This is a genomic window from Pseudomonas sp. MWU12-2037 (genome assembly GCF_023242345.1).
In the GTDB taxonomy this organism is placed as follows: Bacteria; Pseudomonadota; Gammaproteobacteria; order Pseudomonadales; family Pseudomonadaceae; genus Aquipseudomonas; species Aquipseudomonas gingeri_D.
This window is the reverse complement of record NZ_JALLIZ010000007.1, coordinates 283,068-339,937: the sequence shown is the minus strand read 5'-3', so window position 1 is coordinate 339,937 and position 56,870 is coordinate 283,068. Positions and strand designations below refer to the sequence as shown.

The 56,870-nt window shown below is 62.4% G+C and carries 52 protein-coding genes and 1 other RNA gene (2 of these 53 cut by a window edge); 35 read left to right on the top strand and 18 right to left on the bottom strand.

Annotation, left to right across the window (positions count from 1 at the left end):
* From M5B42_RS15955 to M5B42_RS15945, 3 genes are all read right to left on the bottom strand, one after another.
* Window positions 1-505: the 5' portion of a nitrilase family protein gene (locus tag M5B42_RS15955; protein WP_103494510.1), read on the bottom strand. The gene continues 392 nt to the left of window position 1, outside the view; 505 of the gene's 897 nt are visible here — the first part of the coding sequence; it begins with the start codon at window positions 503-505; its stop codon lies off the left edge, out of view.
* 112 nt (window positions 506-617) lie between these two features.
* Complete coding sequence (locus tag M5B42_RS15950; protein WP_248746374.1) at window positions 618-2,597, bottom strand: NAD(P)/FAD-dependent oxidoreductase; 1,980 nt, start codon at window positions 2,595-2,597, stop codon at window positions 618-620.
* A 137-nt stretch (window positions 2,598-2,734) separates the two neighbouring features.
* The gene (locus M5B42_RS15945) at window positions 2,735-3,631 is read right to left on the bottom strand and encodes a GlxA family transcriptional regulator (RefSeq protein ID WP_177099618.1); all 897 of its coding nucleotides are present in this window, start codon (window positions 3,629-3,631) and stop codon (window positions 2,735-2,737) included.
* Between the two features lie 253 nt (window positions 3,632-3,884).
* Between M5B42_RS15945 and M5B42_RS15940 the strand changes: the two genes are divergently transcribed.
* Window positions 3,885-5,030: an acyl-CoA dehydrogenase family protein gene (locus tag M5B42_RS15940; RefSeq protein WP_177099620.1), complete on the top strand. Its 1,146-nt coding sequence runs from the start codon at window positions 3,885-3,887 to the stop codon at window positions 5,028-5,030.
* Window positions 5,031-5,159: 129 nt separating this feature from the next.
* Here the strand turns inward: M5B42_RS15940 and M5B42_RS15935 are convergent, their stop codons facing one another.
* Window positions 5,160-6,200, bottom strand: a complete 1,041-nt coding sequence (locus M5B42_RS15935) for an NADP(H)-dependent aldo-keto reductase (RefSeq protein WP_103494514.1) — start codon at window positions 6,198-6,200, stop codon at window positions 5,160-5,162.
* Window positions 6,201-6,445: 245 nt separating this feature from the next.
* On the opposite strand from M5B42_RS15935, the gene rplM reads away from it, so the two are divergent.
* From rplM to M5B42_RS15900, 7 genes are all read left to right on the top strand, one after another.
* Window positions 6,446-6,874, top strand: a complete 429-nt coding sequence (gene rplM / locus M5B42_RS15930) for a 50S ribosomal protein L13 (protein ID WP_060783310.1) — start codon at window positions 6,446-6,448, stop codon at window positions 6,872-6,874.
* 14 nt (window positions 6,875-6,888) lie between these two features.
* On the top strand, window positions 6,889-7,281 hold the full coding sequence (gene rpsI, locus M5B42_RS15925) for a 30S ribosomal protein S9 (RefSeq protein WP_103494515.1): 393 nt from the start codon (window positions 6,889-6,891) through the stop codon (window positions 7,279-7,281).
* A gap of 275 nt (window positions 7,282-7,556) precedes the next feature.
* Window positions 7,557-8,153 (top strand): ubiquinol-cytochrome c reductase iron-sulfur subunit, encoded by a 597-nt coding sequence (gene petA / locus M5B42_RS15920; protein WP_248746373.1) that lies wholly within the window; start codon window positions 7,557-7,559, stop codon window positions 8,151-8,153.
* Entirely contained in the window at window positions 8,153-9,364 is a 1,212-nt protein-coding gene (locus M5B42_RS15915) for a cytochrome bc complex cytochrome b subunit (protein ID WP_248746372.1), read from the top strand. Before petA ends, M5B42_RS15915 begins: the two co-directional genes overlap by 1 nt.
* Complete coding sequence (locus M5B42_RS15910) at window positions 9,364-10,143, top strand: cytochrome c1 (protein ID WP_103494517.1); 780 nt, start codon at window positions 9,364-9,366, stop codon at window positions 10,141-10,143. The genes M5B42_RS15915 and M5B42_RS15910 overlap by 1 nt, the downstream gene beginning before the upstream one ends.
* A gap of 185 nt (window positions 10,144-10,328) precedes the next feature.
* Window positions 10,329-10,946, top strand: coding sequence for a glutathione S-transferase N-terminal domain-containing protein (locus tag M5B42_RS15905; protein ID WP_103494518.1), 618 nt, complete (start codon window positions 10,329-10,331; stop codon window positions 10,944-10,946).
* A gap of 11 nt (window positions 10,947-10,957) precedes the next feature.
* A complete protein-coding gene (locus M5B42_RS15900; protein ID WP_103494519.1) occupies window positions 10,958-11,371 on the top strand; it encodes a ClpXP protease specificity-enhancing factor in 414 nt (137 codons plus the stop codon).
* Window positions 11,372-11,426: 55 nt separating this feature from the next.
* Here the strand turns inward: M5B42_RS15900 and M5B42_RS15895 are convergent, their stop codons facing one another.
* The 4 genes from M5B42_RS15895 to M5B42_RS15880 form a co-directional block, all read right to left on the bottom strand.
* Window positions 11,427-12,005, bottom strand: coding sequence for a BON domain-containing protein (locus tag M5B42_RS15895; RefSeq protein ID WP_152741179.1), 579 nt, complete (start codon window positions 12,003-12,005; stop codon window positions 11,427-11,429).
* Entirely contained in the window at window positions 12,002-12,595 is a 594-nt protein-coding gene (locus M5B42_RS15890) for a phosphoheptose isomerase (RefSeq protein ID WP_103494521.1), read from the bottom strand. Before M5B42_RS15890 ends, M5B42_RS15895 begins: the two co-directional genes overlap by 4 nt.
* 137 nt (window positions 12,596-12,732) lie before the next feature.
* The gene (locus M5B42_RS15885) at window positions 12,733-13,104 is read right to left on the bottom strand and encodes a YraN family protein (RefSeq protein ID WP_177099468.1); all 372 of its coding nucleotides are present in this window, start codon (window positions 13,102-13,104) and stop codon (window positions 12,733-12,735) included.
* Window positions 13,104-14,915, bottom strand: coding sequence for a penicillin-binding protein activator (locus M5B42_RS15880; protein WP_103494523.1), 1,812 nt, complete (start codon window positions 14,913-14,915; stop codon window positions 13,104-13,106). The genes M5B42_RS15885 and M5B42_RS15880 overlap by 1 nt, the downstream gene beginning before the upstream one ends.
* 236 nt (window positions 14,916-15,151) lie before the next feature.
* On the opposite strand from M5B42_RS15880, the gene rsmI reads away from it, so the two are divergent.
* From rsmI to lpxC, 18 genes are all read left to right on the top strand, one after another.
* A complete protein-coding gene (rsmI, locus tag M5B42_RS15875) occupies window positions 15,152-16,006 on the top strand; it encodes a 16S rRNA (cytidine(1402)-2'-O)-methyltransferase (protein WP_247263178.1) in 855 nt (284 codons plus the stop codon).
* Between the two features lie 132 nt (window positions 16,007-16,138).
* Window positions 16,139-16,492, top strand: an RNA gene (gene rnpB, locus M5B42_RS15870) — RNase P RNA component class A.
* A gap of 310 nt (window positions 16,493-16,802) precedes the next feature.
* A complete protein-coding gene (mraZ, locus tag M5B42_RS15865) occupies window positions 16,803-17,258 on the top strand; it encodes a division/cell wall cluster transcriptional repressor MraZ (protein ID WP_100941295.1) in 456 nt (151 codons plus the stop codon).
* Window positions 17,259-17,260: 2 nt separating this feature from the next.
* Window positions 17,261-18,202, top strand: coding sequence for a 16S rRNA (cytosine(1402)-N(4))-methyltransferase RsmH (rsmH, locus tag M5B42_RS15860; protein ID WP_103494606.1), 942 nt, complete (start codon window positions 17,261-17,263; stop codon window positions 18,200-18,202).
* Window positions 18,199-18,492: a cell division protein FtsL gene (gene ftsL / locus M5B42_RS15855; protein WP_100941296.1), complete on the top strand. Its 294-nt coding sequence runs from the start codon at window positions 18,199-18,201 to the stop codon at window positions 18,490-18,492. The genes rsmH and ftsL overlap by 4 nt, the downstream gene beginning before the upstream one ends.
* The gene (locus M5B42_RS15850) at window positions 18,492-20,228 is read left to right on the top strand and encodes a penicillin-binding protein 2 (protein ID WP_177099622.1); all 1,737 of its coding nucleotides are present in this window, start codon (window positions 18,492-18,494) and stop codon (window positions 20,226-20,228) included. The genes ftsL and M5B42_RS15850 overlap by 1 nt, the downstream gene beginning before the upstream one ends.
* Entirely contained in the window at window positions 20,228-21,691 is a 1,464-nt protein-coding gene (locus M5B42_RS15845; RefSeq protein ID WP_248746371.1) for a UDP-N-acetylmuramoyl-L-alanyl-D-glutamate--2,6-diaminopimelate ligase, read from the top strand. Before M5B42_RS15850 ends, M5B42_RS15845 begins: the two co-directional genes overlap by 1 nt.
* Entirely contained in the window at window positions 21,684-23,066 is a 1,383-nt protein-coding gene (gene murF / locus M5B42_RS15840; protein ID WP_248746370.1) for a UDP-N-acetylmuramoyl-tripeptide--D-alanyl-D-alanine ligase, read from the top strand. The genes M5B42_RS15845 and murF overlap by 8 nt, the downstream gene beginning before the upstream one ends.
* Window positions 23,066-24,148, top strand: a complete 1,083-nt coding sequence (mraY, locus tag M5B42_RS15835) for a phospho-N-acetylmuramoyl-pentapeptide-transferase (RefSeq protein ID WP_103494527.1) — start codon at window positions 23,066-23,068, stop codon at window positions 24,146-24,148. The genes murF and mraY overlap by 1 nt, the downstream gene beginning before the upstream one ends.
* 5 nt (window positions 24,149-24,153) lie before the next feature.
* Window positions 24,154-25,500: a UDP-N-acetylmuramoyl-L-alanine--D-glutamate ligase gene (gene murD, locus M5B42_RS15830; protein ID WP_177099476.1), complete on the top strand. Its 1,347-nt coding sequence runs from the start codon at window positions 24,154-24,156 to the stop codon at window positions 25,498-25,500.
* Window positions 25,497-26,711 carry a putative lipid II flippase FtsW gene (gene ftsW, locus M5B42_RS15825; RefSeq protein WP_177099478.1) on the top strand — a complete coding sequence of 405 codons (1,215 nt, stop codon included), beginning with the start codon at window positions 25,497-25,499 and terminating at the stop codon, window positions 26,709-26,711. Before murD ends, ftsW begins: the two co-directional genes overlap by 4 nt.
* On the top strand, window positions 26,701-27,771 hold the full coding sequence (gene murG / locus M5B42_RS15820; RefSeq protein WP_103494530.1) for an undecaprenyldiphospho-muramoylpentapeptide beta-N-acetylglucosaminyltransferase: 1,071 nt from the start codon (window positions 26,701-26,703) through the stop codon (window positions 27,769-27,771). The genes ftsW and murG overlap by 11 nt, the downstream gene beginning before the upstream one ends.
* A complete protein-coding gene (gene murC / locus M5B42_RS15815) occupies window positions 27,764-29,218 on the top strand; it encodes a UDP-N-acetylmuramate--L-alanine ligase (protein WP_248746369.1) in 1,455 nt (484 codons plus the stop codon). The genes murG and murC overlap by 8 nt, the downstream gene beginning before the upstream one ends.
* Window positions 29,215-30,171: a D-alanine--D-alanine ligase gene (locus M5B42_RS15810; protein ID WP_103494532.1), complete on the top strand. Its 957-nt coding sequence runs from the start codon at window positions 29,215-29,217 to the stop codon at window positions 30,169-30,171. Before murC ends, M5B42_RS15810 begins: the two co-directional genes overlap by 4 nt.
* Window positions 30,172-30,175: 4 nt before the next feature.
* Window positions 30,176-31,045, top strand: coding sequence for a cell division protein FtsQ/DivIB (locus tag M5B42_RS15805; protein WP_152741171.1), 870 nt, complete (start codon window positions 30,176-30,178; stop codon window positions 31,043-31,045).
* Between the two features lie 14 nt (window positions 31,046-31,059).
* Window positions 31,060-32,325, top strand: a complete 1,266-nt coding sequence (gene ftsA, locus M5B42_RS15800; protein ID WP_100941307.1) for a cell division protein FtsA — start codon at window positions 31,060-31,062, stop codon at window positions 32,323-32,325.
* A 55-nt stretch (window positions 32,326-32,380) separates the two neighbouring features.
* Window positions 32,381-33,574 carry a cell division protein FtsZ gene (ftsZ, locus tag M5B42_RS15795; RefSeq protein ID WP_103494534.1) on the top strand — a complete coding sequence of 398 codons (1,194 nt, stop codon included), beginning with the start codon at window positions 32,381-32,383 and terminating at the stop codon, window positions 33,572-33,574.
* 112 nt (window positions 33,575-33,686) lie between these two features.
* The gene (gene lpxC, locus M5B42_RS15790) at window positions 33,687-34,598 is read left to right on the top strand and encodes a UDP-3-O-acyl-N-acetylglucosamine deacetylase (RefSeq protein WP_100941309.1); all 912 of its coding nucleotides are present in this window, start codon (window positions 33,687-33,689) and stop codon (window positions 34,596-34,598) included.
* A gap of 186 nt (window positions 34,599-34,784) precedes the next feature.
* Here lpxC and M5B42_RS15785 read toward each other — a convergent pair whose 3' ends face one another.
* From M5B42_RS15785 to M5B42_RS15765, 5 genes are all read right to left on the bottom strand, one after another.
* Entirely contained in the window at window positions 34,785-36,230 is a 1,446-nt protein-coding gene (locus M5B42_RS15785; protein WP_248746368.1) for a sensor domain-containing diguanylate cyclase, read from the bottom strand.
* A gap of 151 nt (window positions 36,231-36,381) precedes the next feature.
* Window positions 36,382-37,746 (bottom strand): heavy metal sensor histidine kinase, encoded by a 1,365-nt coding sequence (locus M5B42_RS15780; protein ID WP_103494537.1) that lies wholly within the window; start codon window positions 37,744-37,746, stop codon window positions 36,382-36,384.
* Window positions 37,736-38,416, bottom strand: a complete 681-nt coding sequence (locus M5B42_RS15775; RefSeq protein WP_248746367.1) for a heavy metal response regulator transcription factor — start codon at window positions 38,414-38,416, stop codon at window positions 37,736-37,738. Before M5B42_RS15775 ends, M5B42_RS15780 begins: the two co-directional genes overlap by 11 nt.
* Before the next feature lie 9 nt (window positions 38,417-38,425).
* The gene (locus M5B42_RS15770) at window positions 38,426-41,521 is read right to left on the bottom strand and encodes a multidrug efflux RND transporter permease subunit (protein ID WP_248746366.1); all 3,096 of its coding nucleotides are present in this window, start codon (window positions 41,519-41,521) and stop codon (window positions 38,426-38,428) included.
* Window positions 41,518-42,681 (bottom strand): efflux RND transporter periplasmic adaptor subunit, encoded by a 1,164-nt coding sequence (locus tag M5B42_RS15765; RefSeq protein ID WP_103494607.1) that lies wholly within the window; start codon window positions 42,679-42,681, stop codon window positions 41,518-41,520. Before M5B42_RS15765 ends, M5B42_RS15770 begins: the two co-directional genes overlap by 4 nt.
* Before the next feature lie 267 nt (window positions 42,682-42,948).
* Here M5B42_RS15765 and M5B42_RS15760 point away from each other — a divergent pair, with 267 nt between their 5' ends.
* The 8 genes from M5B42_RS15760 (at window position 42,949) to M5B42_RS15725 (ending at window position 51,635) form a co-directional block, all read left to right on the top strand.
* Complete coding sequence (locus M5B42_RS15760; protein ID WP_248746365.1) at window positions 42,949-43,308, top strand: hypothetical protein; 360 nt, start codon at window positions 42,949-42,951, stop codon at window positions 43,306-43,308.
* 415 nt (window positions 43,309-43,723) lie between these two features.
* Window positions 43,724-44,281: a fimbrial protein gene (locus tag M5B42_RS15755; RefSeq protein WP_103494541.1), complete on the top strand. Its 558-nt coding sequence runs from the start codon at window positions 43,724-43,726 to the stop codon at window positions 44,279-44,281.
* Between the two features lie 64 nt (window positions 44,282-44,345).
* Window positions 44,346-45,080, top strand: coding sequence for a molecular chaperone (locus M5B42_RS15750; RefSeq protein ID WP_248746364.1), 735 nt, complete (start codon window positions 44,346-44,348; stop codon window positions 45,078-45,080).
* A 254-nt stretch (window positions 45,081-45,334) separates the two neighbouring features.
* The gene (locus M5B42_RS15745) at window positions 45,335-47,782 is read left to right on the top strand and encodes a fimbria/pilus outer membrane usher protein (protein ID WP_248746410.1); all 2,448 of its coding nucleotides are present in this window, start codon (window positions 45,335-45,337) and stop codon (window positions 47,780-47,782) included.
* Window positions 47,773-48,561, top strand: a complete 789-nt coding sequence (locus tag M5B42_RS15740; protein WP_248746363.1) for a molecular chaperone — start codon at window positions 47,773-47,775, stop codon at window positions 48,559-48,561. Before M5B42_RS15745 ends, M5B42_RS15740 begins: the two co-directional genes overlap by 10 nt.
* The gene (locus tag M5B42_RS15735; protein WP_248746362.1) at window positions 48,554-49,534 is read left to right on the top strand and encodes a fimbrial protein; all 981 of its coding nucleotides are present in this window, start codon (window positions 48,554-48,556) and stop codon (window positions 49,532-49,534) included. The genes M5B42_RS15740 and M5B42_RS15735 overlap by 8 nt, the downstream gene beginning before the upstream one ends.
* A gap of 87 nt (window positions 49,535-49,621) precedes the next feature.
* The gene (locus M5B42_RS15730) at window positions 49,622-49,864 is read left to right on the top strand and encodes a hypothetical protein (protein ID WP_152741162.1); all 243 of its coding nucleotides are present in this window, start codon (window positions 49,622-49,624) and stop codon (window positions 49,862-49,864) included.
* A 187-nt stretch (window positions 49,865-50,051) separates the two neighbouring features.
* Entirely contained in the window at window positions 50,052-51,635 is a 1,584-nt protein-coding gene (locus M5B42_RS15725; protein ID WP_152741161.1) for a PAS domain-containing methyl-accepting chemotaxis protein, read from the top strand.
* A gap of 155 nt (window positions 51,636-51,790) precedes the next feature.
* Here the strand turns inward: M5B42_RS15725 and M5B42_RS15720 are convergent, their stop codons facing one another.
* From M5B42_RS15720 to norR, 5 genes are all read right to left on the bottom strand, one after another.
* Complete coding sequence (locus M5B42_RS15720; protein WP_248746361.1) at window positions 51,791-52,543, bottom strand: YkgJ family cysteine cluster protein; 753 nt, start codon at window positions 52,541-52,543, stop codon at window positions 51,791-51,793.
* Window positions 52,544-52,640: 97 nt separating this feature from the next.
* Entirely contained in the window at window positions 52,641-52,964 is a 324-nt protein-coding gene (locus tag M5B42_RS15715) for a hypothetical protein (protein ID WP_248746360.1), read from the bottom strand.
* Between the two features lie 37 nt (window positions 52,965-53,001).
* On the bottom strand, window positions 53,002-53,493 hold the full coding sequence (locus tag M5B42_RS15710) for a GNAT family N-acetyltransferase (RefSeq protein ID WP_248746359.1): 492 nt from the start codon (window positions 53,491-53,493) through the stop codon (window positions 53,002-53,004).
* Window position 53,494: 1 nt separating this feature from the next.
* On the bottom strand, window positions 53,495-54,397 hold the full coding sequence (locus M5B42_RS15705; protein WP_103494552.1) for a chemotaxis protein: 903 nt from the start codon (window positions 54,395-54,397) through the stop codon (window positions 53,495-53,497).
* 120 nt (window positions 54,398-54,517) lie between these two features.
* Window positions 54,518-56,068: a nitric oxide reductase transcriptional regulator NorR gene (norR, locus tag M5B42_RS15700; RefSeq protein WP_152741156.1), complete on the bottom strand. Its 1,551-nt coding sequence runs from the start codon at window positions 56,066-56,068 to the stop codon at window positions 54,518-54,520.
* 155 nt (window positions 56,069-56,223) lie between these two features.
* Here norR and hmpA point away from each other — a divergent pair, with 155 nt between their 5' ends.
* Window positions 56,224-56,870: the 5' portion of an NO-inducible flavohemoprotein gene (gene hmpA, locus M5B42_RS15695; protein ID WP_248746358.1), read on the top strand. The gene runs 535 nt beyond the window's last position; only the first 647 of its 1,182 coding nucleotides appear in the window; it begins with the start codon at window positions 56,224-56,226; its stop codon lies beyond the right edge, outside the window.

The window sequence follows — 56,870 nt, the reverse complement described above, 5'->3', positions numbered from 1 at the left end:
ACAGGCGTGGTACTTCGGGAAACCAGATATCCCAGCAGATCAGCAGGCCGATCCGCCCGATGGGTGTGTCGAAAACCGGAAAGCCCAGGTCCCCCGGGGTGAACCAGAGCTTCTCCTCGTTCCATAAATGCGCCTTGCGGTACTTGCCGATAAACCCGTCCGGGCCCACCAGCACCGCGGTGTCGAACAACTGCACCCCGTCACATTCGGCGACGCCGGCCGCCAGGTAAATCCGATGCTCTTGTGCGAAATTTACCCAGGCCTGCACGCTGGGACCTTGCGGTACAGCTTCGGCGTGGAGGAAGGCTTCCTGGCGGTTCTGGAAGCTGTAGCCAGTGTTGGCCAGTTCCGGCAGCACGATCAGGTTGGCGCCGCCGCGCACCGCCTGGCCCGCCAGCGCAAGGCTGCGGTCCAGGTTATACGGGGTGTGGGCAACACCAGCCTGGGGATCGAACTGCACGACGGCAACGCGTACGGGACTGACAGCGGGGCGAGATTCATTCATTTGAGGTGCTCTCATTCTTGTTATTCAACCCGAATGGGTTGATGAGCCTATGAGAAGCTATTCAATGAGTGGTGTATGTCGGTGGCCCTCCGGTAAGTCAGTCGGGTATTTCCTAGACCGCCCTGGGAATACTGAACGCCGTTGGTGGGTTGTTGGCGGGTGGTCGCCCGCTGTATTCGGGGTAGTGCTTCAAGCTGAAACCTCCATTGAATATTGCACCGGTGCGTTGGCACAGATGGATCGTGGCATCGAGGGCGCCCCGCAGGCAGGGCTCGGTCCAGCCGGCGTCGACCGAAAAGGATTCGCCGCACAGGTAGAGCCCGGAGCGGGCGGAGTAGTGGCGGTTGTAGTTCATCAGGTCGATGGCTTCGTAATAGGTGCCGGGGCGATAGAGCTTGGCGGCTCCCAGGGCATTACGATCACTCATCCAGCGATGCACCGCGGCCTTTTGCGTATCGATATAGGGCGAGATCCGCTGATTGATATTGCTCGCGTGCAGCAGGATCCGATCCAGTTCGCCGACGCATTTTTCCACCAGCTCCTGGTCCGAAAACAGCGCAAGTTTGGTTGCATCGTCCTCCCAGGTGTAACTCAGCAGGATGCAGTCATACGGATAGGTGTCGTTGTAGCTATAGGTGTACATGTCGTGGATCAGGCTGTCGGTGACCAGCGCCTGGGGGATGCCGTGGGGCTCGGTGAAAAAGCTTTTTTTCAGCGGCGCAAACACCTTGCAGCTGGTTTCCCAGTGGGCGGTCTTGTAGGCGCTGCGGATGTGGAACGGCAGCATCCGCTCGTCGAAACCCTTGAGCTCGACGGTGGTTTCGATCAGCCAGGACGGCAGGGTGAGAATCACCGAGTCGAAGACCTCGCTGCGCAGCTCGCGGCGTTGCGGATCGTCCCATTGCCAGGCGTAGTCGACGCGAATCTGCTGGTTGGGCAGTTTGCTCAGGCCGTTGACCTGGGCCTGGGTGGCGAACCCGGCACCGCGCTGTCGGCAATGTTCGTAGAAGGACAGGCCACGCCCTTCGACCGGCATGAACAACAGGCATTCGTCCAGGGCGGCGACACCCAGGTAGCGCGGGGCATCGAAGGCCAGGCCGTTGCAGTCGAGCAGCGTGCCGGCCTGCAGATGCGGCGACGGCAGCGGATTGCCGTGCTCATCGACGCGGCCGTGCATCAATTGCAGGCGATGGCTGAAACCAAAGATCGCGGTGCGGATCGGGTACAGGCTGCAGGCGTCATAGAACGCGCCCCAACTGCCGTCGCCGATGCCGATGGCATAGAAGATCGCCGACTCTTCGGCGCTCATGCCGACGCCGCCGAAATTGCCCGGGTCGTCCGCATGCCAGTGGCTGATGGCCGGCAGCGTGACGAGGTTGCGAAACGACAGGCTCTCATAACGCTGGACAATCGCCGCCCAGAGGTCTTCCCAGCCGTCGCTGGCGTAGTGGGCCTCGACCTGGCGGGTCATGCGCTCGGCGAACAGGCGCCATTTTTCGTGGACCTGTTTCAGCAGTTTTCCCGGTGGCGGGGTCTGCCCGTCGCGGTTGTCCCAGATCAGCATCCGCGGGGTTTCCTGCCCCTCCAGTAGGCCCTCGCGGAGGAAAATCCCGGTGCTCCTGACCTGGGCGCTGCCGGGGTTGGCGAAATCCGAAAGGCGCAGGTTGAACTGCTCGGTGTAGTGCGCGAGCACGGAGCGCCCTTGCAGCGGTGCCTCGCCCTCGCGGTTGAAGTACGGCAGGCGCATCGCGCCCATTTCGAAGGGGGTGGAACCGGTGGTGGCGGGCTGGCTTTTGTCGATCACGGTCAGGTGCCGGCCGCCGATGCGCCGGGACTGTTCGAGCAGGGTGATGTCCGTGAAGCCGCAGCGCAGCAGCTCGTGAGCCGCGCTGAGGCCGGTGACGCCGGCGCCGATGATGCAGATCCGGTGGGCGCGGTCCGTGGCGCGGGCGACGCCGCCGGGTTGCTCGACCAACCGGCGGTAGTCGAAGCACAGGTCCGGCGGGTTGGGGAAACGGGCGCGCCAGGCGCGCTGGGGTTCCACCGTCGGTGTAGGGAATGAGGGCTGCTGTTGAGCCAATCCAATAGGCATGTACGACGCTCCTTGTCAGTGGCAATCGGTAGTGATTGCCGGAGCGAGTCTACGAAGGCGAGGGCAGGGCGCTGTGGTAATTAATTATGCAAGGTCGCGCGCCGCTTTCGTTTAGTGTCGAAAACGGCGCACGGGCTTCACGCCGCTTGCTGGAACTGCTGGCGATACTGGTTGGGCGACAGTTCGGTGTGCTGGCGGAACAGTCGGGCAAAGAAGCTGGCATCGTCATAGCCGACTTCATAACTGATGGTCTTGATGCTTTTACGGGTGCCCGAGAGCAGGCCCTTGGCGGTCTCGATGCGCAAGCGTTGCAGGTAGTGCAACGGCTTGTCGCCGGTGGCGGTCTGGAAGCGGCGCATGAAGTTGCGAATGCTCATGCCGTGTTCCCGGGCGACATCCTCGAAGCGGAACTTGTCGGCGAAATGCTCTTCGAGCCATTGCTGGATCTGCAGGATGATCACGTCCTGGTGCAGCTTCTGGCCGCCGAAGCCGATACGCCCCGGGGCGTAGCTGCGCTGGACTTCATAGAGGATATCGCGGGCCACGGCCTGGGCGACGTTGGCCCCGCAGAAGCGTTCGATCAGGTAGATATAGAGGTCGCAGGCCGAGGTGGTGCCGCCGGCGCAGTAGAGGTTGTCGGCGTCGGTCAGGTGCTTGTCCTGGTTCAGCTGGACATTGGGGTAGCGTTCGCTGAAGGCGTTGAAGAAGCGCCAGTAGGTGGTCGCTTCCTTGCCATCGAGCAGGCCGGCTTCGGCCAGCCAGAACACCCCGGTGGCCTCGCCGCAGAGCACGGCGCCGCGGGCATGCTGCTCGCGCAGCCAGGGCATGACCTGGGGGTAGCGCCGGCAGAGGGTTTCGAAGTCGTCCCAGAACGCCGGCAGGATGATCACATCGGCATTTTCCAGGCCGCCGTCCACCGGCAGGATCACATCGCTGAAGCTGCACACCGGCTTGCCGTCGGGGCTGACCAGGCGGGTCTCGAAGGCCTTGGTGAGTCCATGGCCGAGCTGTTTGCCGTAGCGCAGGCTGGCCAGGTGGAAGAAATCCTTGGCTTGCATAAGGGTGGAAGCGAATACCCGGTCGATAGCCAGGATGCTGACGCGCCGCAAGGGCGTGGAGAGTGGATTAGCCATAATTCCATTGTTCTTATTAGCGGAAAGTTCTTATAGGGGAAAGTGGTCAACAGACGGCTGGATCGTCTTATTTTTTGTCGCATGTGTCCAGTGTTACCCGGCAAAACACTGGCATAGGCTCTATCGGCCAATCCTGGCCTCAGTGTCCTTGCAGGTGCCCCCGATGATTCCCAGAACCCTGTTCAGTTCCGAGCACGAGCTATTTCGCAGCAGTGTGCGCAAGTTTCTCGAGCAGGAGGCGGCGCCCTTCCATGGGCAGTGGGAGAAACGCGGCTATATCGACCGCGAGTTGTGGAACAAGGCGGGGGCGCAGGGGATGCTCTGTTCCCATCTGCCGGAGGCCTACGGCGGCATGGCGGCGGATTTTCTCTACAGCGCGGTGGTGATCGAGGAAATCAGCCGGCAGGGCCTGAGCGGCATCGGTTTCTCATTGCATTCGGATATTGTCGCGCCTTATATCCTGCATTACGGCAGCGAGGCGCTGAAGCTCAAGTACCTGCCCAAGCTGGTGTCCGGCGAAATGGTCACGGCCATTGCGATGACCGAGCCGGGGGCCGGCTCCGACCTGCAAGGGGTGAAGACCACGGCAGTGCTGGACGGTGACGAGTATGTGCTCAATGGCTCGAAGACCTTTATTACCAACGGCTTTCTCGCCGACCTGGTGATTGTCGTCGCCAAGACCGATCCCCAGGCCGGGGCCAAGGGGATCAGCCTGTTCCTGGTCGAGGCCGATACGCCGGGGTTCGCCAAGGGCAAGCGCCTGGAAAAGGTCGGCATGAAGGCCCAGGACACTTCCGAGCTGTTTTTCCAGGATGTGCGGGTGCCCCGGGAAAATCTGTTGGGGCAGGCCGGAGCGGGTTTTGCCTATTTGATGCAGGAGCTGCCTCAGGAGCGCCTGACGGTGGCGATCGGCGGTTTGGCCTCGGCCGAGGCGGCGTTGCAGTGGACGCTGGAGTACACCCGCGAGCGCAAGGCCTTCGGCAAATCCATTGCCGACTTCCAGAACACGCGCTTCAAGCTGGCGGAAATGGCCACCGAGATCCAGATCGGCCGGGTGTTTGTCGACCGCTGCCTGGAGTTGCATCTGCAAGGCCAGCTCGATGTGCCGACGGCGGCGATGGCCAAGTACTGGGGCACCGACCTGCAATGCAAGGTGCTCGACGAGTGCGTGCAGTTGCATGGCGGCTACGGGTTCATGTGGGAATACCCGGTGGCCCGGGCCTGGGCGGATGCGCGGGTGCAGCGCATCTATGCCGGGACCAACGAGATCATGAAGGAGATCATTGCCCGGTCGCTTTGACAGGCACGCCTCAATCTCACTGTAGGAGCGAGCTTGCTCGCGATGGCCGTCAACGATGACGCGGGAAACCTGATACCCCGCGGTGTTCCGACTACCATCGCGAGCAAGCTCGCTCCTACACCGGTAGGCTTACGGCGCCGGGTTCGGATGATCCTTGTGGATCGCCTCGATCCCCGCCAGCACTTCCTCCGACAGCTTCAGGTCGGCGCTGGCAATGTTGCTGTCCAACTGCTCCAGCGTCGTCGCGCCAATGATGTTGCTGGTGACGAACGGTTGCTGGGTGACAAATGCCAGGGCCATCTGCGCCGGGTCCAGGCCGTGCTCACGGGCCAGGGCGACATAACGGCTGCACGCCGCTTCCGATTGTGGGTTGAAATAACGGCTGAAGCGGCTGTACAGGCTCAGGCGTGCCTTGTCCGGCCGGGCACCGCCTTCATACTTGCCCGAGAGGAAACCGAAGGCCATCGGCGAGTACGCCAGCAGGCCGCACTGTTCGCGCAGGGCGACTTCCGCCAGGCCTACTTCGAAGCTGCGGTTGAGCAGGTTGTAGGGGTTCTGGATCGACACCGCCCGCGGCCAGCCGCGGCGCTCGGCCTCGAGGAGGAATTTCATGGTGCCCCACGGGGTTTCGTTGGACAGGCCGATATGGCGGATCTTGCCGGCCTTGACCTGTTCGTCCAGCGCTTCGAGGATCTCCTCGATCGGCGTGAAGTCTTCGTCGGCCTTGTGCTTGTAGCCCAGTTGGCCGAAGAAGTTGGTGCTGCGTTCCGGCCAGTGCAACTGGTAGAGGTCGATCCAGTCGGTCTGCAGGCGCTTGAGGCTGGCGTCCAGGGCTTCGACGATATGCTGGCGGTTGTGCTTGAGCTGGCCGTCGCGGATATAGCCGATGCCATTGCCGGGTCCGGCGATCTTGCTCGCCAGGATCCAGTCGGCACGGTCGCCGCGCTGCTTGAACCAGTTGCCGATCATGCGCTCGGTGCTGGCGTAGGTTTCGGCCTTGGGCGGCACCGGGTACATCTCGGCGGTGTCGATGAAATTGATCCCGGCACCTTTCGCCCGTTCGATCTGGGCAAAGGCTTGATCCTGGGTGTTCTGCTCGCCCCAGGTCATGGTCCCCAGGCAAATTGCGCTCACGTTCAGATCGGTCCGGCCTAGCTGACGGTATTCCATTGGCTGCTCCTGTGGGGAAACGATCATAAAAGCAGGTTGAAATTTTTTTCGCAATCTGCATAATTACGCACCTCTTTATGCAGTGGAAGTGATGCGCCGCCGCCAAAGAATCTTGCCGTTGAACGGACGCGCCGACCCGAGCCCCCGAAAGCGTCTGTATCCGGCTGCCTTTGACCTTGTCAAAGTACGCACTATTCAGTAAGATCCGCCGTCTTATTTACAGGCGGCCCCTGAGGCTATAAAGAATGAAAACTTTTACTGCTAAACCGGAAACAGTTAAGCGCGACTGGTTTATCGTCGACGCTGCTGGTCAGACCCTGGGTCGTCTGGCCACCGAAATCGCGAGCCGCCTGCGTGGCAAGCACAAAGCCGAATACACTCCGCACGTCGACACCGGTGACTACATCGTTGTGATCAATGCCGAGCAGATTCGTGTAACCGGTGCTAAAACCACCGACAAAATGTACTACTCCCACTCCGGTTTCCCGGGCGGCATCAAGTCGATCAACTTCGAAAAGCTGATCGCTAAAGCCCCTGAGCGCGTGATCGAGACCGCGGTCAAAGGCATGCTGCCTAAGAACCCGCTGGGTCGCGACATGTACCGTAAGCTGAAAGTCTATGCGGGCGCTGTTCACCCTCATACTGCTCAGCAGCCCCAAGAACTGAAGATTTAACGGAATAGTTCATTATGTCGGCGACTCAAAATTACGGCACTGGCCGTCGCAAGACCGCAACCGCACGCGTTTTCCTGCGTCCGGGTACTGGTAACATCTCCATCAACAACCGCACCCTGGACACGTTCTTCGGTCGCGAAACTGCCCGCATGGTAGTTCGCCAGCCGTTGGAACTGACTGAGACTACCGAGAAATTCGATATCTACGTCACTGTCATCGGTGGTGGTGTAAGTGGTCAAGCTGGCGCAATCCGCCACGGTATCACTCGCGCTCTGATGGATTACGACGAGACTCTGCGCGGTGCTCTGCGCAAAGCCGGCTTCGTAACCCGCGATGCTCGTGAAGTTGAACGTAAGAAAGTCGGTCTGCGTAAAGCGCGTAAGCGTCCGCAGTACTCGAAGCGTTAATTCGGTCCCGTACCGGCTCTACGTTTCAGCATACGTTCTACAAAAAGCCCGGTTTCCTCGCGAAACCGGGTTTTTTTATGGGCGAAATATTTTCCTGTGACAACTTGCCACATCCGTAGAGCCCCTATACTACAAGGCTTGGGGCAGGGTGGGGCTGGTAATTACCTTGTCATACGTGTGGCTTTTCATTACCATTCGGCAAAATTTATAAGTACAAAAATTCACTTAGTAGACGCCTGATTTAACAGGCCACAAAGCTGATGGGAGAGGACTGAATGAGTAGCAATGACGGCGTGAATGCAGGCCGGCGTCGCTTCCTCGTAGCAGCCACATCCGTGGTAGGAGCTGCAGGAGCGGTGGGGGCTGCGGTCCCGTTCGTGGGGTCATGGTTTCCCAGTGCCAAGGCGAAAGCCGCGGGGGCACCCGTGAAGGTGAATATCAGCAAGATTGAACCCGGACAGCAGATGATTGCCGAGTGGCGAGGTCAACCGGTCTTTATCGTCCATCGTACCCCCGAGATTCTGGGTAATCTGGCCAAGATCGAGGATCGCTTGTCCGACCCCGAGTCCAAGGCTTCTGTACAACCCGCCTATGTCGACCCCAAGAACCGCGCGATCAAGCCAGAGCTGCTGCTGTTGATCGGTATCTGCACGCATCTGGGGTGCTCGCCCACCTTCCGTCCGGAAGTGGCGCCCGCCGATCTGGGCGCCGACTGGGTCGGTGGCTATTTCTGCCCTTGCCACGGTTCTCACTACGATCTTGCTGGCCGCGTCTACAAGTCGCAACCCGCGCCTTTGAACCTGCCGGTTCCGCCGCATTCCTATGAGTCCGACAAGATTGTTGTGATTGGCGTCGATATGGAGAAAGCGTGATGAGCAAGTTCATAGATTGGGTCGATGCGCGCTTTCCCGCCACCAAGATGTGGGAAGACCATCTCAGCAAGTATTACGCTCCGAAGAACTTCAACTTTTTCTACTTTTTTGGCTCCCTGGCCCTGCTGGTGCTGGTCAATCAGATCGTCACCGGTGTCTGGTTGACCATGAGCTACACCCCTTCGGCGGAAGAAGCCTTCGCCTCCGTGGAATACATCATGCGCGACGTCGAGTACGGCTCGATCCTGCGCCTGCTGCACTCCACCGGCGCTTCGGCGTTCTTTATCGTGGTCTACCTGCACATGTTCCGTGGCCTGCTCTACGGTTCGTACCAGAAACCCCGTGAGCTGGTGTGGCTGTTCGGCATGCTGATCTACCTGGCGCTGATGGCCGAGGCGTTCATGGGCTACCTGCTGCCGTGGGGGCAGATGTCCTACTGGGGGGCCCAGGTGATCATCTCGCTGTTTGGTGCGATCCCGGTCATCGGCAACGACCTGACCCAGTGGATTCGTGGTGACTACCTGATTTCCGGGATCACCCTGAACCGCTTCTTCGCCCTGCACGTGGTGGCCCTGCCGATCGTCATCCTCGGCCTGGTGGTGCTGCACGTACTGGCGCTGCACGAGGTCGGTTCGAACAACCCGGATGGCGTCGACATCAAGAAGCACAAGGACGAGAACGGCGTACCGCTGGATGGCATCGCCTTCCACCCGTACTACACCGTGAAGGATATCGTCGGCGTGGTGGTGTTCCTGTTCATCTTCTGCTCCATCGTGTTCTTCTTCCCGGAAATGGGCGGCTATTTCCTCGAAAAACCCAACTTCGAAGTGGCCAACGCCTTCAAGACCCCCGAGCACATTGCCCCGGTCTGGTACTTCACGCCGTTCTACGCGATCCTGCGGGCGGTTCCGGACAAGCTCATGGGCGTCATGGCCATGGGCGCGTCGATCGCCGTGCTGTTCGTCCTGCCGTGGCTGGACCGCAGTCCCGTGAAGTCGATGCGCTACAAGGGTTGGCTGAGCAAGATCTGGTTGTGGGTGTTCTGCATCGCCTTCGTCACCCTCGGCTGGCTGGGTGTGATGCCGCCGACGCCTGAGCGCACGCTGCTGTCGCGGATCTGCACGGTCCTGTACTTCGCCTACTTCATTCTGATGCCGTTCTATACCCGGCTCGAGAAGACCAAACCGGTACCGGAAAGGGTGACTGGCTGATGAAAAAATTATTTGCAGTCTTGATGCTTGTGGCCCTGCCACTCCTGTCTTTCGCTGACGAGCATGGTCCTGATCTTGAAAAAGTCGCCATCGATGTTTCCGACAAGGCGGCCATGCAGGATGGTGCACGGACCTTTGCCAACTATTGCATGGGTTGCCACAGCGCCAAGTTCCAGCGCTATGAACGTGTCGCCGATGACCTGGGGATTCCCCATGACCTGATGCTCAAGAACCTGGTGTTCACTGGTGCCAAGATCGGCGACCACATGACCATCGGCATGCAGCCGGCCGACGCCAAGGCTTGGTTCGGCGCGGCACCGCCCGACCTGACCCTGGTGGCCCGCGTACGCGGCACCGACTGGCTCTATGGCTACCTGCGATCCTTCTACGAAGACCCTGCGCGTCCCTGGGGCGTGAACAACAAGGTCTTCCCGAACGTCGGCATGCCCAACGTGCTGGTGGGCCTGCAGGGGCGTCAGGTCGTCGGTTGCAAGCAGGTTCAAATCGTCGAGGAGGGCAAGAAGCAGTATGATCCGCTGACCGGTACGCCTTTGACCCATGAAGCGTGCGACCAGTTGACCATCGTGCCGAAAACCGGTGCCTTGAACGAAGAGCAATTCGATGAGAAGGTCAAGAATCTGGTGACCTTCCTGGCCTACTCGGCCAACCCGGTGAAGCTGGAGCATCAGCGCATCGGTACCTACGTTTTGCTGTACCTGGCCTTCTTCTTCGTGTTCGCTTATCTGCTCAAGCGCGAATACTGGAAGGATGTGCATTGATAACGTTGTAACATAGCTGTCAATCGTGCGCGCCCAAGGGTGCCTCTGAAGATGTAGCCAGCAAGGACGGGCGGGGTGAGCCGGCAACGGTTTCACCCTCGCTCTGTTTTGGGGCTGCGGGAGGCTTGTCTTGGGCGCGCTCGTTTTTCCGTTTTCAATAATTTCAACAAGCGAGGAGGACCGCCATGGGCGTGACCAACCGGTTGGCCTGTTACTCCGACCCCGCCGACCACTATTCCCACCGGGTGCGCATCGTGCTCGCGGAGAAGGGTGTCAGCGCCGAGATCATTACCGTGGAAGCGGGGCGTCAACCGCCGAAGCTGATCGAGGTGAACCCTTACGGCAGCCTGCCCACCCTGGTCGATCGTGACCTGGCGTTGTGGGAGTCGACCGTGGTGATGGAATACCTGGATGAGCGTTATCCGCATCCACCGCTGCTGCCGGTCTATCCCGTGGCACGGGCCAACAGCCGTTTGCTGATCCATCGCATTCAGCGCGACTGGTGTGCGTTGGTGGATGTGATTCTGGATTCGCGCAGCAAGGAGCCGGCGCGGGTGCAGGCGCGCAAGGAATTGCGCGAGAGCCTGACAGGGGCATCGCCGTTGTTTGCCGACAAGCCATTTTTCCTGAGTAATGAGCAAAGTCTGGTGGACTGCTGTCTATTACCGATACTCTGGCGTCTGCCGATTATGGGTATTGAATTGCCGCGGCCCGCAAAGCCGTTGCTCGATTATATGGAGCGCCAGTTTGCGCGTGAGGCTTTCCAGGCAAGCTTGTCTGGTGTCGAACGCGATATGCGCTAAGGAGCCGTTTTATGAACTCCAGTCGCCCTTATTTGGTTCGTGCTCTGTACGAATGGATAGTGGATAACGATTGTACGCCGCACATACTGGTCAATTCCGAGTATCCCTCGGTCCAGGTGCCGCAAGGTTTTGCCAGCGACGGGCAAATCGTCTTGAACGTTTCACCCAGCGCGGTGCGTCACTTGCACATGGACAACGAGGCGGTCAGCTTCGAGGGGCGTTTCGGTGGTGTACCGCACACGCTTTTCGTGCCGATCAGCGCCATTCTCGGGATCTACGCCCGGGAGAACGGCCAGGGCATGGTGTTCGAGCTGGAAGCGCCCCTGGAGGGCGACGATGGGGTCGAGCCGGATGATGACGGTCCGCCGCCAGGTTCCGAGCCGCCGCGTCCTAGCGGTCGGCCAAGCTTGAAGGTGGTGAAGTAATAAAAAAGGCGCCTCGAATGAGGCGCCTTTTTTACATCTGCATTCTGGCAGCGGATCAGTCGATGTACTCGAACAGCTTGACGATCTTCTGCACGCCGCCGACGCTCTGCACCAGGTTGGTGGCGCGGGCACCTTCGTCCTGGGTCACCAGGCCCAGCAGGTAGACGATGCCGTTCTCGGTGACGACCTTGATGCGCGAACCGGGAATGCTGTTATCGGTCAGCATCTGGGTCTTTATCTTGGTGGTCAGCCAGTTGTCGCTGCTGCGGGCCAGCAGCGAGGACGGTTCGATGACCTGCAGCTCGTTGTTGACCTTCTTCACTCGTTGAACCGCGGCGGCGGCCTGTTCGGCCTTGGCCTTGAGGTCTTCGCGTGGGGTCTGGCCGGCCAGCAGGACAATGCCGTTATAGCTGGTGACGACAATGTGCGAGCCGTTATCCAGGGCGGGATCGGCCTTGGCGACGTTGACCGCGACCTTGGTCTCGATCAGCGAATCATCGATCTTGCTGCCCAGGGTGCGGGTTCCGCGATCGTCGTTGATCGGCTCGTCGCGGGTGGCGGTCAGTACCGAACTGCAGCCGCTGATGCCCAGGCACAGGGTCAAGGCCAGCAGGCTAAGGCGATTGATGGTCATTCTTCACTCCCGAACAATTGGCTGTCGATCAGATCGCAGAGGCAATGGATCGCCAGCAGGTGGACTTCCTGAATACGTGCGGTGACGTTGGCCGGGACGCGAATCTCGACATCCTCGGGCAGCAGCAGGGAAGCCATGCCGCCGCCGTCGCGTCCCGTCAAGGCTACGACAACCATTTCGCGATCATGTGCGGCCTGGATGGCCTGAATAATGTTGGCGGAGTTGCCGCTGGTGGAAATCGCCAGCAGCACGTCGCCCGGTTGGCCCAGTGCGCGGATCTGCTTGGAGAATATTTCGTTGTAGCTGTAGTCATTGGCGATCGAGGTGAGGGTCGAGCTGTCGGTGGTCAGGGCAATGGCCGGCAGGCTCGGTCGCTCGCGCTCGAAGCGGTTGAGCAGTTCCGAGGAAAAGTGCTGGGCATCGCCGGCGGAGCCGCCGTTGCCGCAGGAGAGCATTTTGCCTTCGTTGAGCAGGGCATTGACCATGACCTGGCTGGCTTGCTCGATGTGAGGTGCAAGAACGTCCATCGCCTGTTGCTTGGTGTCGATACTGGCCTGGAAAAGCTGGCGAATTCGGGATTGCATGTCCATCTACGTAACCTTAAGTAGGGCGGCTGGTCGAGCGCGGACCGGGTTTTCCCGGTAGCTGCCCGGCACAAGAATGTGCAGCCCGCAAAGCAAAGAGCAAAATCGGTGGGTGAAAAGAGTAACCGGGTCGACAGCCTGGATCAGCTGTCGAAGGCATTCCGTAGCCAGTTCAACTGGGGTGTCGCCTCGACCGGGCCGTCTATGGCCACCACGTCGAAGCGGCAAGGGCAATGGGCCCAGCGTGACTCGCGTTGCAGGAAATACTGCGCGGCGAATATTACCTTCTTGCGCTTGCGGGCATCGATGCTGCCCAGTGCGCCACCCCATTGGGTGTTTTTCCTGTAACGAACTTCGACGAATACTACTGTATCGCCGTCGAGCATGACCAGATCAAGCTCGCCCCGTTTGCATGTCCAGTTCTGCGCCAGCAGGCGCAGCCCCTGTTGTTCAAGGTGCCGCAGCGCCAGGAGCTCGGCATCCTTGCCGTGTTCCAGGTGGGCGGCGGGTGCCATCAGTGCGGCGTATCCGGCAGGCGCTGGACCTGACCGCTGACGAACTGGGCCCAGGGCAGCTGGCGTTCGACCCGTTGTCCCGGATCCATGCTCAGGCTGCCGGAGAGACCTTCGATACGGCTGTCGGGCAGGGCCTTGAGTTGACCCAGGCGTGGCGCCAGGCGATAGGCGTCGACACCCATGGCATACAATCGACCGAGGGCGCCGTTGGCTTGTGGCCATTGCGCGGTGACCTGTTTGCGCAGCGGGTCGTTGGCGTCCAGCAGCCAAGGGGTTTCGCAGAAACGAACGCCGTTCATGTCGTTGTACTGGTTCTGGTCGCCGGTGGCGCTGAACACGTGGGAGGTCGCATACACCGGTACATCACCGGCGTACTGGAAGTTCAGGGTCGGTTTGATCTGCTGCGCCTGTTGCGGTGTCGCGGCGAGGAAGATGAACTCGATGTCCTGGCGACGCGACGGTTGGGCGGCGACCTGGCCGCCTACCGTGCTTTGCAGGCTCTTGGCGCGGCCTTCGCTCTGGCGCAGCTGGAACAGATCGGCGATCTGCTGGGCCAGGGCGACTGGTTGATCGACACGTTCGATACCGACCACGGTGCCGCCGTTGGCTTCCCAATCCTGGCGGAAGGCCTTGAGCACGCGATCACCCCATTCGCCTTTCGGCACCATGGCGGCGGCACGGTGCAGGCCGTCGGCGCGGGCGCGACGGGACACTTCGCGGGCTTCGTCTTCGGCGGCGAGGCCGAACTGGAACAACTGCGCCGGGTTCTGCGCGCTTTCGCTGTAGTTCAGCGCCAGGGTGGTGATCGGCAATTGCGCACGGGCGCTGAGCTGCTTGACCAGCGGCTTCTCCAGCGGACCGATCACCAACTGCACGCCGGAGGCCTGGGCCTTGCGATAGAAGTCGTCGAGGGAGGTGAGGCGCGAGCTGTCGTAGAACTCGATGACCGGCGGCTTCTGGCCGGCCTGCTGGGCCTGGTAGTGAGCGGCCATGAAGCCTTCACGCAGGGCCTTGCCGACCGAGGCCAGCGGGCCGTCCTGCGGCAGCAGCAGGGCGATCTTGCTCAGCGGCTGGCTGGCCAGTTCCTTGAGTTTCACCAGGGGCAGCGGCAATTGCACGGCGGCCGGGTGCTTGGGGTTCTGCGCGCGCCAGGTATCGATGGCCGCCTGTTGCTGTTCCAGGGTACCGGACGATTTCACCGCCAGCGCCAGGCTCAACCAGCCGCTGAGATCGTCGTTGCCGGTGGGTTGCAACTGGTCGGTCGGCAGGGCCGCGATCAGTGCCCAGATGGCTTCGTGATTGCTTTTCGCCGCATCGCCGCTGAGCAGCGGGGCGATGAAGATGCGCTCGCGAGCGGCGGCCAGGGTCTGGCCGTCGGCTTCAAGGGCGCGGGCGCGCACGGTCTGGGTGCGAATCTGCTGGTCCACCGGCAGCTCGCTGAGGCGCTCCAGGCTCGGGTGGCTCAAGGCGGTCAGCGCCGCCTTGGGCTGGTTGCGGGTCATCGCCAGTTCGGCCGCCAGGGTGCTGGCGTACACCTGTTGTGCCGGCTTGAGGGTATCCAGCGGTACCTGCGCAAGAATCTGCGAGGCGCGGCCGCTGTCTTTCTGGCGATAGGCCAGGTCGGCAGCGGTCAGGCGCAGCAGGGCGGCTTGTTCCGGCGTCTTGCTGGAAGCCGCCTGCTCGAGCAGTTGCTCGATGCTGGCATTCGGGGTCCGTGGGAGTTCGCCAAGGCTGGAAGAGGGCGAGCTGGCGCAAGCCGCCAGCAAGGCAGCGAGGCAGAGGGCAGAGAACAGCCGCAGGCAAGCGATCATGTAGTGTTCCTGATACTCGATCATATGAGCGTGGAATTGTACCCAAGCACTGGCCGGGGCGCGATGTTACTGGCGTGAAACGGTCAAATTAGGTCGTACAAAGCGTGTCACGGCGCTCGAATCGCTCGCCTTTTGGGCCCGCGCTCGCCGTTGTGAAGCATATCGGCAGGGCAGCTACGCGCTACAATGGCGTTTTCGTTCTTCTCGAGGTATGCGCTTTGACTGCTCCAGGTGCTTTGAATTCCGCTGTCGGCTCGCTTTATGTGGTGGCGACGCCCATTGGCAACCTGGATGACATCAGTGCGCGGGCCATGAAGGTGTTGCGCGACGTGTCGCTGATTGCCGCGGAAGACACCCGCCACTCCCTCAGATTGTTGCAGCACTTCGGAATTACGACACCGCTTGCGGCCTGTCACGAGCACAACGAACGTGACGAAGGCAGCCGTTTCATCGCCAAGTTGCTGGCGGGCGAGGACGTGGCCCTGATCTCCGATGCGGGCACGCCGTTGATCTCCGATCCCGGTTATCACCTGGTGCGTCAGGCGCGAGCGGCAGGTATCAGTGTAGTGCCGGTTCCCGGCGCCTGCGCCTTGATCGCCGCGCTCTCGGCGGCTGGGCTGCCGTCCGATCGGTTCATTTTCGAAGGTTTCCTGCCGGCCAAGGCGGTAGGGCGTCGGGCTCGCCTCGAGTTGCTCAAGGAAGAACCGCGCACGTTGATCTTCTATGAAGCGCCGCATCGGATCCTTGAATGCCTGCAGGACATGGAGACGGTCTTCGGCGCCGAGCGCCCGGCACTCCTGGCCCGTGAACTGACCAAGACCTTCGAAACCCTCAAGGGCTTGCCGCTGAGCGAGCTGCGCGGCTTTGTCGAAGCGGACGCCAATCAGCAGCGTGGCGAGTGCGTGGTGCTGGTCGCCGGCTGGACGGCAGCGGAAAACGACGACGCGGTCGGCAGCGAGGCGATGCGCGTCCTCGACCTGTTGCTCGAGGAAATGCCGCTCAAGCGCGCCGCGGCCCTGGCGGCGGAAATCACCGGGGTGCGCAAGAACCTGCTGTATCAGGTGGCGCTGGATCGGCAGAAAAATGCCTGACTGATTTTGCTGTGGGTTGGATCCGATCCGGTTGTGGGAACCGGCCTGGCGGTGTTTGCCGGGACAGCACCCTGTGGCGAAACGCCTTTAATGCTTGTCCTTCAGGGCATGTGCCGGTAACCTTCGCGGCGGAGAGTCGATTGGACAGTCGCTGCCCCCTATGAAAATTAGGGGGGGGAGGAAAGTCCGGGCTCCATAGGGCGGAGTGCCAGGTAATGCCTGGGAGGCGTGAGCCTACGGAAAGTGCCACAGAAAATAACCGCCTAAGCGCTTCGGCGCCGGTAAGGGTGAAAAGGTGCGGTAAGAGCGCACCGCACGGCTGGCAACAGTTCGTGGCTAGGTAAACCCCACTCGGAGCAAGACCAAATAGGGTTCCAAGGCGTGGCCCGCGCTGGAACCGGGTAGGTTGCTAAAGATGTCCAGTGATGGCCATCGTAGAGGAATGACTGTCCTCGACAGAACCCGGCTTACAGATCGACTCTCCACCTCTTTCCCTCCCTGCACGCAATCGCTGGCAGAAGCGCATTTGTAATACCGAAAAAATCTTACTCTTCACAAATCACTTTAACTTCCGCGCTCAAATTTCTCAGCGCGTTGAAGTTCGTCTCCGGAAACACTCTCCCGATTGTCGAATTACCTCCTTTTATGCTCCTAAATCTCCGATCTGTAAGGCTTTTCCTTAAGACCGCGCCTTGACGGTGTGGTGGGCGCATTCCTATAGTGTGCGCAAGTGGAGGAAAGTGGCATGAAGTGGGTTTTTTTGACGTAAAACGCTAATATTTGGAGAAACGCAGCTGTGTTTCGCGGAGCCAACGCTATCAGTCTCGATGCAAAGGGCCGTCTCGCTATGCCGAGCCGGTACCGTGACGAGCTCGTTTCGCGTAGTTCCGGCCAACTGATCGTGACCATTGATGCCGTGGACCCCTGTTTGTGTGTGTACCCGCTCGACGAGTGGGAACTGATTGAAACCAAGCTGCGTGCGTTGCCGTCGTTGCGGGAAGAGAACCGCCGGCTGCAGCGTTTGCTGATTGGTAATGCCGTCGACCTCGAGCTCGACGGCAGCGGCCGTTTCCTGGTGCCGCCGCGCCTGCGTGAGTACGCGAAGCTGGACAAGCACGCGATGCTGGTAGGCCAACTGAACAAGTTTCAACTGTGGGACGAGGACGCCTGGAACGCTGTATCGGCAGCGGACCTGGCGGCCATTCAACAACCGGGCGCGATGCCTGATGAACTGCGTGATCTGATCCTGTGACTATTGATAGCGGCTTTAACCACATCACCGTACTGCTTGACGAAGCCGTCGAGGCTCTCGCCGTACGCCCTGATGGCTGCTATCTGGATGGCACCTTCGGCCGTGGCGGGCATAGCCGGCTGATCCTCAGCAAGCTCGGGCCGGGTGGCCGACTCCTCGGATTCGACAAGGATCCTCAGGCGATTGCCACCGGGCAAGCGCTAGCGGCCGAAGACGGCCGCTTTGTCGTTGTGCAGCGCAGCTTTGCCGAGCTCGGTTCGGAAATCGTCGAGCGCGACATGGCCGGCAAGGTCAACGGCATCCTGCTGGACCTTGGCGTGTCTTCGCCGCAGCTTGACGACCCGGAGCGTGGCTTCAGTTTCATGAACGACGGTCCGCTGGATATGCGCATGGACCCGTCCCGTGGCATCAGTGCGGCTGAGTTCATCGCCACCGCACCGGCTGAAGAAATTGCCCGGGTGTTCAAGGAATACGGCGAAGAACGTTTCTCCGGCCGTATGGCCCGGGCCGTGGTCGAGCGTCGGGTGATCAAACCCTTCGAGCGCACCGCCGACCTGGCCGAAGTGCTGAAGGTGGCCAACCCGGCCTGGGAAAAGGGCAAGAACCCGGCGACCCGCGCGTTCCAGGGCCTGCGCATCCACGTCAACAACGAACTGGGCGACCTGGAAACCGGCCTCGAAGCGGCGCTCGACGCCCTGGAAGTCGGTGGCCGCCTGGTGGTCATCAGCTTCCACTCGCTGGAAGACCGTATCGTCAAACTGTTCATGCGCCGCCTGGTCAAGGGCGAAAGCGACAACCTGCCGCGTAACCTGCCGGTCCGCCACCAGGCTTTCGAGCCGCGGATCAAAGTGCATGGCAAGGCCCGGTTTGCCTCCGAAGCCGAGCTCAAGGCCAACCCACGTGCGCGCAGCGCCGTCATGCGCGTCGCGGAGAAGCTGCGGTGAGCAAGCTCTACGCCAAGCCACTTCCCGGCGGAAGCTTTTTCATGTTCCTGCTGTTTGTCGCCGTGCTGGTTTCCGCCATCGGCGTGGCCTACAGCGCGCACTGGAACCGTCAACTGCTCAACTCGCTGTACAACGAGCTGAGCGTGCGTGACAAGGCCCAGGCCGAATGGGGTCGCCTGATTCTCGAGCAGAGCACCTGGACCGCCCACAGCCGGATCGAAACCCTGGCCACCGAACAACTGAAGATGCGCATCCCCAGCCCATCCGAAGTCAGGATGGTGGCGCCATGATGAAACTCGAAGGCGCGCTCTATCCCTGGCGCTTCCGCGTGGTCCTCGGCGCACTGGCGATCATGGTCGGCTATATCAGCTGGAAGATCGTCGACCTGCAGGTGATCGACCGGGCGTTCCTGATCGGCCAGGGCGATGCGCGCAGCATGCGGCATATCCCGATTCCGGCGCACCGTGGCCTGATCACCGATCGCAATGGCGAGCCCCTGGCCGTCAGTACCCCGGTGACCACGCTGTGGGCCAACGCCAAGGAAATGCAACTGGCCAAGGATCGCTGGCCGGCGTTGGCGATGGCGCTCGGGCAGGACCCGAAGCTGCTGACCGAACGCCTGGAACAGCAGGCCAATAAAGAATTCATCTACCTGGTCCGTGGCCTGACCCCGGAGCAGGGCCAGTCCGTGCTCGACCTCAAGGTTCCCGGCGTCTACGGCATCGAGGAGTTCCGGCGGTTCTACCCGGCCGGTGAAGTGGCGGCCCATATGGTCGGCTTTACCGACATCGACGACCACGGTCGCGAAGGGGTGGAGCTGGCCTACGACGAGTGGCTGGCCGGGGTGCCCGGCAAGCGACAGGTGATCAAGGACCGGCGCGGCCGGCTGATCAAGGATGTCCAGGTGACCAAAAACGCCAAGGCCGGCAAGCCCTTGGCGTTGTCCATTGACCTGCGCCTGCAATACCTGGCCAACCGCGAGCTGCGCAACGCCCTGGTGGAAAACGGCGCCAAGGCCGGCAGCCTGGTGATCATGGACGTGAAGACCGGCGAGATCCTCGCCATGGTCAACCAGCCGACCTACAACCCCAACAACCGGCGCAACCTGCAACCGGCGATGATGCGCAACCGCGCGATGATCGACGTGTTCGAGCCGGGTTCGACCATGAAGCCGATCTCCATGAGCGCGGCCCTGGAAACCGGCCGCTGGAAGCCCAGCGATACGGTCGAGGTCTACCCCGGTACCCTGCAGTTGGGCAAGTACACCATTCGTGACGTGTCCAAGACCGAAGGCCCGGTACTCGACCTGACCGGCATCCTGATCAACTCCAGTAACGTCGGCATGAGCAAGGTCGCCTTCGATATCGGCGGCGAAGCGATTTTCCGCGTGATGCAGAAAGTCGGCCTGGGCCAGGACACCGGCCTCGGCTTCCCCGGCGAGCGGGTCGGCAACCTGCCGAACTACCGCGAGTGGCGCAAGGCCGAGACCGCGACCCTGTCCTACGGCTACGGCCTGTCGGTGACCGCGATCCAGCTGGTGCACGCCTTCTCGGCCCTGGCCAACAACGGCAAGATCGTGCCGCTGACCTTGATCAAGACCGACAAGGCTCCCGAGGGTACCCAGGTTATCCCGGAAAATGTCGCCAAGACCATGCAAGGTATGTTGCAACAAGTGATCGAGGCGCCGCGGGGTGTCTGGCGCGCGAAAGTGCCGGCCTATCACGTGGCCGGCAAGTCCGGTACGGCGCGCAAGACCTCGGTCGGCACCAAGGGTTATGAAGAAAACGCCTACCGCTCGCTGTTCGCCGGTTTCGGCCCGATGAGCGATCCGCGCTACGCCATCGTGGTGGTGATCGACGAACCGAGCAAGGCCGGTTACTTCGGTGGCCTGGTCTCGGCACCGGTCTTCAGCAAAGTCATGTCCGGCACCCTGCGCCTGATGAACGTCATCCCCGACGACTTGCCGACAACGCCCCAACAGCAGGCCGTTGTCGCGCCTGCCCCGGTAAAAGGAGGGCGTGGTTAATGTCCCTGAGCTTGAACAAGATTTTTGCCCACGCCGGTCGCGATCTGCTGATTCGCGAATTGGCCCTCGACAGCCGTAAAGTCCGCGCCGGCGACCTGTTCCTGGCGATACCGGGCGGCAAGGTCGACGGTCGCAACCATATTGCCGACGCCTTGCAGCGTGGCGCGGCGGCGGTGGCCTATGAAGTCGAAGGCGCCACCGTGCTGCCGATCACCGATGTGCCGCTGATCCCGGTCAAGGGCCTGGCGGCGCAACTGTCCGATATCGCCGGGCGTTTCTACGGTGATCCGAGTCGCCACCTGAACCTGGTGGGCGTCACCGGAACCAACGGCAAGACCAGTGTCAGCCAGTTGATTGCCCAGGCCCTCGATTTGCTGGGCCAGCATTGCGGCATTCTTGGCACCCTGGGTACGGGCTTTTACGGCGCGCTGCAGAGCGGCATGCTGACGACGCCGGACCCGATTGCCGTGCAGGCGAGCCTGGCCGACTTGAAGAAAGCCGGGGCCAAGGCCGTGGCCATGGAAGTGTCTTCCCACGGCTTGCATCAGGGCCGGGTGACCGCGCTGGCATTCGATGTGGCCGTGCTGACCAACCTGTCCCGCGATCACCTGGATTATCACGGCACCATGCAAGCCTATGGTGCGGCCAAGGCCAAGTTGTTCGGCTGGGCCGACCTGAGCTGCCGGGTCATCAATATCGACGATGAGTTCGGTCGCCAGTTGGCGGCGGAAAAGCATGAGTCGCGTTTGCTGACCTATAGCCAGGAAGATCCGAGCGCCTACCTCTATTGTCGCGATGCGCAATTCAGCGACGAAGGCGTGCGCGCCACGTTGGTGACGCCGCAAGGCGAGCATCACTTGCGCGGTGCGCTGCTCGGACGCTTCAACCTGAGCAATCTGCTGGCGGCGGTCGGTGCCTTGCTGGGCCTGGATTACCCGCTGGACGAGATCCTGCGCGTACTGCCGCAGCTCGAAGGTCCGGCCGGTCGTATGCAGCGCCTGGGCGGTGGTGCCCGGCCACTGGTGGTGGTCGACTACGCCCACACCCCGGATGCCCTGGAAAAAGTCCTGCTGGCCCTGCGCCCTCACGCCAAGGGTCAATTGCTCTGCCTGTTCGGCTGCGGTGGCGACCGTGATCGCGGCAAGCGCCCGCTGATGGCCGAAGTGGTCGAGCGTCTGGCCGATGTGGCGCTGGTCACCGATGACAACCCACGTACTGAAGACCCTTCGCGGATCTTCGACGATATCCGTGCCGGCTTCGTGGCCACGGACAAGGTCCGTTTTGTCGCCGGTCGCGGTCTGGCCATCGCCGAACTGATTGCCGGCGCCTCGGCCGACGATGTGATTGTCCTGGCCGGTAAAGGTCATGAGGACTATCAGGAAATCAACGGCCAGCGCCATGCCTTCTCCGACCTGGTCGAAGCCACCAAGGCCCTGGATGCCTGGGGGGTCGCCCATGCTTGAGGCGATGAAACTCAGCGAAGTGGCGAAGGCCTTGTCGGCACGCCTGTTGACGGCCGATGCCAGCTTCAATGGCGTGAGCATCGACAGCCGGGCGATTCAGCCGGGCCAGTTGTTTGTCGCGCTGACCGGACCGCGTTTCGACGGTCATGATTATCTCGACGATGTCGCCGCCAAAGGCGCCGTCGCGGCGCTGGTCGAGCGTGAAGTGGTCGGCAGCAAGCTGCCGCAGTTGCTGGTCGCCGACTGCCGTCTGGCCCTGGGTCAGCTGGGCGCGCTGAACCGCGCCGCCTTTACCCAGCCGGTGGCGGCCATTACCGGCTCCAGCGGCAAGACCACGGTCAAGGAGCTGCTCGCGAGCATCCTGCGCACCCGTGGCCTGGTCCTGGCCACTCGCGGCAACCTGAACAACGAACTGGGCGTGCCACTGACCCTGCTCGAGCTGGCCCCGGAACACAGTGCGGCGGTCATCGAGCTGGGGGCTTCGCGCCTAGGCGAAATTGCCTATACCGTCGCCATGACTAAGCCCCATGTGGCCATCTTGAACAATGCCGGAACCGCCCATGTCGGCGAGTTCGGTGGTCCCGAGAAAATCGTCGAGGCCAAGGGCGAGATCATTGAAGGGCTGCAAGCCGATGGCGTGGCCGTCCTCAACCTGGACGACAAGGCTTTCGCTATCTGGCAAGCCCGTGCCGCCGGTCGAAAAGTCCTGAGCTTTGCCCTGGAAAACACCGCCGCCGATTTCCATGGCGCACAGATTTCCCGTGATCCACGGGGCTGCCCGGGTTTCGATTTGCACAGTCCCCTGGGCAGTGCCCGGGTGCAACTGAACCTGCTGGGCACCCACAACGTGGCCAATGCCCTGGCCGCCGCCGCCGCCGCCCATGCCCTCGGCGTTTCCCTGCCGGGCATCGTTGCCGGGCTGGAAGCGGTACAACCGGTCAAGGGGCGCGCGGTGGCGCAATTAGCAATCAATGGCATTCGCGTCATTGACGACACCTACAACGCCAACCCTGCCTCAATCGCGGCCGCCGTTGATATACTCGCCGGCTTTTCCGGCCGCACCGTTCTGGTGCTCGGAGATATCGGCGAGTTGGGCGAGTGGGCGGAGCAAGGACATCGTGAAGTAGGCGCTTATGCCGCCGACAAGGTTTCAGCGCTGTATGCGGTGGGACCGATGATGGTTCATGCCGTCAACGCCTTTGGCCCGCACGCCCGTCATTTCGCCACCCAGGCCGATCTGATCGCGGCGCTGGGCGCCGAGCAAGACACGGACACCACCATTTTGATCAAGGGTTCGCGCAGCGCTGCGATGGAAAACATCGTGGCGGCTTTGTGTGGGCCCGCTTCTGACGAACACAAGGGAGAGAAGCATTAATGCTGCTGCTGCTAGCGGAGTACCTGCAACAGTTCTACAAAGGCTTTGCGGTCTTTCAGTACCTGACCCTGCGCGGGATTCTCGGGGTACTGACCGCGCTGTCTTTGTCGCTGTGCCTGGGTCCCTGGATGATCCGTACCTTGCAGAATCGCCAGATCGGCCAATCCGTACGCAATGACGGTCCGCAATCGCACCTGTCCAAGTCCGGTACGCCGACCATGGGCGGCGCCTTGATTCTCTCGGCCATCGGCGTCAGCACCTTGCTCTGGGCCGACCTGCACAACCGTTATGTCTGGGTGGTCCTGTTGGTCACCCTGCTGTTCGGCGCTGTCGGCTGGGTCGACGATTACCGCAAGGTGATCGAGAAGAACTCCCGTGGCCTGCCGAGCCGCTGGAAATATTTCTGGCAGTCGGTGTTCGGCCTCGGGGCGGCGATCTTCCTGTTCATGACCGCGCAGACCCCGGTGGAAACCACCCTGATCGTGCCGATGCTCAAGGATGTCAGTGTCCCGTTGGGTGTCGGTTTCGTGGTCCTGACCTACTTCGTCATCGTCGGTTCGAGCAACGCGGTCAACCTGACCGACGGCCTCGACGGCCTGGCGATCATGCCGACGGTGATGGTCGGTGGCGCGCTGGGGATCTTCTGCTACCTGTCGGGTAACGTGAAGTTCGCCGAATACCTGCTGATTCCCTATGTCCCGGGCGCGGGCGAGCTGATTGTGTTCTGCGGCGCGCTGATCGGTGCCGGCCTGGGTTTCCTCTGGTTCAACACCTACCCGGCCCAGGTTTTCATGGGCGACGTCGGCGCACTGGCGCTGGGCGCGGCCCTGGGCACCATTGCGGTGATCGTCCGCCAGGAAATCGTTCTGTTCATCATGGGCGGTGTGTTCGTGATGGAAACCCTGTCGGTGGTGATCCAGGTCGCTTCCTTCAAATTGACTGGCCGCCGTGTGTTCCGCATGGCGCCGATTCACCACCACTTTGAACTCAAGGGTTGGCCCGAACCACGGGTGATCGTCCGTTTCTGGATTATCACCGTGATCCTGGTGCTGGTCGGCCTTGCCACCCTGAAGCTGAGGTAGAACACGTGTCACTGATCGCTTCTGACCACTTCCGCATCGTTGTCGGCCTCGGCAAGAGCGGCATGTCCCTGGTTCGCTTCCTGGCGAACCGGGGCATTGCCTTTGCCGTGGCCGATACGCGGGAAAATCCACCGGAGCTGGCCACGCTGCGCCGTGACTATCCGCAGGTGGAAGTGCGTTGTGGCGAGCTGGACGTCGAATTCCTCTGCCGTGCCGACGAGCTCTACGTGAGCCCCGGCCTGGCCCTGGCGACTCCGGCCCTGCAAGCGGCGGCCGCCCGTGGCGTGAAATTGTCCGGCGATATTGAGCTGTTCGCGCGTCACGCGAAGGCGCCGATCGTCGCCATCAGCGGTTCCAATGCGAAAAGCACCGTCACCACCCTGGTCGGCGAAATGGCGGCCGCGGCCGGCAAGCGCGTCGCCGTCGGCGGCAACCTCGGCACCCCGGCGCTGGACTTGCTCAGCGACGACGTCGAGCTGTACGTGATGGAACTGTCGAGCTTCCAGCTGGAAACCACCGACCACCTCGGTGCCGAAGTGGCCACCGTGCTGAATGTCAGCGAAGACCATATGGACCGCTACAGTGGCCTGCCGGCCTATCACCTGGCCAAGCACCGGATCTTCCGTGGCGCCAGGCAGGTGGTGGTCAACCGTCAGGACGCCTTGTCCCGGCCGCTGATGAGCGAAGGCCTGCCGTGCTGGACCTTTGGCCTCGGCAAACCGGACTTCAAGGCTTTCGGCCTGCGCGAAGAAAATGGCGAGAAGTACCTGGCCTTCGAATTCCAGAACCTGATGCCAGTAAGCGAACTACGGATTCGCGGCGCCCACAACCAGGCCAATGCCCTGGCGGCCCTGGCCCTGGGCCATGCGGTCGGGCTGCCGTTCGACGCCATGCTCTCGAGCCTGCGGACCTTCGCCGGCCTCGAGCATCGCTGCCAGTGGGTCCGTGAGTTGAACGGCGTGAACTACTACAACGACTCCAAGGCCACCAACGTCGGTGCGGCCCTGGCCGCCATCGAAGGCCTGGGGGCCGATATTGCCGGCAAGCTGGTACTGATTGCCGGTGGCGATGGCAAAGGCGCGGACTTCAGCGGCCTGCGCGGCCCGGTTGCGAGCCACTGCCGTGCGGTGGTCCTGCTCGGCCGCGATGCTGAACTCCTGGCCCAGGCCCTGGGCGACGCCGTACCGCTGATTCGCGTGCAGAGCTTGAACGAGGCTGTGCAGCGCTGTGCCGAACTGGCCGAGCCGGGTGATGCGGTGCTGCTGTCGCCGGCCTGCGCCAGTTTCGACATGTTCAAGAACTACGAAGAACGCGGGCGCCTGTTCGCCCAGGCCGTGGAGGGGTTGGTATGAATTTCAACATTATCAAACCCTATCCGTCGCCGATTATCAGCGGACACGGCGTCGACGTCGATTTCCCGATGCTGGCCGGCGCCCTGGGGCTGCTGGGGCTGGGTCTGGTCATGATCACCTCGGCGTCCTCGGAAGTCGCCGCCGTGCAGTCGGGCAACGCGCTGTACCACATGATTCGCCATCTGATCTACATGGTCATCGGCCTGGGTGCCTGCATTGCCACCATGATGGTGCCGATCGCCACCTGGCAGCGCATGGGCTTCATGATGCTGGTGGGTGCTTTCGGCTTGCTGGTCATGGTGCTGCTACCGGGCATCGGCCGCGAGGTGAACGGTTCGATGCGCTGGATCGGCTTCAGCTTCTTTAACGTGCAGCCCTCGGAAATCGCCAAGGTCTTCGTAGTGATCTACCTCGCCGGTTACCTGGTGCGGCGACAGAAGGAAGTCCGCGAAAGCTGGATGGGCTTCTTCAAGCCCTTCATCGTCTTGCTGCCAATGGCCGGCCTGCTGCTGATGGAACCGGACTTCGGTGCCACCGTGGTGATGATGGGCGCGGCGGCGGCGATGCTGTTCCTCGGCGGGGTCGGGCTGTTGCGCTTCGGCTTGATGGTCATGCTCGCGGTGGTGGCGGTGGTGGTGCTGATCAAGGCGCAACCCTACCGGATGGCGCGTTTGACCACCTTTACCGACCCCTGGGCCGACCAGTTCGGTTCCGGCTACCAACTGACCCAGGCACTGATCGCCTTCGGTCGTGGCGAATGGCTGGGCGTGGGCCTGGGCAACAGCGTGCAGAAACAGTTCTACCTGCCTGAAGCGCACACCGACTTCGTGTTCTCCGTACTGGCTGAAGAGCTGGGTGCGGTGGGTTCGCTGCTCACGGTCGCGCTGTTTGTTTTCGTCAGTGTGCGGGCCATGTACATCGGCCTGTGGGCGGAAAAGGCCAAGCAGTTCTTTGCCGCCTATATGGCCTACGGCCTGGCCTTTCTGTGGATCGGTCAATTCCTGATCAATATCGGCGTGAACGTCGGCCTGCTGCCGACCAAGGGCCTGACCCTGCCGTTCCTCAGTTACGGCGGTAGTTCGTTGGTGATTTGCTGTGCCCAGCTCGGCTTGTTGCTGCGTATCGAGTGGGAGAGTCGAACCCATCTGGGCAGTGAAGAGATGGAGTTCGATGAAAGTGACTTCGCCGAGGAGTCACCCCATGGCCGATAAAGTGCTGATCATGGCCGGTGGCACCGGCGGACACGTGTTCCCGGCGCTGGCCTGCGCGCGGGAGTTCCAGGCGCGCGGCTACGAGGTGCACTGGTTGGGCACGCCGCGGGGTATCGAGAACGAACTGGTGCCCGGCGCCGGGTTGCCGCTGCACCTGATCCAGGTCACCGGCCTGCGGGGCAAGGGCAAGCTGTCGCTGCTCAAGGCGCCGTTCGTCCTGCTCAAGGCGGTGTGGCAGGCACGCAAGGTCATGGGTGAACTGAAGCCGGTCTGTGTGCTGGGCTTTGGCGGTTATGTGACCGGCCCCGGCGGTGTTGCCGCGCGGATGGCCGGTATTCCGGTGATCGTTCATGAACAGAACGCCGTGGCGGGTACCGCCAATCGGCTGCTGGTGCCCTTGGCGACCCGGGTCTGCGAAGCTTTCCCGAATACCTTCGGCGCTTCGGACAAACGTCGGACCACCGGTAACCCGGTGCGCACCGAACTGTTCCTGGAAACCCCGCGCCAGGACCTCGCCGGACGCCGCGCGCGCCTGCTGATCCTGGGCGGCAGCCTGGGTGCCGAGCCGTTGAACAAGCTGTTGCCCGAAGCCCTGGCGCAAGTGCCGGCCGAATACCGTCCGGAAGTGTTTCACCAGGCCGGGCGCAATCACGACGAAATCACCGCCGAACGCTACCAGGCGGTCGGCGTCGAGGCGCAAGTGGCGCCGTTTATCAAAGACATGGCCCAAGCCTATGGCTGGGCCGACCTGGTGGTCTGCCGTGCCGGCGCCTTGACCGTCAGTGAACTGGCCGCCGCCGGTCTGCCCTCGTTGCTGGTGCCCTTGCCCCATGCGATCGACGATCACCAGACCCGCAATGCCGAATATCTGGCCGGGGAGGGCGCTGCCTTCCTGCTGCCGCAAAGAACGACTGGCGCCGCCGACCTGGCGGCTCGCCTGACAGAGGTTTTGATGCAACCGGAACGACTGAACAGCATGGCGCGCACTGCCCGCCGCCTGGCCAAGCCAGATGCCACCCGCACCGTGGTCGAGATCTGCCTGGAGGTGGCCCATGGTTGAGAATCAGAAAGCCATGCCGCAACCGGAAATGCGCCGTATCCGTCGTATCCACTTCGTCGGGATCGGCGGCGTGGGCATGTGCGGGATTGCCGAAGTGTTGTTGAACCTGGGCTATGAAGTGTCCGGTTCCGACCTGAAGACCTCGCCGGTGACCGAGCGCCTGGAATCCTTCGGCGCCCACATCTTTATCGGCCACCGCGCCGAGAACGCCGCCGACGCCGATGTGCTGGTGGTGTCGAGTGCCGTGAACAAGTCCAACCCGGAAGTCGCCACCGCCCTGGAGCGACGCATTCCGGTGGTGCCGCGTGCCGAGATGCTGGCCGAGCTGATGCGCTATCGCCACGGTATCGCCGTCGCCGGTACCCACGGCAAGACCACCACCACCAGCCTGATCGCCTCGGTGTTCGCCGCCGGTGGCCTCGATCCGACCTTTGTCATCGGTGGCCGGCTGAATGCCGCGGGTACCAATGCCCAGCTCGGCACCAGTCGCTACCTGATCGCCGAAGCCGATGAAAGCGACGCCAGCTTCCTGCATCTGCAACCGCTGGTCGCCGTGGTCACCAACATCGACGCCGATCATATGGACACCTATGAAGGCGACTTCAACAAGCTGAAGAAGACCTTCGTCGAGTTCCTCCATAACCTGCCGTTCTACGGTCTGGCCGTGGTCTGCCTGGACGATCCGGTGGTGCGCGAGATCCTTCCGCAGATCGCCCGTCCGACCGTGACCTACGGTGTCCACGAAGACGCTGACGTGCGTGCGATCAATATTCGCCAGGCCGGCATGCAGACCCACTTCACCGTGCTGCGCCGCGACCGCGAGCCGCTGAACGTGTCGGTGAACATGCCGGGCAACCACAACGTGCTCAACTCCCTGGCTACCATCGCCATCGCCAGCGACGAGGGCATCAGCGATGAAGCCATCGTCCAGGGGCTGTCGGGCTTCCAGGGCGTCGGTCGACGCTTCCAAGTCTACGGCGAACTGCCGGTGGACGGCGGCAGCGTGATGCTGGTGGACGACTACGGTCACCACCCGACCGAAGTCGCGGCGGTGATCAAGGCTGTCCGCGGTGGCTGGCCGGAGCGCCGCCTGGTGATGGTCTACCAGCCGCACCGCTACACCCGCACCCGCGACCTGTACGACGATTTCGTCCAGGTGCTGGCCGACGCCAATGTCCTGCTGTTGATGGAAGTCTATCCGGCCGGGGAGGAAGCGATTCCGGGCGCGGACAGCCGCCAGCTGTGCCGCAGCATTCGCCAGCGCGGCCAGCTCGACCCGATCTATATCGAGCGTGGCGTCGAACTGGCACCGCTGGTCAAGCCGTTGCTGCTGCCCGGTGACATCCTGCTTTGCCAGGGTGCCGGCGATATCGGTGGCCTTGCCCCGCAATTGCTCAAGAGCCCGCTGTTCGCCGTTGCCGTAGCCAGCCAGGAGAAGTCGAAATGACCGCTGCCTACGCCAACCTGTTCTCGACCGTCGAGCCGAAAGCCTTCGGCCGCGTCGCCGTCTTGTTCGGCGGCAAGAGCGCCGAGCGCGAGGTCTCGCTGAAGTCCGGCAACGCGGTGCTTGAGGCGCTGCAAAGCGCCGGTGTCGACGCCTTCGGTATTGATGTGGGCGACGATTTCCTGCAACGCCTGCTCAATGAAAAGATCGACCGCGCCTTTATCATTCTGCACGGTCGCGGCGGTGAAGACGGCAGCATGCAAGGCCTGCTCGAATGCCTGGGGATTCCCTACACCGGCAGCGGCATCCTCGCCTCGGCGCTGGCCATGGACAAGCTGCGGACCAAGCAGGTCTGGCACAGCCTGGGGATTCCGACACCGCGTCACGCCGTGTTGAGTTCCGCGGCCGACTGTATTTCAGCCGGCGCGGAACTGGGGTTCCCTTTGATCGTCAAACCTGCTCATGAAGGCTCCAGTATTGGGATGGCCAAAGTGACCTGCGCCGACGATCTGATCGCCGCCTGGAAAGCCGCCGCCGCCTACGATTCGCAAGTATTGGTTGAACAGTGGATTCAAGGTCCGGAGTTCACCATCGCCACCCTGCGCGACCAGATCCTGCCGCCGATTGCCCTCGGCACCCCGCATTCGTTCTACGACTACGACGCCAAGTACCTGGCTTCCGATACCCAGTATCGGATTCCCTGCGGCCTCGATAGCACCAAGGAAAAGGAACTGATGGACCTCACGGCCAAGGCCTGCGAGGCGCTCGGTATCGCCGGTTGGGGCCGGGCCGACGTGATGCAGGACGCCGACGGGCAGTTCTGGTTCCTGGAAGTCAACACCGCGCCGGGCATGACCGACCACAGTCTGGTCCCCATGGCCGCGCGGGCCGCCGGCCTGGATTTCCAGCAGTTGGTGCTGGCGATCCTGGCGGCAAGCATCGAGGTACGAGGTTAAGACCATGCACGGCGCATCGATTCGTCATCAGTCACCCGCCCCCGGCCGTAACAAGCCGGTGCCGCGGGGTGCCAGCCGGATGGTGGCTAAAGAGCCGATGTCGGTGCGCCTGCCGAAAGCCAACTTCAGCATTTTCAAGCGGCTGATGTGGCCGGTGCTGCTGGTGGCCCTGGGTTTCGGTACCTACGAAGGTGCCCAGCGCCTGTTGCCCTATGCCGATCGGCCGATCAGCAAGATCAACGTGCAGGGCGACCTGAGCTACATCAGCCAGCAGGCGGTGCAGCAGCGGATCGCGCCGTACGTCGCGTCGAGCTTCTTCACCATCGACCTGGCGAGCATGCGCACCGAGCTGGAAACCATGCCGTGGATCGCCCATGCCGAGGTCCGGCGTGTGTGGCCGGACCAGGTGGTGATCCGCCTGGAAGAGCAATTGCCGGTGGCCCGCTGGGGCGACGGGGCGTTGTTGAACAACCAGGGCCAGGCGTTCGCGCCGCGGGAACTGGCGAACTACGAGCATCTGCCGCAGTTGTTCGGTCCCCAACGGGCCCAGCAACAGGTGATGCAGCAGTATCAGGTGTTGAGCCAGATGCTGCGCCCGCTGGGTTTTTCGATTGTCCGGCTGGAACTGCGTGAACGCGGCAGCTGGTTCCTGACCACCGGCGCGGGCAGCGCGGGGCCGGGGATCGAGTTGTTGTTGGGCCGCGATCATCTGGTCGAGAAGATGCGCCGTTTTATTGCCATTTATGAAAAAACGCTGAAAGAACAGATTACGAACATTGCCAGCATCGATCTGCGTTATTCCAACGGCCTGGCCGTCGGATGGCGGGAACCTGTGGCACCCGTGACGGCCAAACCCGCCGTTGCGAAGAATTAAGAAGAGGCAGGACCATGGCAAACGTGCAAAGCGGCAAAATGATCGTCGGACTGGATATCGGTACCTCCAAGGTGGTGGCACTGGTGGGCGAGGTCGCGGCCGATGGCACGCTGGAAATCGTCGGTATCGGCACCCATCCTTCCCGCGGCCTGAAGAAGGGCGTGGTGGTGAATATCGAGTCCACCGTGCAGTCGATCCAGCGTGCGGTGGAAGAAGCGCAACTGATGGCCGGTTGCCGGATCCACTCGGCGTTCGTCGGCGTGGCGGGCAATCACATCCGCAGCCTGAACTCCCATGGGATTGTCGCGATCCGCGACCGTGAAGTCAGCGCGGCGGATCTCGAGCGTGTGCTCGATGCGGCCCAGGCCGTGGCGATTCCGGCGGACCAGCGGGTCCTGCACACCCTGCCGCAGGACTACGTGATCGATAACCAGGAAGGCGTTCGCGAGCCCCTGGGCATGTCCGGCGTACGTCTGGAGGCCAAGGTCCACGTGGTCACCTGCGCGGTGAACGCGGCGCAGAACATCGAGAAGTGCGTGCGCCGCTGCGGTCTGGAAATCGACGACATCATCCTCGAGCAATTGGCCTCGGCCTACTCGGTGCTGACCGACGACGAGAAAGAACTGGGCGTGTGCCTGGTGGATATCGGCGGCGGCACCACCGACATCGCGATCTTCACCGAAGGCGCGATCCGCCACACCGCGGTGATCCCGATTGCCGGTGATCAGGTGACCAACGACATCGCCATGGCGTTGCGCACCCCGACCCAGTACGCCGAAGAGATCAAGATCCGCTACGCCTGTGCCCTGGCGAAACTGGCCGGTGCCGGTGAAACCATCAAGGTGCCGAGCGTCGGCGACCGTCCGCCACGCGAGCTGTCGCGCCAGGCCCTGGCCGAAGTGGTCGAGCCGCGCTACGACGAACTGTTCACCCTGATCCAGGCCGAACTGCGTCGCAGCGGCTACGAAGACCTGATTCCGGCCGGCATCGTGCTGACCGGCGGTACCTCGAAAATGGAAGGCGCGGTCGAACTGGCCGAAGAGATTTTCCACATGCCGGTGCGCCTGGGCGTGCCGCATAGCGTCAAAGGGCTGTCGGACGTGGTCCGCAACCCGATCTATTCAACTGGGGTAGGGCTGTTGCTGTACGGGCTGCAAAAGCAGTCGGACGGCATTTCCCTGTCCGGCTACAACGGCGGCAACAGAAACGACTATCGCGATGAAGAACAGAAAGCACCTGTGCTGGAGCGCTTGAAGCGCTGGGTTCAGGGCAACTTTTAAAGTTTCAAAGCAGTAGAAGTAGGCGAAAAAACTAGAGAATGAAAGGAGAGGGAACATGTTCGAACTCGTAGACAACGTCCCACAAAGTCCGGTAATCAAGGTTATCGGCGTAGGCGGTGGCGGCGGCAACGCCGTTAACCATATGGTCAAGAGCAACATTGAAGGCGTCGAGTTCATCTGCGCCAACACCGATGCCCAGGCCCTGAAAAACATTGGCGCGCGGACTATCCTGCAACTGGGTACCGGCGTGACCAAGGGCCTGGGTGCCGGCGCCAATCCGGAAGTCGGTCGTCAGGCCGCTCTGGAAGATCGCGAGCGCATCGCCGAAGTGCTGCAGGGCACCAACATGGTGTTCATCACCACCGGCATGGGTGGCGGTACCGGTACCGGCGCGGCCCCGATCATTGCCGAAGTGGCGAAGGAAATGGGCATCCTCACCGTTGCGGTGGTGACCCGTCCGTTCCCGTTCGAAGGCCGAAAGCGCATGCAGATCGCCGATGAAGGCATCCGCGCGCTGAGCGAAAGCGTCGACTCGTTGATCACCATTCCCAACGAGAAGCTGCTGACCATCCTGGGTAAGGACGCCAGCCTGCTGTCGGCTTTCGCCAAGGCTGACGATGTACTCGCCGGTGCCGTTCGCGGTATCTCCGACATCATCAAGCGTCCGGGCATGATCAACGTCGACTTCGCCGACGTGCGTACCGTGATGAGCGAAATGGGCATGGCGATGATGGGCACTGGCTGCGCCAGCGGTCCCAACCGTGCACGTGAAGCCACCGAAGCGGCGATTCGCAACCCGCTGCTGGAAGACGTCAACCTGCAAGGCGCGCGCGGCATCCTGGTGAACATCACCGCCGGTCCTGACCTGTCCCTGGGTGAGTACTCCGACGTGGGTAGCATCATCGAAGCCTTCGCCTCTGAGCACGCCATGGTCAAGGTCGGTACCGTTATCGATCCGGACATGCGCGACGAGCTGCACGTGACCGTGGTTGCCACCGGCCTGGGTGCGCGTATCGAGAAGCCTGTGAAGGTCATCGACAATACGCTGCAGACCAGCCAATCGGCTGCCGCCCAGACGCAAGCACCTTCGCGTCAGGAACTGCCGTCGGTGAACTACCGTGACCTGGATCGTCCGACCGTCATGCGCAACCAGGCCCAGGCCGGTGCTGCGACTGCCGCGAAGATGAACCCGCAGGATGACCTGGACTATCTGGATATCCCGGCTTTCCTGCGTCGCCAGGCCGATTGATGGAATGTATCAGGAGTATTAGGGTGATTGGTGTTCAGCAAAGGCCTGGTCTGCTATTATCGCCAGCCTTTGTTGATACCTGTTCGCAATTTGCGCTGAAGCGGCCCATGCCATGATTAAACAACGCACCCTGAAAAATATTATCCGTGCTACAGGTGTCGGCCTGCACTCCGGCGAGAAGGTCTACCTGACCCTCAAGCCCGCGCCTGTGGACACCGGTATCGTGTTTTGTCGTGCCGACCTCGACCCTGTGGTGCAGATTCCTGCTCGCGCGGAAAACGTTGGTGAAACCACGATGTCGACCACGTTGGTCAACGGTGACGTCAAGGTGGACACGGTTGAGCACTTGCTCTCGGCCATGGCCGGCCTGGGCATCGATAACGCCTACGTCGAGCTCTCCGCGTCCGAAGTCCCGATCATGGATGGTAGCGCTGGACCCTTCGTATTCCTGATTCAATCTGCCGGCCTGGAAGAACAGGACGCAGCCAAGAAGTTCATCCGCATCCTTCGTGAAGTCTCAGTGGAAGACGGCGACAAGCGCGCCACTTTCGTGCCTTTCGAAGGTTTCAAGGTGAGCTTTGAGATCGATTTCGATCACCCGGTGTTCCGTGACCGCATCCAGAGTGCCAGCGTGGATTTTTCCAGCACTTCGTTCGTAAAAGAAGTCAGCCGCGCCCGGACCTTTGGTTTCATGAGTGATATCGAGTACCTGCGCAAGCACAACCTCGCACTCGGCGGTAGCGTGGAAAACGCCATCGTGGTCGATTCGGATGGTGTACTGAACGAAGACGGCCTTCGTTACGAAGACGAATTCGTCAAACACAAGATCCTCGACGCTATCGGTGACCTCTACCTGTTGGGCAATAGCCTGATTGGTGAGTTCAAAGGCTTCAAGTCCGGTCACGCCCTGAACAACCAGCTTCTGCGTAAGCTCATCGAGCAGAAAGATGCCTGGGAAGTGGTGACCTTCGAAGACGCCAGCACCGCGCCGATCTCTTACATGCGTCCCGTTGCGGCCGTGTAACGACTCTCTCCTTTTGTTGTATTTGAAAGCCGCCCTCGGGCGGCTTTTTTTATATCCCTTCCCTTGTCGAAGCGAGCTTGCTCCGGGCGGCGTTCCGGCGAGGGTAGTCCAGACACCGCGGGGTATCAGATGCCGCGTGTTATCGTTGACGTCCATCGCGAGCAAGCTCGCTCCTACAGGGGGCGCTTACAACCGGTCGAGGCTGGCATGCACCGCACGATCGCGGCCTTCGTGCTTGGCCTGGTACAGCGCCTGGTCGGCTTTGCGCAGCAGCTGCTCCACGCTACCGTCGTTGGGCGGCGAAGCGGTGCTGGCGCCGATGCTGACGGTGATCGCCCGCCGGTCGCCCTTGAAGGGCGCCAGTGCGGCCATGGCCGTGCGGATCTTTTGCGCCAGGTTCATTGCCCCCTGCTCATCGGTTTCCGGCAGCACCACGGCAAACTCTTCGCCGCCATAACGCGCCGCCATGTCGCCAGGACGCCGAATGTTGTCACTGATCACCTGGGCCAGCCGCCGCAAGGCCTCGTCGCCGACCGGGTGACCGTGGCGGTCGTTGAAGGCCTTGAAGTGATCGGCATCGATCATCAGTACCGACAGCGGTTTGCCGGAACGCTGTGCCCGCGCCCATTCGGTCGCCAGGCCCTGGTCCAGCGCCCGGCGATTGGCCAGGCCGGTCAGCGAGTCGGTGGCGGCCAGCTGCGCCAGCTCCTGCTCGGCGCGCTGGCGTCGGCGCAGTTCCCGGGCCAGCAGCCAACTGAGCCAGAGCAGGCCGATACAGAGCACGCCCGTGGCCAGGCCGACCAGGCGGGTCGTGCGTTTCCAGGCGCCATAGACTTCATCGGCGGACTGGGACACCACCACGATCAGCGGTAGCGTGCCGACCTGGGAAAAGGTATAGAGCCGCTCGCTGCCATCGATCCCCGAGGTGGTGCTGAAGCTGCCGTTGCCTTGTTTCAGGATCCGGATGAAGTTGGGGTAGTTGCTGAAGTCCTGGCCGGTCAGCTCGTCGGGCAGTGGCGTTTGTCGGGACAGCAGGGTGCCGTCGGTGCTGACCAGGCTGATGGAACCGCCTTTGCCGACGCTCAGGTTCATGAACAGCTCGTCGACGTAACTCAGGCGCATGCCGGCGGCGGCCACTCCCAGGAACTCACCATCCGCGGAGGTCATCCTGCGGCTGAAACTGATCAGCCAGGGATACGGGGCCCGGCGGGACTTGAACGGGTGGCTGATCATCAGGCTCGGGTCCGGATCGCTCTCGTGGGACTGGAAATACTCGCGGTCGGAAAGGTTCTCGGTCCTCGGGATAAGCGACTGGGAGTCGGCGACCACATTGCCCAGTCGGTCCAGCAGCAGGATATCGCTTTTGTGCGAGGTGCTCGAGGCGCGGTCGAACAGGGCGAGATGACGGACTTCGGGAGCGACCGTGCGCAGATCCTGGCGCTGCGAGGCCTGGATCAGCCCCTGTAATGCGAGGTCATAGAGCTCGATATTGCGCGATACATCGGCGTCGATCAGTTGCACGATATTGCTCGCCGAGCGCGCGGCGGCCTCGGTGGCGCTGCCGCGCTCGCGGATCAGCAGAAAGGTCACGATGGCAAGCATGGCGATCACCGTCATTCCGCTGACCAGCATCAGCAGGGTTTGCGGCTTGACGGAATTTGCCGGGGCGTGAGGAATGGTCGCACTCTCGATTGCATCGGTTTATTGGCGCATGTATACGGCCCACGCAAGAAAAAGGCCAGTCTACTGAGACTGGCCTTTGCCGTTCTGTCCCTGGAGTGCTTCAGGCTGGCAGGTAGAGGCCGAAGGTATTGATCCCGTCGCGGCTGCGCACGAACACATCACCGCCATGCATCAGGGCGATGGCCTTGACGATTGCCAGGCCCAGTCCGTGGTTGGCGCCGCTGTTGCTGCGGGAGGCGTCGACCCGGTAGAAACGTTCGAAGAGCCGCGAAAGATGCTCGGCGGCAATCGCTTCGCCGGGGTTGGATACGCCAATGGCGACCCGCTCGCCCTCGCGTTCGATGCGTACCACGATCACCTGGCCCGGCACTGTGTGCTGCACCGCATTGCTCAGCAGGTTGATCAGCGCCCGGCGCAGGTGGGCGATTTCGATCTGTACCTGGGCATCGCCGCTGACCCGTACCTGGACCTGGGCGTCTTCGAGAATGAAGTCCAGGTAGTCCAGGGTGGTCGCCACCTCGCCGGCCAGCGAGGTGCTGATCAGCTTGGTGGCCTTGCTGCCCTGGTCGGCGCTGGCCAGGAACAGCATGTCGTTGATGATCGAGCGCAGGCGTTCCAGCTCTTCGAGGTTCGATTGCAGGACCTCGAAATAATGCTCGGCCGAACGTCCGCGGGTCAGGGCCACCTGGGTCTGGCCGATCAGGTTGGTCAGCGGCGAGCGCAACTCATGGGCGACGTCGGCGTTGAACGACTCCAGGCGCGAATAGGCATGCTCGACGCGTTCCAGGGTCGAGTTGAAGGAGTTGACGAACTGGCTGAGCTCCGGCGGCAGCGGTGACAACTGCAGGCGCCCGGACAGCCGTGGCGGGGCCAGCTTCTGCGCCTCCTCGGACAGCTTGATCAAGGGTTTCAGGCCGATCCGCGTCACCCAGTAACCCAGCACGGACGCCAGGGCGATGCCGGCGATGGCCAGGCCGATCAGGGCGATCAGCAGGTGGTGTTGGGTCTGTCGGAAGGTTTCGGTGTCGATGGCGATCAGGAACTTCAACGGTGGGCGAGGCCCCTTGGCCGGCAGGGCGTTGACCAGCACCTTGAAGGGGTAGGCGTGTCCCGGCAAGCGCAGGTCGCGCATGCCCGCGGGGCCTTCGGCGAAGGCACGAACCAGGCCGTCGGGGGTGCCGTACTCGTAGTTGCTATCGCCGCTGACCACCCAGAAACGAATGCGCTTGTCCTCTTCGCCCAATTGCTTGAGCTTGGCGCTGACCTTGGCCCAGTGCTCCAGGGTGCTGTCGCGATTGAGTGAGGACAGCAGCACGCTGGAGCGTGCCTCCAACTCGGCTTCCGGCAGCAGGCCGAGGCCCTCGCCGACCTGCTGGTACAGGGCCCAGCCGATCAACAGGAACACCAGCAGCGCCACGCCGCTGAACAAGCCGCTCAGGCGCAGGGCAATGCTGTTAGTTGGCACTGCGGCTCTCCAGCACGTAGCCCATGCCGCGAATGGTGTGCAGCAGTTTCTGTTCGAACGGCCCGTCGAGCTTGGCTCGCAGGCGCTTGATCGCGACTTCGACGACGTTTGCGTCGCTGTCGAAATTGATGTCCCAGACCATCTCGGCAATGGCGGTCTTGGAGAGGATTTCGCCCTGGCGCCGGGCCAGCACGCTGAGCAGCGAGAACTCCTTGGCGGTCAGGTCCAGGCGTATGCCGGCGCGGCTGGCCTTGCGACTGATCAGATCGACCCAGAGATCGGCGACGCTGATCTGCACCGGCTCGTGGCCGCCGCCGCTGCGCCGGGTCAGGGCCTGCAGGCGGGCCACCAGTTCGAGAAAGGAAAAGGGTTTGCCCAGGTAGTCGTCGGCGCCCTCGCGCAGGCCGCGAACACGGTCTTCGACGCGCTCGCGGGCGGTGAGCATGATCACCGGGGTCTGCTTGCGCGCCCGCAGCGCCTTGAGCACACCGAAGCCATCCAGCTCCGGCAGCATCACGTCGAGGATGATCACTGCGTAGTCGCTTTCCAGCGCCAGGTGCAGGCCGCCGACGCCATCGCGGGCGAGGTCCACGGTGTAGCCCTGCTCGGTCAGGCCCCGGTGCAGGTAATCGGCGGTTTTTTCTTCGTCTTCGATAATCAGAACGCGCATGAACCCGCCTCAGAGTGTGATCGCCGGCGCGGGCGCCGGTGTCGGCCGATGGAAAAGCCGCTCAAGCCACAAGTATATGACGGGGGTGGTAAAGAGCGTCAGCGCCTGGCTCACCAGCAGGCCGCCGACCACGGCGATCCCCAGGGGCTGGCGCAATTCGGCGCCGGTACCGTGGCCGAGCATCAGCGGCAGGGCGCCGAGCAGGGCGGCCAGGGTGGTCATGATGATCGGCCGGAACCTCGTGATACAGGCCTTGTAGATTGCTTCCTCCGGCGACAGCCCGCTACGCTGGGCTTCCAGGGCGAAGTCGATCATCAGGATGCCGTTCTTCTTCACGATACCGATCAGCAATACCAGGCCGATCAGCGCCATGATCGAGAAGTCCTGGCCCAGCAGCCACAACATGATCAGGGCGCCGAGGCCGGCGGACGGCAGGGTGGAAATGATTGTCAGCGGGTGCACGAAACTTTCGTAGAGCACCCCGAGGATGATGTAGACCGCCACCAGCGCCGCGAGGATCAGCCACGGTTGGCTCGCCAGGGAACTCTGGAAGGCCTGGGCCGCGCCCTGGAAGTAACCGTTCACCGAGGCCGGCATGCCGATCTCGTTCTTCGCCTGGTTGAGTTGCAGCACCGCATCGCCCAGGGCCACGCCGGGGGCCAGGTTGAACGACAGGTTGGCGGCCGGGAACATGCCGTCGTGGGCGATGGACAACGGACCGCTGGTGGGCACGTCGAAGCGCGCCAGGGCCGAGAGCGGGACCATCTCACCGGTCAGGGGCGAGCGCAGGTAGAAGTAGTTCAGGCTTTCGGCCTTGCCGCGCTGTGCGGCGTCCAGTTCGAGGATCACGTTGTACTGGTTGGTTTCGGTCTGGTACTCGTTGATCTGCCGCTGGCCGAAGGCGTCGTAGAGGGCTTCGTCGACATCGCTGGCGGTCAGGCCGAAACGCGCGGCGGCGCTGCGATCGATGCTGATATGGGTGACGCTGCCGCCCGTTTGCAGGTCGTTGGACAGGTCGCGAAACGCCGGGTTGGTGCGCAGCTTTTCCGTCAGGCGCTGGGTCCAGGTGTTCAGCGTATCGCCGTCATTGCTCTTGACCACGTACTGATACTGGGCCCGGCTCGGGCCGGAACTGAGGTTGATGTCCTGGCCCGCCCGCAGGTAGAGGACGATGCCGGGAATCTTCATCAGTTGCGGGCGAATCCGGTCGATAAATGCGCTGGCCGAGACATCCCGCTGGTCCTGGGGCTTGAGGGCGATCCAGAAGCGGCCGTTGGCGATGGTCTGGTTGCTGCCGGACACACCCACCGAATGAGAGAACGCCTGCACCGCCGGGTCGGCCGCAACGATCTCGGCCAGGGCCTTGTGCTTGGCCACCATATCGGTGAAGGACACATCGGCGGCGGCCTCGGTGGTGCCGAGGACGAAGCCGGTGTCCTGGATCGGGAAGAAGCCCTTGGGAATGAACACGTAGCCGGCGATGGCCAGGCACAGGGTCACGCAGAACAGCCCGAACATGGTTCTCTGGTGCGCCAGGGCGCGCCGCAGGTTGCGCTCATAGACGGCCAGCAGGCGCTCGCCGAAGCCCGGCTTGGAATGTTCGTGATGCACCGGCGCGCGCATGAACAGCGCGGCCAGGGTCGGTGCCAGGGTCAGCGAGACCACCACCGAGATCAGGATGGTCGAGGTCGCGGTCAGGGCGAATTCCTTGAACAGCCGGCCGACCACGCCGCCCATGAACAGCAGCGGAATAAACGCGGCGATCAGCGAGAAGCTGATGGAGACCACGGTAAAGCCGATCTCCCCGGCGCCCTTGATCGCCGCTTCGCGCATGCCGTCGCCGGCCTCGAGGTGGCGGTGGATGTTTTCCACCACGACAATCGCATCGTCGACCACAAAGCCCACGGCGATGACGATCGCCACCAGGGTCAGGTTGTTCAGGCTGAAGCCCATCACGTACATCAGGGCAAAGCTGGCCACCAGGGACACGCCGAGCACCGAGGAAACGATCAGGGTCGCCGACAACTGGCGCAAGAACAACGCCATCACCGCCACCACCAGCAGGATGGCGATCAGCAGGGTCATTTCCACTTCATGCAGCGAGGCGCGGATGGTCTGGGTCCGGTCGATCAGCACCTTGACCTGCACCGAGGCCGGGAGCATGGCTTCGAGGCCCGGCAGGGCGGCCTGGATGCGGTCCACGGTTTCGACGATGTTGGCCCCCGGCTGACGGGAAATCACCAGGTTGACTCCTGGCTCGTCACCGGACCAGGCCTGCACGTAGGCGTCCTCGGAACCACGGATGACCCGGGCGACATCCTTGAGCTGGACCGGCGCGCCATTCTTGTAGGAGACGATCAACTGGTCGTATTCCTCCGGCTGGAACAACTGGTCGTTGGTCGACAGGGTGGAGATGCTCGACTTGCCGTACAGCGCGCCCTTGGCCAGGTTGAGGCTGGTCTGCTGGATCGCCTGGCGGATGTCGGCCAGGGTCAGGCCGATGGCCGCCAGCTTGTCCGCCGAGGCCTGGACCCGGATGGCCGGGCGCTGCTGGCCGGTGATGTTGATCTGGCCGACGCCGTCGATCTGGCTGAGCTGGCGGGCCAGCAGGGTTTCGGCGTAGTCGCTGAGTTCGGTGCCGGGCATCTGGCTGGAGCTGACGCTGAGGATCAGCACCGGGCTGTCGGCCGGGTTGACCTTGCGCCAGGTCGGCAGGGTCGGCATGTCCTTGGGCAGCTTGCCCGAGGCGGTGTTGATCGCCGCCTGGACTTCCTGGGCGGCGGTGTCGATGCTTTTGCTGAGGGTGAACTGCAACGTCAGGGTGGTGGTGCCCAGGGCGCTGCTGGAGGTCATCTGGGTCATGCCGGGGATGGCGCTGAATTGCACCTCCAGCGGTGTCGCGACCGAGGACGCCATGGTTTGCGGGCTGGCGCCGGGGAGCTGGGCGGAGACCTGGATGGTCGGGAACTCGGCTTCCGGCAGCGGTGCCAGGGGCAGGCGCGGAAAGGCGATCGACCCGAGCAGCACCAGGGCGAAGGTCAGCAGGATGGTCGCCACCGGATGGTCGATGCACCAGGCTGAAACGCCGCGGCTTTCCTTGATCATGGCTTGGACTCCAGGGCGGCCTGGCGGTCAGCCATTTTCGGCTGGCCCTGCACTTCGATCCGCGAAGTCGGCTTGAGCCGCGACTGGCCGTCGCTGACCAGCACATCGCCGGCCTGCACACCGGTGATGATGTTCAGGTCGCTGTCCTGGTAGGCCATCTGCACCGGCACCACTTCCACGCCGCTGCCTTTGACCCGGTAGACGAAGTAGTTGTCCAGGCCGCGCTGGACCACCACGGGCGGCACCACCAGGGCGTTGTGTTCGAGGGCGGTCTGGATCTTGATGTTCACCAGTTGGCCCGGCCAGAGCTTCTGGCCCTTGTTGCTGAATTCGGCCTTGGCCTTGATGGTCCCGGTACCCGCCGCGACCTGGTTGTCGATCAGGGTCAGGTGGCCTTCGCCGAGCAGCAGGCCGCTATGCCCGTCGTCGCCGAGGAACGCCCGGACCGGCGCAGGTGGAGTGGTGCCGAGCAAGCCTTGCAGGGTCGGCAGCATTTGCTGGGGCAGGGAGAACTCCACGGCGATCGGGTCGATCTGGGTCACCGAGAACAGGCCCTGGGCATCGCTCATGCGCAGGAAGTTGCCTTCGTCCACGGCACGGATACCGACTCTGCCTGTGACCGGCGAGTGGATCTGGGTATAGGACAGTTGCACCTGCGCCGAGGCAATCGCCGCCTGGTTGCCTTGCGCGGTGGCTTTCAATTGATTGACCAGCGCTTGTTGCTGGTCATAGGTCTGCTTGGAAATGCCGTCATCGACCGTCAGCAACTTGTAGCGCTTGAGGTCGACTTCCGCCACCTGCAACTGCGCCTGGCTCTGTGCCAGTTGGGCCTTGGCCTGCGCCAGGCTGGCCTGGATCGAACGGTCGTCGAGGGTCGCCAGCAGGTCGCCTTCCTTGACCAGTTGCCCTTCCTTGACCAGCAGCTTGGTGAGGATGCCGTCGATCTGCGGGCGGATCACCACGCTGTGCAATGACAGTACCGAACCGATACCGCTGACATAACGCGGCACATCCTGCTGGATCACGCTGACCACGGTGACCGGCACAGCGGTATTGGCGCTGGGTTTGGCCTTGGGCGCTCGGGTCAGGGTCCAGGTCGCGGCAGCGGCCACGAGGACCACCAGGCCAAGGATCAACGCGGTTTTCTTCGGGATACGCATGCTGTCAGGACGCCGGAACAAAGGGATGGGAAGGTGAATGCTGGCAGAACAGTAGCTCCTTTATAACCCCCCAACCGGGTCAGCAAGGTGACGGCTACCTGACAGGGCTGTCAGAAAACCGTCCGTCTTATAACACGCCCGGGTATTAAAGCCGCTATCGCTTTGGACGATAACGATAAAGAGTGTTGTTGGCGGACAAACACTATTGATATGTCCTACGGATGATTCTTTGTTTTCTGGTGCATGGGCCTGAAGTGATCTTTACTGGTGAATACCGACCCTGCTTTGGGAGTGTTGGAAATGAACGGAAAAATAGTAAGTCTCGGTGTGCTGTTGCTGATCGCTGGTGGTTTCGACATACAAGCCGTGAATGGCGCCGGACAGATCAGGTTTTTCGGGGAAGTCGTGGAGTCCGGTTGCGAAGTCGGGACATCGGCAGCTGGTCATCCCGGGACCGACAGCCGATTGCTCAAAGTCTCTTCCGCAGTCAGTTTGAATGTCGATACAGCGGCCAATGCCTGTCGCGATGGGCGGGTGCCTTTTAGCGCAAGCTATCAGCCCCTGGCGTCGAGTGTCACGACCCGGCAGGTGGCAACGCAAGGCGTGGTCACCCTCACGTACAACTAAGTTGTACGTGGGCTCAAGCCCTCGTGGTTGCGGGTTGCGTGTATAGACGGGCTGCCGGACAGGTAAAAATCCGGCGGCCTGCACGAGCGCATGGGTCCGGTACTTGGCCATATCGAGCAAATCGTACTGTTTGCAGCTATTCAGCAGGGTATCAGAATAATATCAGTGTGCTGGAAAGTTGTGTTTCAGCGATAAGTTATTTCGTTGAAAGAGTGTGAGTGTTAAACAGTTATTGTTCTTTTTTCTTGGGGTTTTGAATGACGCCGAGCTCTGACAGTATTGGCGTTCCTCTTTGTAAGCGGGCTCTTAGTTTTCCAATCGATAAGGGCTTACAGCGTAATAAATTCTTCGGGTCTATAGTGCTCGCCACCCAAGTAATGGGTGCAAACGAATTAACTCGAAGGATTGTGTTCGCATGAAAAATATCTCGATGACCCTGGCTTTATTGGCGGCAACTCTGGGGGCAGTGACTACCGCACACGCAGCCAACAGTGGCACGCTGAACTTTACCGGTGCCTTGACCAACACCAGTTGCGAAGTGTCTTCCGGAGGCGGTTCGGCCGATAACATTCCGGTGGACCTGGGCCGTGTGTCGTTTGCCGATATCGGCAATCGCACCGACTCGCGACTGGGCACCGCGAAAAACATCGACCTGGTGGTGACCTGCCTGCAACCGGCGGCGGAGAACACCGTGCATATGTCGTTCCGGCCGTCACAAACCGACACCAACGATCCTTACCTGTTGACCACCGCCGGGGCCGCCAAGGGCGTCGGCATCGGCCTGGTACGCCGCGACAGCGACGCCTTCCTCAATATCCAGGATCCCACCGACACCATTGATGGCGTCCTTGAGGCCAGCGGTACCGGCTCCCGTGGCGAACTGGCCCTGCGGGCGGTGTTCGTCAAGAACGGTGTGCCCACGGTCCCCGGTGCCGCGACAGGCACTGTGCCTTTTGTCCTGACTTATAACTAAGCGGCTTTCTTGAACGGAGCTTTGCACGGCTCCGTTCTTTTTTTCATTGAAATGGGTAGTTCACATGCGGAACGTTTTTGCTCCGATGATCGGCATTGTCCTGGCAATGTGGATAGGAGCCGATGCGCGGGCGGGTATTGTGTTGAATACGACACGGGTGGTGTATCCGGCGCAAGACAAGGAAGCGGTACTCAGTGTACTGAACAATAACTCCTCGAGCATATTGCTGCAGTCCTGGCTCGAAGCCGAGGACGAGGTCGCCCGGGAGTTGCCCTTTGTGGTGGTCCCGCCCTTGGTGCAATTGCCTTCCGGGGGACGGCAGACGGTGCGGATCATTCATTCCGGGGCCGCGATGCCGGCGGACCGTGAGTCGCTGTTCTGGTTGAACGTGCAGGAAATTCCCCAGGCCAGCGAGCGGGAGAATGTCCTGCAGATCGGCATCCGTCAGCGCATCAAGCTGTTCTACCGCCCCGGTCGGCTCAACGACGATATCGAGCAGGCACCGGCGCAACTGCGTTGGAGCCTGCCTCGGGGTGGTGTGCTGAATGTGGTCAACACCGGGCCCTATCACGTGACGCTGGTGGACATTCAGTTGTTGTCCGGGGGGCATCGGGTCCTGCGCCGGAAGAACTCGATGCTGGCTCCGGGGCAGTCCGCCGACTATGACCTGCAGGAGCATGCCCAGGCCCAGAATGCCCAGCTGAATTTCAGTGTCATCAACGACCACGGGGCGCTGGTGCCTTATCGGTTGTCCTCGGGCGACTGGACCCAGGGCCAGGCGCAACCGTTGGGCAGTTAGTCAGCGTCTTCGATCGTTATCCGATTTTTCGATGCCGGACCCCGCGCGCAGGTCAGGGCATTGTGCGGGCGGAAGGATCCCGTCTGGAACACACTTCAAGCTATTGTATTGTGAAGGTGCACATGGATTGGCTTTATCAGCGAACAAAGGAAGTTCTCGCGTTATCACGTCATGGGAGCAACGGTGGTTTCGTACGTTCCCTGTTTGAGAAGGCTCGAGGCCCGTGGGGCTTCAAATGGTCATTGGGGGTGGCGCTGATTGCGCCGGGCGCTGCCTTTGCCGAGCCGTCGGGGGATGAAAGCGGGCAGGGACCCCGCTTCAATACCGCCTTTATTCACGGCGGTGAGCAGTCGGCGGACCTGAAGGCCTTCCTCGAAGGCAACAGCGTCGCGCCGGGTACCTACCGGGTGGATATCTACCTCAATCGCAACCTCAGTGCGCGCCGGGACCTGGTGTTTTCCCGCAATGCCGCGACCGGCCAGGTCGAGCCGTGCCTGACCTTGCCGGTGCTCGACGACCTCGGACTGGACCTGGAGCGCCTGCGCAGCCTCGGGGTGTTGACCGACGGCACGGCGCCCGAGCAGTGCTTCGATTGGCGTCGCCTGGACCAGGCCAGCGTCGACTACCAACCCAACAGCCTGCAACTGAACATCAGCGTGCCGCAGATCGCCTTGCGCCGCAGCGCCCGCGGCTACATTTCGCCGCAGTTGTGGGACCGCGGGGTGAACAGCGCTTTCATCGACTACAGCTTTATCGGTAACCGTCGCGAGGTCACCGGGATTCGCACCGACAGTTACTACCTGGGCCTGAACAATGGTTTGAATCTCGGCGACTGGCGCCTGCGCAACCAGTCCTCGCTGTTGCAGGGCACCGATCAGTCGGCGCGTTGGAGCAGTAACAGCACCTTCGTCCAGCGCGACCTGACCGCCTGGAAGAGCCAACTGACCCTGGGCGAGACCTATACCGATTCACGGGTTTTCGACAGCGTGCGGTTTCGCGGTGTCCAGGTCGCCACGGACGACGGCATGTTTCCGGACAGCGAGCGGGTCTATGCGCCGACCATTCGCGGTGTGGCCGAGAGCAACGCGACGGTGGAAATCCGCCAGAACGGCTACCTGCTCTACAGCTCCAATGTGGCGCCCGGGCCGTTCGAAATCCGCGACTTCTACCCCAGCGGTTCAAATGGCGATCTGCTGGTAACGGTGATCGAGGCCGATGGCCGGCGCCGCACCTTTACCCAGGCGTTCGCCTCCCTGCCGATCATGGTGCCCGAGGGCACCTTCAGCTACAGCGTCGAAGCCGGGCAATACGACAGCAACATCAGCGGCTACCAGACCCCCGGTTTTACCAGCACCACCCTGATCTACGGCCTGACCGAACACCTGACCGGCTATGGCGGCCTGCAACTGGCCGAGGACTACCAGGCCAGTAACCTGGGGGCGGGTCTCAATACCGGGTTGGGGGCGATTTCGGCGGACCTGACCCATTCGGTCAGTCGCCAGCCGGCAACGGACCTGGGGGGGCAGAGCGTCCGCCTGCGCTATGCCAATACCCTGAATGCCACCAGCACCACCTTTGCCATCGCCGGTTATCGCTATTCCAGCGAGCAATACCGCACGTTCGACCAGCATGTGCAGGAGCGCAGCCAGCCCGGTCTGATCCTGCAGGGGCGGGCCAGGGACCGGGTGGATCTCAATCTCAGCCAACCGCTGGGCACCGGGACCTTGAGCGTTTCGGCCCTGGAGCAGCGTTTCTGGGACCTGCCCGGCACGTCCCGGCAGTACAACGTGACCTACGGTGGTTACTGGCGCGACCTCAATTACAGCCTGTCCCTGGACCGCGCCGAAGTCACGGATATCAATGGCCAGGCCGGTACCGATCATCAGTTGACCCTGACCCTCTCGATGCCCTTCGGCAGTCCTGAGCGGGCGACCCGCGCCTCGTTTACCGGGGTACGCGACAGCGAGGGCGGTTCCAGTGCCCTGGCCGGCGTGACCGGGCGCCTGCCGGAGAGTCGCGACACTTTCTATTCGGTGCTCGCTGGTAACGATGGCAGCGGTGCCGGTGCGGGTTCGGCCAGCTTGAACAGCACCACCTCCGTCGGGCGCTTCGAGGCCGGCTACAGCCATGGGCGCGATTTCAACAGCTGGAACCTCGGGGCCCGGGGCTCGCTGGTGGCCCACGGCGGTGGTATCAACCTCGGCCAGTCCCTGGGCGACACCTTTGTGCTGGCGCAGGTGCCGGGTGTCAGCGGGGCCCGTTTCAACAATTTCAGTGGTGTCGAAACCGGTGCCAACGGTTATGCCGTGGTGCCTTATGCACAACCTTACCGGGCCAACTGGATCAGCCTCGATACCCGCGACCTGGGGGCCGATGTCGAGGTGGATAACGCCATCGCCCAGGTGGTTCCGCGGCGTGGCGCGGTGGTCCTGGCCACCTTCAAGGCCAGTGCCGGGCGGCGCGTGCAGTTCGAGCTGAGCCAGGCCGATGGCAGCCCGATTCCCCTCGGCGCGAGTGTTCAGGATGCCACCGGCCGGACCTTGGCCGTGGTCGATCCGAGCAGTCGCGCGCTGGTGCTCAGCGAGCAGGAGCAAGGCGTGTTGAGCGTCAGTTGGTCGGATCGGCGCTGCCAGTTTTCCTTCACGCTGCCAGCCAAGGACCCGCAACGGACCTACGAACGGATTCGTGGGGTGTGCCAGTGAAACGCTTGGGTGTGCTGGCGTTGCTGCTGGGTTTGTACGCCGGCGGCCCGTTGCAGGCCGCGGTGTCCCTCAGCGGCACGCGGCTGGTGTTCGACGGGCGCTTTCGCGAGGTGAGTATCGAAGCGCGCAACCGTGGGACGGAGGAGGTCCTGTTGCAGGCCTGGTTGAGCGACGTGAACGAGGGGGCGGAGCCGTCGGTGAGTTTGCCCTTTGTGCTGTCACCGCCGCTGTCGCGGCTGGCGCCGGAGGGGCGTCAGGTCTTGCGCCTGATGTATGAAGGGTTGGGCATGCCGGCGGGGCGTGAGTCGCTGCTGCACCTGTATGTGCTGGAAATTCCCCGCACCCGCCCGGGCGACGGGCTGCTGAATATCGCGATCCGCCAACGGATCAATGTGTTTTTTCGTCCGCCCGGGCTGCCGGGGGATCCGGCGGCCACCCCGCAACGCCTGAACTGGACACTGGTGCGCGACGACAGTGGCGTCCATCGACTGCGGGTGGAGAACCCGACGGTGTTCCATGCCGCCCTGCTGAATATCCAGATCGAGGAGCCACGCCAGGGCGCCCCCCAGCGTCAGGGGGACGATTTGCTGGTCCCGCCGGGCGAGCGGCGGGAACTGATCCTCGCCCGTTCCCCCGCGCAGCACTTGCAGTTCAAGGCGCTGACCGACTACGGCGGTCAACGCGCCTATCGCGCCCGGTTGGCCTTCGGTACGCCGTTCAACGCGTCACTGAGTGGCGACACCGCCCAATCCGAACAGAAGGTTTTATCCCATGACTAAGTTTGATTGTCGTGCCTGGCTGCGTCCGTTGTTGTGTCTTGGACTCTTGAGCCCGGCCAGCGCATTTGCCTTGACCTGCACCTTGCAGGGCAGTGGCGCCACCCTGGTCAACGCCGACCTCGGCAGCACCGTCGCGATCCCGGCCTCGTCGCCCAATGGCAGCGTGATCTGGCGTTCGGAACCGCTCAACCTGGCGGTCGATTGCGCCAGGGACAATCCCCAGGGCGGCGACGAGGACGTGTTTATCTACCTCAATCCGGCCGGCCAGGTGATCGGCCAGGGCATCCGCGCCGGTTTGACCCATGACGGCGTCGATCATCGCCAGAGCAGCGGACGCATCGCGACCGGGCGGCGGGTGCCGGGGTGCCTTGAGGGGAACTGCCCGCCGTCGAGTTTCAATCTGGCTTTCTCGGTGTTTATCGAGAAATTCGGGCCGACGCCGCCTTCGGGGGTGGCGAGCAATCTGCAGGACTATCGTCTGTTCCAGCTGGACGGCAGCGCTGGGCCGAGCGCGGGCGGACGTTCACTCAATTACGTGATCAACAACCTGTCTGGCCTGCGCTTCGTGGCCTGTGATGCGCAGTTGCAGGTGATTCCCGAGACCGTCGATTTCGGTCGGGTCGCCATCGAGCGGGTGGTCATGGGCCAGGTCGCCGCGCGTCGTCCTTTCGCCTTGCACACCAGTCGGACCTGCGACACCGCGTTCAGCCTGGACGCGCGCTTGAAGCCGGTATCGGGCAGTGTCTCCGGGGATCTGCTGATTCCCCAGGGCAATGATGGCGTGGGCATCCGGATCGTCCGGGCGGAGGGCGGCCTGGGGATTCCTTATAACCGCTCCTTTCACCTGGCCGACCTGTTGGGCGAAACCCGGGCGGCCATGGCGCGCTTCGATGCCGAGCTGGTGTGGAACAGTGATCGGCCCAAGGCCGGGCCGTTCTCGGCCGGGGTGGTGGTCGATTTGTTCTATAAATGACCGTTGGTGGCGGCGCGGGCAGGGTGCTGGCAGGTATACTGCGGTCTTTCGGTTCGACCTGATCCGTCCCGCCTTTTCGGAGCTTCCATGACTTCCCCTGAACAACCGTCCGTTTCCGCCAACCCGGGTGAAGAGCCTGTGGTCGAGGCTGAGCTTGCGGTCAGCGAAAAGCCCGCCGTCCCGGCCTTCAGTTTTCCGTTCAATCCCGCTGAATTCGCCGCGGCGAAAAAGGCCGGCCAGACCTGGTACCAGAAAGGTGGCAAGGACGGGCATCACGAGAGACCGGGCCGCGCGCCGAATGGCACGCGTCGGTCGATGGGCAAGCGCTGAGCCTTGAGTCCGGCTTCGCCCATAGGGTCGCCATCGCCAGCGACTTGGCGCCAAAAACAGGGATCGTCTTTGAATTGTCATGAAGATGGCTAAATGCCAAGACCCTGAGCTAGATCAGTGTTTTGCTTTTCCGTGCGCTTAGAGTCGACGCCCTGCCGACTCCTCTCACTTTCTGAGCGCGCGTTCCATGAAGATCAATCTCCCGATTACCGGGCGAAATGTAGATGTCGCCTTTGATGCCAACATCCTTTCGACCACCGATCTGGACAGCACGATTACCTACGCCAATCCTGACTTCATCAGGATCAGCGGCTATAGCCGTGAGGAGCTGCTGGGTTCGCCGCATAACCTCTTGCGTCATCCGGACATGCCCGCCGAGGCTTTCGCCCATATGTGGCAAACCCTCAAGGGCGGACGCTCGTGGATGGGGCTGGTCAAGAATCGCTGCAAGAATGGCGATCACTACTGGGTCAGTGCCTACGCCACGCCGGTGACCCGCGACGGTCAGACGGTGGAGTACCAGTCAGTGCGGACCCGGCCCGAGGCTGCCCAGGTCGAGGCCGCCGAGCGTTGGTACGCCTGGTTGCGCAGCGGACGTTTGCCCTGGCGTCAGCGCCTGCCCAGCCTGCGTGTGCAGACCCGGCTCTGGGCGCAGGCCAGCGCGGTGTTTGCCGTTGTCCTGGCACTGGGGCAAGGGTTTTCCGGGCAGCCGCTGGAGGTTGATCTGGGGCTCTGGGCCCTGGGCAGCGTGCTGGTCGGCGCGCTGACCCACTGGGCGCTGCGCCCGTTTGCCGAACTGACGGCGCGAGCCCGGGAGATCGCCGACAACCCCTTGAGCCAGGCGATCTACACCGGTCGTAGCGACGAGTTCGGTCAGATCGGCTTTGCCCTGAACATGCTCGAGGCCCAGGTCGGCGCGGTGGTGGGACGTATCGGCGATGCCTCGCTGCGCCTGTCCGGGCATGCTCAGGCGCTGGCCCGGCATATTCAAAGCAGTCATGCCAGCACCCTGGATCAACAGGCTGAAACCGACCAGGTCGCGGCGGCGATTCAGCAGATGAGCGCCAGCGTGGCCCAGGTCGCGAGCAATGCCCAGCAGGCCTCCGAGGTGGCCGACCAGGTCGGTAGGGAAACCCACGAAGGTCATCAACTGGTGGGAGACAGTCGCAGCGCGGTGCTGCGCCTGGCCAACGAGCTGGCGCGGGCTACCGAGGTGATCCTGCATCTGGAAAGCCACAGCACCGAGATCTCCACGGTATTGGAAGTGATCCGCGGGATTGCCGACCAGACCAACTTGCTGGCGCTCAATGCCGCCATCGAAGCCGCCCGTGCCGGAGAGCAGGGTCGCGGGTTCGCGGTGGTGGCCGACGAGGTACGGGGGTTGGCCCAGCGAACGCAGCAATCGACCAACGAGATCCAGCGCATGATCAGCAATCTGCAGGAAGGCGCGTGCAACGCGGTGCAAGTGATGCAGCACAGCAGCCAGCAGGCCGAGGACAGTGTGCAACAGGTCCAGCAGGCGGCCGATGCCCTGGCCGGGATCAGCCAGCGGGTCAGCCGGATTACCGCCATGAGCCAGCAGATCGCTTCGGCGGTGGAAGAGCAAAGCACCGTCAGCGAGGACATCAGCCGCAATATCGTCAGCATCCGCAATGCCTGCGAGGCACTGGTCAATGTCGGCCAGCAGAGTCATCTCAGCTCGGGGGATGTGGCGGGGCTGGCGGATGACCTGCGTTCATTGGCCCAGGAGTTCTGGCGCAAGCGCTGCTGAACCTCCATGCTGGCAGACAGGGTCAACGCGATCCCTTGTGGGCGCCGGCTTGCTGGCGATGAGGCCCGTGGGCCTTGCATCGCCCGATCGGCCGCCATCGCCGGCAAGCCGGCTCCTACAGGTCCGTGTTTCTCCAGGCGGATCTTTATCCGAGGTCAGGCCGCCTGCAAGGGGATAAAGGCGTAGGTGGTCGCGGCTTCGCTCACTACCCGAGCCCCTTCTGCCTGCAACTGCTCTGCGATGGCCGGGCCGGAGACATGGAAGCTCCACTCGCTCGCCGCCGGCCAATGCGTCAGCTGTTGCACCTGCTCAATCGCCTCCGCGAACGCCGGCATCAGCGGCAGGTAGGCGGTGAAACCGTCGCCCTTGAGTGCCGTGGTGCGAATCCCTAGCCGTGCGCAAATCACTTCCTTGGCCTGGATATCGTCACGATCGGCCTGACGCGAGGTTTCGATCAGCCGCACCAGTTCCGGGTCCTGCAACTGCCCGCCGACGATCAGCAACGGCTGCGTGTCCCGCCAGGCCTCCGGCGGACAGTCCTTGGCCTCGGGACGCAGCGGGATATGCGGGTTGATTTCCATCGGGTAGATCCGGCACACCAGTGGCCGCCGTTGATAGATCCGGCAGAGCAGGTCTTCGTCAAGATTCCGGCAGGGCCCCACGTTGTAGGCGGCAAAGGTGATGGCGACGCGGGCTTCGGCGTGACCGCTGGGTACGCCCCAGGAGCGGCGCAGCACGTGATCGCGTTGCTGTTCCGGCTGGCCGAGGCCATCGGCCAGGAAGGCCTCGACCAGAACGATCACCTGGCCGCCGTCCGCCGCCCATTGCCGGGCTTCGGCCAGTGTCAGGGGGACATGGTGATCGGTGCAGCATTTGCCGCAACCGACGCAGGAAAAGTGGGTGCTCATAAGTGAACCGACCGAAGGGCAAGGACTGGGACGGTGACGTAATTCCGTTTTGTTTCACCGTATGGGCTTCGGTCAAAGCAAGTTATGCGCCAGCCACTCAGTTGCTGCGGGCGGGCATGACCGAGTCCCATTCGGTGACGACGGCGGTCTTGCTCTTCTTGTTGTACAGGCACAACTCGGTACCCGGCTGGTTCTTCATGTGCGCCTGCGGATAGCGGCCGTGCAGCAACAGAGCGGTGTAACCGACCTTGTCGTCGAATTGCGCGGGGTTGCCCACGGGTCTGACGTTTTTCAGCTTGCTGGCCTTGGTGCAACTGGCAACCACGGTTTTGTGGAAATTCGCCCAGGCGTCGGGGCTGGCGGCCTGGGCCTGGCTGGCCAGGGTGACGAGGCTGATGAAGAGCAGAGTGAAGGTTTTCATGACAGGTCTCCTTCAAGGGCGGCGGGCAAAAGGGGGATTATGCCTGAGCCGGGCTGACTTCATAGCGTTCGATAAAGCGCATGCCGACCCGCTCGTACAGGCGCCGGGCGGCGAGGTTGTTTTCCATGACCTTGAGGTCGACGAAGGCTTCGCCGCGTGCGGCGAACACCTTGAACGCCTGGCGCAGCAAGGCCAGGCCCAGGCCTTCGGCGCGGCGACGCGGGTGCACCACCAGGTCCTTGATATAGGCGCTGGTCCAGCACAGCGCGACACCGGCCACGCCCTGTTCGTCGAGGGCGACCAGGCACAGCGCGGGATCGAACTCGGCATCGCTGGTGAAGTGTTGGCTCCATTGGGCGAAGTCTTCGACCTGGCCGCCGCCATCCTGGTAACCGTGCTTGAGCAAGGCATGCACCGGCTCCATCAGCTGTGCGCGTAATACGCCGATACGAATGCCGGACGGCCATTGGGGGATGTCCAGCAGGTCGTCGAGGTCCTTGCGCAGCAACTGGCAGTGGCGGTCGGACATCTCAGATACCTTGTTCCGCGACGGTCCGGGCCGCCTGGATCAGGCAGCGGGTCAGTTCCGGCGAGGAAAACTTGGTCAGCACCGCATTGGCCCCGGCCAGTCGTGCTTTCTCGCTGTTCATGGCGCTGTCCAGCGACGTGTGCAGGAGAATGTAGAGATCCTGGAAGTCCGGGGTTTCGCGCACTGTGCGGGTGAAGGCGTAGCCGTCCATCTCGGACATTTCGATGTCCGAAACCACTACGTTGATCTGTTCGGCGGTGCCTTGCAGGTCCAGCAGGCAACCGATGGCGTCCTTGGCGCTGCGGGCGGTGTGGCAAGTCAGGCCGAGGGTGCGCAAGGTGAGCACCGATTGCTGCAAGGCCACCTGACTGTCGTCGACCACCAGGATCCGTGCATGGCCGAGGATTTCCGCTTCTTCCATGGTCAGTTCGCTGGGGGTGACTTCGATTTGCGTCGGCGAGATACCGTGGATGACCTTTTCGATATCCAGCACCTGGACCAGCGTGCCGTCGACCTGGGTCACCCCGGTGATAAAGGCCTTGGGCCCGCCGGAACCGTAGGGCGGCGGACGGATATCGGTGGTCAGGCAATGAACGATCTTGCTCACGGCCTGGACGTGCAGGCCCTGTTTGGAGCGGCTGACATCGGTGACGATCAGGCAACCGCCGTCCGGGTCCACCAGGGGGCGTTCGCCGATGGCGCGGCTCAGGTCGATCACCGACAGCGAGGCGCCGCGCAGGGTGGCGATGCCTTTGACGTGGGGATGGGACTCCGGCAGCTTGGTCAGTGGCGGGCAGGGAATGATTTCACTGACTTTCAGCAGGTTGATTGCCATCAGCTTGCCGCTGCGCAAAGTGAAGAGCAGAAGGGATAGCGAGTCTGCGCGGGCTTTGTTGGAAGACATAAAAACCTTCTGTGGAAAAAGGTGGTCCAGGACAGATTAACCCTGAACGGCTATCGATGATGGGTTATCGACCCGATGGGGGCCGGCTTTAGGTGTAATACACAACTCGCTGTTAAGTGTTTACTTCAAGCCGAGGCGTTTGGCCATCCGCCCGAGGTTGGCCCGGTCCAGCCCCAGTTCGCGGGCGGCGCTGGCCCAATTGTGCTGGTGTCGCTCCAGGCAGGCGCCGATCAGTTGTCGCTGGTAGTTTTCCGTGGCCTGGCGCAGATCAACGCCGCTTTCGAGCTCCGGCGGGGCAAGGGTTTGCTCCTGTGGGGCCTGGGGGGCAGTCGTCGGCAAATCCAGATCGGTGGCGCTCAGGCTTAGGATTCTTGGCCGCTCCCGGCAATTGCCCAAGGCTTTCAGGGCGCTGCGTCCGATCAGGTGTTCCAGCTCGCGGACGTTGCCCGGCCAGTTGTACGCCAGCAGCGCCGCCTGCGCATCCGCACCCAGGCGCAAGCTGCCCAGCCCCAGGCGCGAGCGGTTCTGTTCCAGGAAAAAACCACTTAATAGCAATACATCGCGACCGCGCTCGCGCAGGGCCGGCACTTGCAGCGGATAGACGCTCAGGCGGTGGTAGAAGTCGGCTCGATAGCGCCCGCTGCGCACTTCTTCAGCCAGGTCGCGATTGGTGGCGGCGATCAACCGTACATCCACCTGATGCTCGCGGTCCGAGCCCAGGCGCTGTAGTTGGCCGCTTTGCAGGACCCGCAGCAATTTGGCCTGGACGCTTAGCGACAACTCGCCGACCTCATCGAGAAACAGCGTGCCGCCATTGGCCAGTTCGAATTTGCCGCGACGATCGTTCACGGCGCCGGTGAAGGCGCCGCGTACATGGCCGAACAGCTCGCTCTCCACCAGGGTATCCGGCAGGGCGGCGCAGTTGAGGCTGATGATGGGTTTTTCCGCACGGGGGGACGCGGCATGGATCGCCTGGGCCACCAGTTCCTTGCCGACCCCGGTTTCACCGGTGATCAGCACCGTCAGGTCGCTGCCGCCCACCAGGTTGATCTCTTCCACCAGGCGTTTGTGGGCTTTGCCCTGGCCGATCATCTCGCGATTCTGTGGACCGCTGGCCTGGCGATAGAGCTCGGCGCGCTGGTGTTCGTCCTCGGCGCGCAAGGCCAGACGCGCGATCCGTTCGGCGGCATTCACCGTGGCCGCCGCCAGGCTGGCGAAGGCCTGCAGGGCATCGAGCTCGATCCGTTCGAAGCGCTCCGGGTCCAGGGCGTCGAGGGTCAGCAGGCCCCAGGGTTGTTCGTCGATAAACAGCGGGCAGCCCAGGCAGTCATGGACCTCCAGGTGCTCGGTCAAACCCTCCACCAGGCCGTCGTAAGGGTCCGGCAGATCGGTGTCGCTGTCGAAACGGGTCGGCCCGTGGCTGCCGAGCAGGATCTGGAAACGTGGGTGTTCGCTGATCTTGAAGCGCCGTCCGAGGGTGTCCGGGCTCAGGCCATCGACAGCCAGCGGCACCAGCCACTCGCCGTCCAGGCGCAGCAGCGCGGCGGCGTCACAGGGCAGCAGGGCGCGCATGGCTTCGAGCAGGCGTCGATAGCGTTCACTTTCGGGCAGTTCCCGTGAGAGATCCGATACCAGCGGCAGTAGGGCCGTCAGCAGGAGTTTTGCAGTCATATTGACTCCTATGGTGTCGGAATGACTATAAGTTGCCTGTAGTCACTATGACTAATACAATTTTAACTTATTGATTTATATCATTTTTAATCTTGGCATGAAGTGTGATGAGTAAAGGTTGATTCAGATAAAACCTCACCCCCAGGAGTTGACCCATGCTGAGCGTTCAAGACCGTGCCATCGTCAAATCGACTGTCCCGCTGCTGGAAAGCGGCGGCGAGGCGCTGATCACTCACTTCTACCGGATGATGCTGTCCGAGTACCCGCAGGTGCGTCCACTGTTCAACCAGGCCCACCAGTCCAGTGGCGACCAGCCCCGGGCGTTGGCCAACGGCGTATTGATGTATGCCCGGCATATCGACCAGCTCGATCAGTTGGGCGACCTGGTGGCCAGGATCATCAACAAGCATGTTGCGCTGCAGATCCTCCCGGAGCATTACCCGATTGTCGGCACTTGCCTGTTGCGGGCCATTCACGAAGTGCTCGGCGAGGAGATCGCCACGCCTGAAGTCATGAGTGCCTGGGGGGCGGCCTATAAGCAGTTGGCCGATATCCTGATCGGTGCCGAAACGGCCATTTACGACGAGAAAGCCCTGGCGCCCGGCGGCTGGCGCGGCGCCCGGCTGTTCAAGGTGGTGGCCAAGGTCGAGGAAAGCCAGGAAATCACTTCGTTCTATTTCGAGCCGGAGGATGGCCAGCCGGTCCTGGCGTTCGCCCCGGGACAGTACATCGGCATGAAGCTGGTTATCGACGGCGAAGAGATGCGCCGCAACTACTCGCTCTCGGCGCTGGCGAAGGCCGG

What these genes read in the sequence shown, in the direction of transcription:
- murG (WP_103494530.1), top strand. Translation starts at nt 26,701, where the DNA reads ATGGCCGATAAAGTGCTGATCATGGCCGGTGGCACCGGCGGACACGTG.
- M5B42_RS15775 (WP_248746367.1), bottom strand. Translation starts at nt 38,416, where the DNA reads ATGCGCGTTCTGATTATCGAAGACGAAGAAAAAACCGCCGATTACCTG.
- M5B42_RS15785 (WP_248746368.1), bottom strand. Translation starts at nt 36,230, where the DNA reads ATGCTGGTCAGCGGAATGACGGTGATCGCCATGCTTGCCATCGTGACC.
- M5B42_RS15845 (WP_248746371.1), top strand. Translation starts at nt 20,228, where the DNA reads ATGTCCCTGAGCTTGAACAAGATTTTTGCCCACGCCGGTCGCGATCTG.
- M5B42_RS15720 (WP_248746361.1), bottom strand. Translation starts at nt 52,543, where the DNA reads ATGAGCACCCACTTTTCCTGCGTCGGTTGCGGCAAATGCTGCACCGAT.
- M5B42_RS15935 (WP_103494514.1), bottom strand. Translation starts at nt 6,200, where the DNA reads ATGGAATACCGTCAGCTAGGCCGGACCGATCTGAACGTGAGCGCAATT.
- M5B42_RS15905 (WP_103494518.1), top strand. Translation starts at nt 10,329, where the DNA reads ATGGGCGTGACCAACCGGTTGGCCTGTTACTCCGACCCCGCCGACCAC.
- M5B42_RS15910 (WP_103494517.1), top strand. Translation starts at nt 9,364, where the DNA reads ATGAAAAAATTATTTGCAGTCTTGATGCTTGTGGCCCTGCCACTCCTG.
- M5B42_RS15915 (WP_248746372.1), top strand. Translation starts at nt 8,153, where the DNA reads ATGAGCAAGTTCATAGATTGGGTCGATGCGCGCTTTCCCGCCACCAAG.
- murF (WP_248746370.1), top strand. Translation starts at nt 21,684, where the DNA reads ATGCTTGAGGCGATGAAACTCAGCGAAGTGGCGAAGGCCTTGTCGGCA.
- M5B42_RS15705 (WP_103494552.1), bottom strand. Translation starts at nt 54,397, where the DNA reads ATGTCTTCCAACAAAGCCCGCGCAGACTCGCTATCCCTTCTGCTCTTC.
- M5B42_RS15755 (WP_103494541.1), top strand. Translation starts at nt 43,724, where the DNA reads ATGAAAAATATCTCGATGACCCTGGCTTTATTGGCGGCAACTCTGGGG.
- M5B42_RS15725 (WP_152741161.1), top strand. Translation starts at nt 50,052, where the DNA reads ATGAAGATCAATCTCCCGATTACCGGGCGAAATGTAGATGTCGCCTTT.
- ftsW (WP_177099478.1), top strand. Translation starts at nt 25,497, where the DNA reads ATGAATTTCAACATTATCAAACCCTATCCGTCGCCGATTATCAGCGGA.
- M5B42_RS15950 (WP_248746374.1), bottom strand. Translation starts at nt 2,597, where the DNA reads ATGCCTATTGGATTGGCTCAACAGCAGCCCTCATTCCCTACACCGACG.
- M5B42_RS15900 (WP_103494519.1), top strand. Translation starts at nt 10,958, where the DNA reads ATGAACTCCAGTCGCCCTTATTTGGTTCGTGCTCTGTACGAATGGATA.
- M5B42_RS15895 (WP_152741179.1), bottom strand. Translation starts at nt 12,005, where the DNA reads ATGACCATCAATCGCCTTAGCCTGCTGGCCTTGACCCTGTGCCTGGGC.
- ftsZ (WP_103494534.1), top strand. Translation starts at nt 32,381, where the DNA reads ATGTTCGAACTCGTAGACAACGTCCCACAAAGTCCGGTAATCAAGGTT.
- lpxC (WP_100941309.1), top strand. Translation starts at nt 33,687, where the DNA reads ATGATTAAACAACGCACCCTGAAAAATATTATCCGTGCTACAGGTGTC.
- M5B42_RS15750 (WP_248746364.1), top strand. Translation starts at nt 44,346, where the DNA reads ATGCGGAACGTTTTTGCTCCGATGATCGGCATTGTCCTGGCAATGTGG.
- rplM (WP_060783310.1), top strand. Translation starts at nt 6,446, where the DNA reads ATGAAAACTTTTACTGCTAAACCGGAAACAGTTAAGCGCGACTGGTTT.
- M5B42_RS15850 (WP_177099622.1), top strand. Translation starts at nt 18,492, where the DNA reads ATGAAACTCGAAGGCGCGCTCTATCCCTGGCGCTTCCGCGTGGTCCTC.
- M5B42_RS15765 (WP_103494607.1), bottom strand. Translation starts at nt 42,681, where the DNA reads ATGCGTATCCCGAAGAAAACCGCGTTGATCCTTGGCCTGGTGGTCCTC.
- rpsI (WP_103494515.1), top strand. Translation starts at nt 6,889, where the DNA reads ATGTCGGCGACTCAAAATTACGGCACTGGCCGTCGCAAGACCGCAACC.
- M5B42_RS15730 (WP_152741162.1), top strand. Translation starts at nt 49,622, where the DNA reads ATGACTTCCCCTGAACAACCGTCCGTTTCCGCCAACCCGGGTGAAGAG.
- M5B42_RS15770 (WP_248746366.1), bottom strand. Translation starts at nt 41,521, where the DNA reads ATGATCAAGGAAAGCCGCGGCGTTTCAGCCTGGTGCATCGACCATCCG.
- M5B42_RS15710 (WP_248746359.1), bottom strand. Translation starts at nt 53,493, where the DNA reads ATGTCCGACCGCCACTGCCAGTTGCTGCGCAAGGACCTCGACGACCTG.
- M5B42_RS15735 (WP_248746362.1), top strand. Translation starts at nt 48,554, where the DNA reads ATGACTAAGTTTGATTGTCGTGCCTGGCTGCGTCCGTTGTTGTGTCTT.
- mraY (WP_103494527.1), top strand. Translation starts at nt 23,066, where the DNA reads ATGCTGCTGCTGCTAGCGGAGTACCTGCAACAGTTCTACAAAGGCTTT.
- petA (WP_248746373.1), top strand. Translation starts at nt 7,557, where the DNA reads ATGAGTAGCAATGACGGCGTGAATGCAGGCCGGCGTCGCTTCCTCGTA.
- M5B42_RS15890 (WP_103494521.1), bottom strand. Translation starts at nt 12,595, where the DNA reads ATGGACATGCAATCCCGAATTCGCCAGCTTTTCCAGGCCAGTATCGAC.
- M5B42_RS15885 (WP_177099468.1), bottom strand. Translation starts at nt 13,104, where the DNA reads ATGGCACCCGCCGCCCACCTGGAACACGGCAAGGATGCCGAGCTCCTG.
- ftsA (WP_100941307.1), top strand. Translation starts at nt 31,060, where the DNA reads ATGGCAAACGTGCAAAGCGGCAAAATGATCGTCGGACTGGATATCGGT.
- M5B42_RS15880 (WP_103494523.1), bottom strand. Translation starts at nt 14,915, where the DNA reads ATGATCGCTTGCCTGCGGCTGTTCTCTGCCCTCTGCCTCGCTGCCTTG.
- norR (WP_152741156.1), bottom strand. Translation starts at nt 56,068, where the DNA reads ATGACTGCAAAACTCCTGCTGACGGCCCTACTGCCGCTGGTATCGGAT.
- M5B42_RS15805 (WP_152741171.1), top strand. Translation starts at nt 30,176, where the DNA reads ATGCACGGCGCATCGATTCGTCATCAGTCACCCGCCCCCGGCCGTAAC.
- murC (WP_248746369.1), top strand. Translation starts at nt 27,764, where the DNA reads ATGGTTGAGAATCAGAAAGCCATGCCGCAACCGGAAATGCGCCGTATC.
- M5B42_RS15810 (WP_103494532.1), top strand. Translation starts at nt 29,215, where the DNA reads ATGACCGCTGCCTACGCCAACCTGTTCTCGACCGTCGAGCCGAAAGCC.
- M5B42_RS15715 (WP_248746360.1), bottom strand. Translation starts at nt 52,964, where the DNA reads ATGAAAACCTTCACTCTGCTCTTCATCAGCCTCGTCACCCTGGCCAGC.